Source organism: Caballeronia glebae (assembly GCF_001545035.1).
GTDB classification, from domain to species: Bacteria; Pseudomonadota; Gammaproteobacteria; order Burkholderiales; family Burkholderiaceae; genus Caballeronia; species Caballeronia glebae.
In genome coordinates this window covers 1-53,826 of the sequence record NZ_FCOJ02000013.1, presented here as the reverse complement: position 1 = coordinate 53,826, position 53,826 = coordinate 1, and the positions used below count along the sequence as shown (strand labels likewise).

At 63.6% G+C, this 53,826-nt stretch carries 61 protein-coding genes and 1 riboswitch (1 of these 62 only partly in view); of the genes, 26 read left to right on the top strand and 35 right to left on the bottom strand.

Annotated elements, in window-relative coordinates:
- The 7 genes from pal to ydfG all read right to left on the bottom strand — a co-directional run.
- Positions 1-109, bottom strand: the 5' end (the start) of a protein-coding gene (gene pal, locus AWB82_RS11495; RefSeq protein WP_086967262.1) for a peptidoglycan-associated lipoprotein Pal. 398 nt of this gene lie to the left of the window's left edge; only the first 109 of its 507 coding nucleotides appear in the window; the start codon lies at positions 107-109; its stop codon lies off the left edge, out of view.
- A gap of 55 nt (positions 110-164) precedes the next feature.
- Positions 165-1,457, bottom strand: coding sequence for a Tol-Pal system beta propeller repeat protein TolB (tolB, locus tag AWB82_RS11490; RefSeq protein ID WP_086967261.1), 1,293 nt, complete (start codon positions 1,455-1,457; stop codon positions 165-167).
- 134 nt (positions 1,458-1,591) lie between these two features.
- Positions 1,592-2,692, bottom strand: a complete 1,101-nt coding sequence (gene tolA, locus AWB82_RS11485) for a cell envelope integrity protein TolA (RefSeq protein WP_086967260.1) — start codon at positions 2,690-2,692, stop codon at positions 1,592-1,594.
- The gene (gene tolR, locus AWB82_RS11480; protein WP_035500719.1) at positions 2,689-3,132 is read right to left on the bottom strand and encodes a protein TolR; all 444 of its coding nucleotides are present in this window, start codon (positions 3,130-3,132) and stop codon (positions 2,689-2,691) included. The genes tolA and tolR overlap by 4 nt, the downstream gene beginning before the upstream one ends.
- Positions 3,133-3,145: 13 nt before the next feature.
- Positions 3,146-3,823, bottom strand: a complete 678-nt coding sequence (gene tolQ / locus AWB82_RS11475) for a protein TolQ (RefSeq protein WP_061121284.1) — start codon at positions 3,821-3,823, stop codon at positions 3,146-3,148.
- Positions 3,824-3,986: 163 nt separating this feature from the next.
- Complete coding sequence (gene ybgC, locus AWB82_RS11470; RefSeq protein WP_086967259.1) at positions 3,987-4,448, bottom strand: tol-pal system-associated acyl-CoA thioesterase; 462 nt, start codon at positions 4,446-4,448, stop codon at positions 3,987-3,989.
- A 126-nt stretch (positions 4,449-4,574) separates the two neighbouring features.
- A complete protein-coding gene (gene ydfG, locus AWB82_RS11465; protein ID WP_086967258.1) occupies positions 4,575-5,321 on the bottom strand; it encodes a bifunctional NADP-dependent 3-hydroxy acid dehydrogenase/3-hydroxypropionate dehydrogenase YdfG in 747 nt (248 codons plus the stop codon).
- 205 nt (positions 5,322-5,526) lie between these two features.
- Positions 5,527-5,625, top strand: a riboswitch (ZMP/ZTP riboswitch).
- 166 nt (positions 5,626-5,791) lie between these two features.
- On the opposite strand from ydfG, the gene glyA reads away from it, so the two are divergent.
- From glyA to AWB82_RS11430, 7 genes are all read left to right on the top strand, one after another.
- Complete coding sequence (gene glyA, locus AWB82_RS11460; RefSeq protein WP_086967257.1) at positions 5,792-7,039, top strand: serine hydroxymethyltransferase; 1,248 nt, start codon at positions 5,792-5,794, stop codon at positions 7,037-7,039.
- Between the two features lie 18 nt (positions 7,040-7,057).
- The gene (gene nrdR, locus AWB82_RS11455) at positions 7,058-7,540 is read left to right on the top strand and encodes a transcriptional regulator NrdR (protein WP_062263749.1); all 483 of its coding nucleotides are present in this window, start codon (positions 7,058-7,060) and stop codon (positions 7,538-7,540) included.
- Between the two features lie 171 nt (positions 7,541-7,711).
- On the top strand, positions 7,712-8,260 hold the full coding sequence (locus tag AWB82_RS11450) for a GspH/FimT family pseudopilin (protein ID WP_086967256.1): 549 nt from the start codon (positions 7,712-7,714) through the stop codon (positions 8,258-8,260).
- A complete protein-coding gene (locus AWB82_RS11445) occupies positions 8,257-8,640 on the top strand; it encodes a type IV pilus modification PilV family protein (protein ID WP_086967255.1) in 384 nt (127 codons plus the stop codon). The genes AWB82_RS11450 and AWB82_RS11445 overlap by 4 nt, the downstream gene beginning before the upstream one ends.
- On the top strand, positions 8,637-9,425 hold the full coding sequence (locus AWB82_RS11440) for a PilW family protein (protein ID WP_086967254.1): 789 nt from the start codon (positions 8,637-8,639) through the stop codon (positions 9,423-9,425). The genes AWB82_RS11445 and AWB82_RS11440 overlap by 4 nt, the downstream gene beginning before the upstream one ends.
- A complete protein-coding gene (locus AWB82_RS11435; protein ID WP_086967253.1) occupies positions 9,422-9,907 on the top strand; it encodes a pilus assembly PilX family protein in 486 nt (161 codons plus the stop codon). Before AWB82_RS11440 ends, AWB82_RS11435 begins: the two co-directional genes overlap by 4 nt.
- An 8-nt stretch (positions 9,908-9,915) precedes the next feature.
- Positions 9,916-10,368, top strand: a complete 453-nt coding sequence (locus AWB82_RS11430) for a type IV pilin protein (RefSeq protein ID WP_086967252.1) — start codon at positions 9,916-9,918, stop codon at positions 10,366-10,368.
- An 8-nt stretch (positions 10,369-10,376) separates the two neighbouring features.
- Here the strand turns inward: AWB82_RS11430 and AWB82_RS11425 are convergent, their stop codons facing one another.
- The 4 genes from AWB82_RS11425 to AWB82_RS11410 all read right to left on the bottom strand — a co-directional run bounded on the left by AWB82_RS11425 (position 10,377) and on the right by AWB82_RS11410 (position 13,257).
- Entirely contained in the window at positions 10,377-10,880 is a 504-nt protein-coding gene (locus tag AWB82_RS11425; RefSeq protein ID WP_086967251.1) for a DUF3318 domain-containing protein, read from the bottom strand.
- A 21-nt stretch (positions 10,881-10,901) separates the two neighbouring features.
- Positions 10,902-11,282, bottom strand: coding sequence for a phage holin family protein (locus AWB82_RS11420; RefSeq protein WP_086967250.1), 381 nt, complete (start codon positions 11,280-11,282; stop codon positions 10,902-10,904).
- A gap of 183 nt (positions 11,283-11,465) precedes the next feature.
- The gene (locus AWB82_RS11415; protein ID WP_035500744.1) at positions 11,466-11,768 is read right to left on the bottom strand and encodes a DUF883 family protein; all 303 of its coding nucleotides are present in this window, start codon (positions 11,766-11,768) and stop codon (positions 11,466-11,468) included.
- Positions 11,769-12,066: 298 nt separating this feature from the next.
- Positions 12,067-13,257: an acyl-CoA dehydrogenase gene (locus tag AWB82_RS11410; RefSeq protein WP_086967249.1), complete on the bottom strand. Its 1,191-nt coding sequence runs from the start codon at positions 13,255-13,257 to the stop codon at positions 12,067-12,069.
- Between the two features lie 146 nt (positions 13,258-13,403).
- Here AWB82_RS11410 and AWB82_RS11405 point away from each other — a divergent pair, with 146 nt between their 5' ends.
- The gene (locus AWB82_RS11405) at positions 13,404-14,192 is read left to right on the top strand and encodes an IclR family transcriptional regulator (RefSeq protein ID WP_086967248.1); all 789 of its coding nucleotides are present in this window, start codon (positions 13,404-13,406) and stop codon (positions 14,190-14,192) included.
- A gap of 4 nt (positions 14,193-14,196) precedes the next feature.
- On the opposite strand, the gene kynA is transcribed toward AWB82_RS11405, so the two are convergent.
- From kynA to kynB, 3 genes are read right to left on the bottom strand one after another with little or no spacing between them, the layout of a single operon-like run.
- A complete protein-coding gene (gene kynA, locus AWB82_RS11400) occupies positions 14,197-15,063 on the bottom strand; it encodes a tryptophan 2,3-dioxygenase (protein WP_086967247.1) in 867 nt (288 codons plus the stop codon).
- Positions 15,064-15,074: 11 nt separating this feature from the next.
- Positions 15,075-16,325 (bottom strand): kynureninase, encoded by a 1,251-nt coding sequence (gene kynU / locus AWB82_RS11395; protein ID WP_086967346.1) that lies wholly within the window; start codon positions 16,323-16,325, stop codon positions 15,075-15,077.
- Positions 16,326-16,351: 26 nt separating this feature from the next.
- Positions 16,352-16,978, bottom strand: a complete 627-nt coding sequence (gene kynB, locus AWB82_RS11390; protein WP_086967246.1) for an arylformamidase — start codon at positions 16,976-16,978, stop codon at positions 16,352-16,354.
- A 132-nt stretch (positions 16,979-17,110) separates the two neighbouring features.
- On the opposite strand from kynB, the gene AWB82_RS11385 reads away from it, so the two are divergent.
- Positions 17,111-17,614 carry an Lrp/AsnC family transcriptional regulator gene (locus AWB82_RS11385; RefSeq protein ID WP_061162815.1) on the top strand — a complete coding sequence of 168 codons (504 nt, stop codon included), beginning with the start codon at positions 17,111-17,113 and terminating at the stop codon, positions 17,612-17,614.
- Positions 17,615-17,618: 4 nt separating this feature from the next.
- Here the strand turns inward: AWB82_RS11385 and AWB82_RS11380 are convergent, their stop codons facing one another.
- A complete protein-coding gene (locus AWB82_RS11380; RefSeq protein WP_086967245.1) occupies positions 17,619-18,131 on the bottom strand; it encodes a flavin reductase family protein in 513 nt (170 codons plus the stop codon).
- Positions 18,132-18,454: 323 nt separating this feature from the next.
- Here AWB82_RS11380 and msrA point away from each other — a divergent pair, with 323 nt between their 5' ends.
- Positions 18,455-19,024 (top strand): peptide-methionine (S)-S-oxide reductase MsrA, encoded by a 570-nt coding sequence (msrA, locus tag AWB82_RS11375; protein WP_086967244.1) that lies wholly within the window; start codon positions 18,455-18,457, stop codon positions 19,022-19,024.
- A 7-nt stretch (positions 19,025-19,031) separates the two neighbouring features.
- On the opposite strand, the gene AWB82_RS11370 is transcribed toward msrA, so the two are convergent.
- The 3 genes from AWB82_RS11370 to pdxH form a co-directional block, all read right to left on the bottom strand.
- Positions 19,032-20,069: a DUF72 domain-containing protein gene (locus tag AWB82_RS11370; RefSeq protein WP_407642993.1), complete on the bottom strand. Its 1,038-nt coding sequence runs from the start codon at positions 20,067-20,069 to the stop codon at positions 19,032-19,034.
- 50 nt (positions 20,070-20,119) lie between these two features.
- Entirely contained in the window at positions 20,120-21,334 is a 1,215-nt protein-coding gene (locus AWB82_RS11365; RefSeq protein WP_086967243.1) for an SAM-dependent methyltransferase, read from the bottom strand.
- 102 nt (positions 21,335-21,436) lie between these two features.
- Complete coding sequence (gene pdxH / locus AWB82_RS11360; RefSeq protein ID WP_086967242.1) at positions 21,437-22,078, bottom strand: pyridoxamine 5'-phosphate oxidase; 642 nt, start codon at positions 22,076-22,078, stop codon at positions 21,437-21,439.
- Between the two features lie 290 nt (positions 22,079-22,368).
- On the opposite strand from pdxH, the gene AWB82_RS11355 reads away from it, so the two are divergent.
- Positions 22,369-23,214, top strand: a complete 846-nt coding sequence (locus tag AWB82_RS11355) for a tRNA threonylcarbamoyladenosine dehydratase (protein WP_086967241.1) — start codon at positions 22,369-22,371, stop codon at positions 23,212-23,214.
- Between the two features lie 75 nt (positions 23,215-23,289).
- On the opposite strand, the gene trxA is transcribed toward AWB82_RS11355, so the two are convergent.
- Both trxA and AWB82_RS11345 read right to left on the bottom strand, forming a co-directional pair.
- Entirely contained in the window at positions 23,290-24,138 is an 849-nt protein-coding gene (gene trxA, locus AWB82_RS11350) for a thioredoxin (protein WP_086967240.1), read from the bottom strand.
- A 79-nt stretch (positions 24,139-24,217) separates the two neighbouring features.
- A complete protein-coding gene (locus AWB82_RS11345; protein ID WP_086967239.1) occupies positions 24,218-25,117 on the bottom strand; it encodes a pirin family protein in 900 nt (299 codons plus the stop codon).
- A 114-nt stretch (positions 25,118-25,231) separates the two neighbouring features.
- On the opposite strand from AWB82_RS11345, the gene AWB82_RS11340 reads away from it, so the two are divergent.
- Entirely contained in the window at positions 25,232-25,564 is a 333-nt protein-coding gene (locus AWB82_RS11340; RefSeq protein WP_235023262.1) for a hypothetical protein, read from the top strand.
- A 158-nt stretch (positions 25,565-25,722) separates the two neighbouring features.
- On the top strand, positions 25,723-26,601 hold the full coding sequence (locus tag AWB82_RS11335; protein ID WP_086967237.1) for an EamA family transporter: 879 nt from the start codon (positions 25,723-25,725) through the stop codon (positions 26,599-26,601).
- Positions 26,602-26,620: 19 nt separating this feature from the next.
- Here the strand turns inward: AWB82_RS11335 and AWB82_RS11330 are convergent, their stop codons facing one another.
- Positions 26,621-28,147, bottom strand: a complete 1,527-nt coding sequence (locus AWB82_RS11330; protein WP_086967236.1) for an N-acetylmuramoyl-L-alanine amidase — start codon at positions 28,145-28,147, stop codon at positions 26,621-26,623.
- Entirely contained in the window at positions 28,129-28,713 is a 585-nt protein-coding gene (gene tsaE / locus AWB82_RS11325; RefSeq protein WP_086967235.1) for a tRNA (adenosine(37)-N6)-threonylcarbamoyltransferase complex ATPase subunit type 1 TsaE, read from the bottom strand. The genes AWB82_RS11330 and tsaE overlap by 19 nt, the downstream gene beginning before the upstream one ends.
- 18 nt (positions 28,714-28,731) lie before the next feature.
- On the opposite strand from tsaE, the gene queG reads away from it, so the two are divergent.
- The 5 genes from queG (at position 28,732) to plsY (ending at position 32,638) form a co-directional block, all read left to right on the top strand.
- Positions 28,732-29,964, top strand: coding sequence for a tRNA epoxyqueuosine(34) reductase QueG (queG, locus tag AWB82_RS11320; protein ID WP_096031429.1), 1,233 nt, complete (start codon positions 28,732-28,734; stop codon positions 29,962-29,964).
- Positions 29,961-30,443, top strand: coding sequence for a methylated-DNA--[protein]-cysteine S-methyltransferase (locus AWB82_RS11315; RefSeq protein ID WP_086967234.1), 483 nt, complete (start codon positions 29,961-29,963; stop codon positions 30,441-30,443). Before queG ends, AWB82_RS11315 begins: the two co-directional genes overlap by 4 nt.
- Entirely contained in the window at positions 30,440-31,369 is a 930-nt protein-coding gene (gene xerD, locus AWB82_RS11310; protein WP_086967233.1) for a site-specific tyrosine recombinase XerD, read from the top strand. The genes AWB82_RS11315 and xerD overlap by 4 nt, the downstream gene beginning before the upstream one ends.
- Positions 31,370-31,474: 105 nt before the next feature.
- Entirely contained in the window at positions 31,475-31,966 is a 492-nt protein-coding gene (gene ybaK / locus AWB82_RS11305) for a Cys-tRNA(Pro) deacylase (protein ID WP_086967343.1), read from the top strand.
- Between the two features lie 36 nt (positions 31,967-32,002).
- On the top strand, positions 32,003-32,638 hold the full coding sequence (plsY, locus tag AWB82_RS11300; RefSeq protein ID WP_086967232.1) for a glycerol-3-phosphate 1-O-acyltransferase PlsY: 636 nt from the start codon (positions 32,003-32,005) through the stop codon (positions 32,636-32,638).
- 59 nt (positions 32,639-32,697) lie between these two features.
- Here plsY and AWB82_RS11295 read toward each other — a convergent pair whose 3' ends face one another.
- Positions 32,698-33,183: a YajQ family cyclic di-GMP-binding protein gene (locus tag AWB82_RS11295; protein ID WP_086967231.1), complete on the bottom strand. Its 486-nt coding sequence runs from the start codon at positions 33,181-33,183 to the stop codon at positions 32,698-32,700.
- 100 nt (positions 33,184-33,283) lie between these two features.
- On the opposite strand from AWB82_RS11295, the gene murB reads away from it, so the two are divergent.
- Entirely contained in the window at positions 33,284-34,300 is a 1,017-nt protein-coding gene (murB, locus tag AWB82_RS11290) for a UDP-N-acetylmuramate dehydrogenase (protein WP_086967230.1), read from the top strand.
- A 66-nt stretch (positions 34,301-34,366) separates the two neighbouring features.
- On the opposite strand, the gene AWB82_RS11285 is transcribed toward murB, so the two are convergent.
- Positions 34,367-35,596: an argininosuccinate synthase gene (locus AWB82_RS11285; protein WP_086967229.1), complete on the bottom strand. Its 1,230-nt coding sequence runs from the start codon at positions 35,594-35,596 to the stop codon at positions 34,367-34,369.
- Positions 35,597-35,769: 173 nt separating this feature from the next.
- Positions 35,770-36,699, bottom strand: coding sequence for an ornithine carbamoyltransferase (gene argF / locus AWB82_RS11280; protein WP_086967342.1), 930 nt, complete (start codon positions 36,697-36,699; stop codon positions 35,770-35,772).
- Positions 36,700-37,217: 518 nt separating this feature from the next.
- Between argF and AWB82_RS11275 the strand changes: the two genes are divergently transcribed.
- Complete coding sequence (locus tag AWB82_RS11275; protein WP_086967228.1) at positions 37,218-37,556, top strand: DUF3579 domain-containing protein; 339 nt, start codon at positions 37,218-37,220, stop codon at positions 37,554-37,556.
- Positions 37,557-37,705: 149 nt separating this feature from the next.
- Here AWB82_RS11275 and rpsT read toward each other — a convergent pair whose 3' ends face one another.
- Positions 37,706-37,984 carry a 30S ribosomal protein S20 gene (gene rpsT / locus AWB82_RS11270; RefSeq protein ID WP_086967227.1) on the bottom strand — a complete coding sequence of 93 codons (279 nt, stop codon included), beginning with the start codon at positions 37,982-37,984 and terminating at the stop codon, positions 37,706-37,708.
- Positions 37,985-38,363: 379 nt separating this feature from the next.
- Between rpsT and murJ the strand changes: the two genes are divergently transcribed.
- On the top strand, positions 38,364-39,914 hold the full coding sequence (gene murJ / locus AWB82_RS11265) for a murein biosynthesis integral membrane protein MurJ (protein WP_086967226.1): 1,551 nt from the start codon (positions 38,364-38,366) through the stop codon (positions 39,912-39,914).
- Positions 39,914-40,756, top strand: coding sequence for a SirB1 family protein (locus AWB82_RS11260; RefSeq protein ID WP_200818084.1), 843 nt, complete (start codon positions 39,914-39,916; stop codon positions 40,754-40,756). Before murJ ends, AWB82_RS11260 begins: the two co-directional genes overlap by 1 nt.
- A 61-nt stretch (positions 40,757-40,817) precedes the next feature.
- Here AWB82_RS11260 and AWB82_RS11255 read toward each other — a convergent pair whose 3' ends face one another.
- From AWB82_RS11255 to lpxK, 5 genes are all read right to left on the bottom strand, one after another.
- Positions 40,818-41,576, bottom strand: a complete 759-nt coding sequence (locus AWB82_RS11255) for a 3-hydroxyacyl-CoA dehydrogenase (RefSeq protein WP_086967224.1) — start codon at positions 41,574-41,576, stop codon at positions 40,818-40,820.
- Between the two features lie 211 nt (positions 41,577-41,787).
- Complete coding sequence (gene adk, locus AWB82_RS11250; protein ID WP_086967223.1) at positions 41,788-42,453, bottom strand: adenylate kinase; 666 nt, start codon at positions 42,451-42,453, stop codon at positions 41,788-41,790.
- Positions 42,454-42,742: 289 nt separating this feature from the next.
- The gene (kdsB, locus tag AWB82_RS11245) at positions 42,743-43,534 is read right to left on the bottom strand and encodes a 3-deoxy-manno-octulosonate cytidylyltransferase (RefSeq protein ID WP_086967222.1); all 792 of its coding nucleotides are present in this window, start codon (positions 43,532-43,534) and stop codon (positions 42,743-42,745) included.
- A gap of 10 nt (positions 43,535-43,544) precedes the next feature.
- Entirely contained in the window at positions 43,545-43,751 is a 207-nt protein-coding gene (locus tag AWB82_RS11240) for a Trm112 family protein (protein WP_086967221.1), read from the bottom strand.
- Positions 43,732-44,748 carry a tetraacyldisaccharide 4'-kinase gene (lpxK, locus tag AWB82_RS11235; protein ID WP_086967220.1) on the bottom strand — a complete coding sequence of 339 codons (1,017 nt, stop codon included), beginning with the start codon at positions 44,746-44,748 and terminating at the stop codon, positions 43,732-43,734. Before lpxK ends, AWB82_RS11240 begins: the two co-directional genes overlap by 20 nt.
- A 496-nt stretch (positions 44,749-45,244) precedes the next feature.
- Between lpxK and xseA the strand changes: the two genes are divergently transcribed.
- The 4 genes from xseA (at position 45,245) to AWB82_RS37925 (ending at position 48,973) form a co-directional block, all read left to right on the top strand.
- Positions 45,245-46,612 carry an exodeoxyribonuclease VII large subunit gene (gene xseA, locus AWB82_RS11230; RefSeq protein WP_086967219.1) on the top strand — a complete coding sequence of 456 codons (1,368 nt, stop codon included), beginning with the start codon at positions 45,245-45,247 and terminating at the stop codon, positions 46,610-46,612.
- Positions 46,613-46,821: 209 nt separating this feature from the next.
- Positions 46,822-47,403, top strand: a complete 582-nt coding sequence (locus tag AWB82_RS11225) for a superoxide dismutase (RefSeq protein WP_086967218.1) — start codon at positions 46,822-46,824, stop codon at positions 47,401-47,403.
- A gap of 212 nt (positions 47,404-47,615) precedes the next feature.
- Positions 47,616-48,752 (top strand): acyltransferase family protein, encoded by a 1,137-nt coding sequence (locus AWB82_RS11220; protein ID WP_086967217.1) that lies wholly within the window; start codon positions 47,616-47,618, stop codon positions 48,750-48,752.
- A gap of 68 nt (positions 48,753-48,820) precedes the next feature.
- A complete protein-coding gene (locus tag AWB82_RS37925; protein WP_200818083.1) occupies positions 48,821-48,973 on the top strand; it encodes a hypothetical protein in 153 nt (50 codons plus the stop codon).
- Position 48,974: 1 nt separating this feature from the next.
- Here AWB82_RS37925 and AWB82_RS11215 read toward each other — a convergent pair whose 3' ends face one another.
- From AWB82_RS11215 to AWB82_RS11200, 4 genes are all read right to left on the bottom strand, one after another.
- Positions 48,975-50,246 carry an EAL domain-containing protein gene (locus tag AWB82_RS11215; RefSeq protein ID WP_086967341.1) on the bottom strand — a complete coding sequence of 424 codons (1,272 nt, stop codon included), beginning with the start codon at positions 50,244-50,246 and terminating at the stop codon, positions 48,975-48,977.
- A 237-nt stretch (positions 50,247-50,483) separates the two neighbouring features.
- Positions 50,484-51,917: a multidrug transporter subunit MdtD gene (gene mdtD / locus AWB82_RS11210; RefSeq protein ID WP_086967216.1), complete on the bottom strand. Its 1,434-nt coding sequence runs from the start codon at positions 51,915-51,917 to the stop codon at positions 50,484-50,486.
- A gap of 10 nt (positions 51,918-51,927) precedes the next feature.
- Complete coding sequence (locus tag AWB82_RS11205; RefSeq protein WP_086967215.1) at positions 51,928-52,674, bottom strand: GntR family transcriptional regulator; 747 nt, start codon at positions 52,672-52,674, stop codon at positions 51,928-51,930.
- A gap of 117 nt (positions 52,675-52,791) precedes the next feature.
- Positions 52,792-53,826: MFS transporter (locus AWB82_RS11200; RefSeq protein ID WP_086967214.1), on the bottom strand; the 1,035-nt coding region annotated here is incomplete at its 5' end.

The following is a 53,826-nucleotide window of genomic DNA, read 5'->3' as shown; positions in this document are numbered from 1 at the left end:
TGCCGACTGCACCCTTGTTCTGGCCTTCATCGAGCTTCACGCCCGAATGACACGCCGCCAATGCGCCGACCATCGCAACTGCCAGGCCGATACGAAGTTTCGACATCATGGTACCTCTCCTTGTGTTGTAGCTGAACGTTGTATTTGATACGTTATTGCTGGACTTATTGCATGAACGGACCCCAGGACGGCTCGCGCACCACACCGCCCTGAACTGACAAGACTTGCCGCGTGCGACCGTCGGTCGAAACGGCTGCCAACACGCCACGTCCGTTCACTTGGGTGGCGTAGAGGATGTACTGACCATTCGCCGCGAAACTCGGCGATTCGTCATGCGTCGTGTCGGTCAGCCCCGTCGCCGTCCCGGACGCGAGGTCCTGCAGATACAGCTTGAAACCGCCGCCAGTGCGCGAAATGTACGCGAGTTGCTTGCCGTCCGGACTCACGCGCGGGCTGGTGTTGTAGGCACCCGCAAACGTGACCCGCTGGGCCGTGCCGGCGCTTTCACCCGCCGCCGGCATCTTGTAGATCTGCGGTTGGCCGCCGCGATCGCTCGTGAAATAAATCCAGTTGCCATCGGGAGAAAAGTACGGCTCGGTGTCGATGGAACTGCCTTGCGTCAGACGGCGCAGGCCGGAGCCGTCTGCGTTGACTTCGAAAATCTGCGTGTTGCCGGTGCGCGAGAGCGCGATCGCGAGCTTGCGGCCATCGGGCGACCACGCCGGGGCGCTATTGTTGCCCTTCTGATTCGACACGACCACGCGACGTCCCGTCGGCAGATCGTGGATGTACACCACCGGCTTCTTCTTCTCGAACGACACATAGGCGACCTTCGTGCCGTCCGGCGACCACGCCGGCGAAATGATCGGCTCCGGGCTGGAGAGGGCGATCTTCGCGTCCTGACCGTCCGAATCCGAAATCTGCAATTGATAACGGCCGCCTGTCTGAATGACGTAAGACAGACGCGTCGCGAACGCGCCGCGGCCGCCGAGCAGCTTCGCGTAGATGTAGTCCGCGATCTTGTGCGCGCTCATGCGCAGGCCGCTTTCGGCGCTGACGAGCGACAGGCCGCCCAGATTCTGCTGCTTGACGGTGTCGTAGAGGCGAAAGCGCACTTCGTACTGGCCGTTCGGCAGCTTGTTCACGCTACCCGAGACGAAGGCGTCCGCGCCTTTCGCCTTCCAGGAGCCGAGGTCGACCGAATCGGTTTCGGAAACGGGCGTGCTGCCCGCGTCGATATTCGTGAACTTGCCGCTTCGCTGCAGATCCTGGCGAATGATCGCGCTGACCTGCTGCGGCGAATTCGCTTCATTGGCGAAAGTGGCCGTCGCGATCGGAAACTGGGTCGAACCGACGCCGGTCACGAGTACGTTCAACTGGGCGTGTGCGGCGGTGCCGGCTGCGATCAGGCAGGACGCGACCAGCGTTTTCAGGCCAAGCTTCGTCATCAAACTCATGCTGTATAGGTTCCAGTAAAAGCGTTTTCAAGTGTCCGCGGACTGCAGAACAGACCCGCGCTCGCACAATTCGTTCCCGCAGCTTAATGCGCGCTTTCACGCGCATTTCCTGCCAGGCGTCACGCAATTCGCGATCAGCCTCCCGCCGGACGCAGCGTGATCGTGAAGCTCGAAGGCGCCTTGCCGTCGATATCCACGGGCATCGGATCCGAGTTCTGCACTGCACGCAGCGCCGCCGCATCCCATTGTTCGTTGCCGCTCGAACGCGTGATGTTCGCGGACAACAAAGTGCCCGTGGGCGAACAACGAACGGAAACCACGGTTTCGAGGCCGGCAGTTTCGCCGCCCCAATGAATGTTCGGCCGCACGCGGCGCTGCACCTTCTCGGCGTAGCCAGGCGAGGTTGCATTGCCGCCCGCGCCCTTGCCGGTGCCGCTCTTCGCGAGGCCTTCGCCGCTGCCCGCCGTGCCGCCGCCCAACTGTCCCTGCAACTGCGAGAGACGCGCCTTGCGTTCGCCGTCGAGCTTCGCCTTCGCTTCCGCGTCGGCCTTGGCTTTTGCCTGCGCGGCAGCCTTCGCCTTCGCTTCAGATTCAGCCTTGGCCTTGGCTTGTGCGTCGGCCTTCGCCTTGGCTTCCTGCTGTTCCTTCTGTTCCTTGAGTTGATCCTGCTTCTGCGCTTCGGCTTGCTGCTGCTGACGCTGCTTGTCCTGCTGCGCTTTCTGCTGCTGCTTTTGCAAATCGGCCTGGCGCTGCTGCTCGATCTGCTTCTGTTTGTCCTGCATCGCCTTCTGCTGCGCGGTCGCGGCGGCGGCTTGCGCGGCCAGTTGCTGCTGGCGCTTGGCTTCCGCTTCCTGACGCGTCTGTTCCTGCTGACGGCGCTGCTCGGCAAGCTGCGCTTCGCGCGCGGCTTCCTGCTGCTTGCGCTTCTTTTCCTGCAGCGCGATGTCCGCGTCCTCATCCTTCGCCGGGGGAGGCGCGGGCTGCACCTTGACCGGCGTGGGCGGCGGCGGAGCAGGACGGGGCGTCGGCGCGGAGGTATCGGGAATCTCGGTCCAGATTTCCGCTTCGGAGCCGGCGGGCGTGTTGTTTTGCCAGTTGATGCCGTGGTATAGCAGCCAGCCGAGCAGCAGGTGCATCAACGCCGCGAGCGCGAACGCCTTGCCCGTGCCGCGCTCGCGCGGCGGGCGAATCGGTCGCGCGGACAATGCGCGTGTCTGCTTGTGCAAAAGCGTCATTGCGATTTGACGAGCAATCCGACGCGCTTCACGCCGCGCGCCTTCATATCGGACATCACGTTCATCACGACCTCGTACTTCACGGTCTTGTCCGCCGCGATCACGACGGGCTGATCCGGATGCGATTCCTGACGATTGAGCACGAAGGTGTTCAACTCCTCCTTCGACATCTTCTGCTCCTGCGTCGCGCCGCCTTCTTCCTTGTAGCGCACGTTCATGCTGCCGTCCGCCTTGATGTTGATGACGAGCGGCGGCTGTTGCTCCTGCGGCTGCGCATTGCCGACAGTCGGCAGATTGATGATGGACGGCGAAACGAGCGGCGCCGTCACCATGAAGATGACGAGCAGCACGAGCATCACGTCGATGTATGGCACGACGTTGATGTCGGACATCGCGCGGCGCGAACTGCCACGCATGCTGGAACGAATGGGGCCTGCCATCGCGGACTCCTTCTTAGTGCGCCTGACGTTGCAGAATGTTCGAGAACTCTTCGATGAAGGTCTCGAAGCGGATCGCCAGACGGTCGATGTCGTGCGCGTAGCGGTTGTATGCGACCACCGCCGGAATCGCGGCGAAGAGGCCGATCGCGGTTGCGACGAGCGCCTCGGCGATGCCCGGCGCCACGTTCGCGAGCGTAGCCTGCTGCACGTTGGCCAGGCCGCGGAACGAATTCATGATCCCCCAGACCGTGCCGAAAAGGCCGATATACGGACTCACCGAGCCGACCGACGCGAGGAACGCGAGGTTCGCTTCGAGCACGTCCATCTCGCGCTGGAAGGCGGCGCGCATCGCGCGGCGGGAGCCGTCGAGAATCGCGCCCGGATCGGTGATGCGGCGTTCCTTGCCCTTCAGGAATTCACGCATGCCGGATTCGAAGATACGCTCCAGCGCGCCGATGGTGTGGCGGTTGTTCGCCGCGCTCTGATAAAGCGCCTGCAGGTCGCCGCCCGACCAGAAATCGCGCTCGAAACGCTCGGTTTGCGCGCGCGCCCGGCGAATGGCGAACCACTTGCGGAAAATGAAAGTCCACGACAGGAGCGACAGCAGCAGCAGCAGCGCCATCACCGCCTGCGCGAGCAGGCTCGCGTGAATGACGAGAGAAATGATCGACAGGTCTTGTGTATTGTTCATAAAGGTCCGCTGTTACGTCCCGAAGGGCGTCCGGTCAAAGCGTCATGCTTTCGTGAAATGGATGTGAATCAAACGAAAGCCGTGCCGTGGCCGGCTCATGCTCGTTAGTGCTTCCTTTGTTCCCGATGCCTTGGTTCGCTTCGGGGTGCGATGAGTTCATCGTTCAGGCTCGGTCAGGATTTGCGCTGGATGATGCCGCGCCGGGCGTCGCGTGCGGGCCGCGCTTCAGTCCGTCGAGCACCGCGTCCGGAATGGCGGCCGGGCGAATCGACGCGCGATCCACCGAGGCGACGCGAATGTCTCCGCTCGCGAGCAGCACGCCGTCGCGCCACGCTTCCTGATGAAAATCCACCGATGCACGGCCCAGGCGCTCGATGCGGCTCACGACGCGAATGACGTCGTCCAGACGCGCCGGCGACGAATATTCGACCGCCGTGCGTCTCACGACGAACAAGATGTCGTTCGCATCGGCGAGGCGCTGCTGATCGATTCCGCACGCGCGCAGCCACTCGGTGCGCGCCCGTTCGAAGAACTTCAGGTAGTTCGCGTAGAAGACGATGCCGCCCGCGTCGGTGTCCTCGTAATACACCCGAATCGGCCACTCGAAAATCAACGGATCACTCACCTTGGCGCTGCCTCGCTCGCGCGGAGGCTCGTCGGCACGGTCCCGCTCGAAATATGACGAATATTCATCGGCGGCATTTTACCGGAACCGGAAGCACCCCCGCCAAATCCTTAGGCAGATATCCAATTAGCCGCGGTGAATTTGCAACGGTGCGAACGTCTGGGCGAGCGGCATCATCTCGATTGCGTTGATGTTCACGTGCGCCGGGCGCGTGGCGATCCAGTAGATCGCGTCGGCGATATCCTCGGGCGTGAGCGCCTGCACGTCCTTGTAGACGGTCGCCGCTTTGCCGTCGTCGCCCTTGAAGCGCACGTTCGAGAATTCGGTGCCGCCCACGAGCCCCGGCTCGATGTCCGTCACGCGCAAGGCCGTGCCGGCGACATCGGCGCGCAGGTTCAGGCTGAACTGCCGCACGAACGCCTTCGTGGCCCCGTACACGTTGCCGCCGGCATACGGATACGTGCCCGCCACGGACCCGAGGTTGAACACGTGTCCGCGATTTCTCTCGATCATGCCCGGCAGGATCGCGTGCGTGACCGTCACGAGGCCCGTGCAGTTCGTCTCGATCATGTTCTTCCAGTCGTCGAGATTCGCGCGTTGCGCGGGCTCCAGGCCGAGCGCGAGACCGGCGTTGTTCACGAGCACGTCGATCTGTGCGAATGCATCGGGCAGCGTTGCGACGGCGTTGCGGACCGCGTTCTCGTCGCGCACGTCCAGTTCGACCGGCAGGAGCGCGTCGCCGAGTTCGTTCGACAGCGCCACGAGACGTTCCTTGCGGCGCGCGGCGGCGATCACGCGATGGCCGCCTTTGACGAACGTGCGGGCGATGGCGGCGCCGAATCCGGCCGACGCGCCGGTGACAAAAACGATCATGAGCGGACTCCGATGGGATGGAACAAGTAAAGCCGATGCGCGCACGGGAATGCGTCCGGCGACGGCGCAAAGCGTACTTCCATTGGTGCGGCGCGGCAAGCAATCGTGGGTGCGAACGATCGTGCTTTAACGGCGTTGGCGCGCCCGCCGAAATGGGCTGTAAGCCGGTTGCCTAAAGCATGGTCGCCCATTACACTACAACGCTCAAACCCCGCGTGACTGGCGATAGAATCTTCGGATTCAAGGTGGAGCGACCCACCAGGAAGCGCGGAGCGTCGTTTTGCCGTTCGCCTGGGCAGCTGAGATCCGCACGCCGTCGCTGCGTTGCCGGTGGCTGTCCGTTCCGCGAAACCGGATTCATCCTCTATCCGTCGCGCCTGGACTCCTTCGGTTTCCAGCGTTTTTTGCGTCTGCTTCAAACGTGGCGCGCGCGCGATCCGGTCAACCTGTTTTGATCTCACGGAAAACGTATGTTTGACAGAGCCGAAAGTACCCTCGCCAATGTCGATCCCGAATTGCTCAAGGCGATCGAGCAGGAAAACCGCCGCCAGGAAGATCACATCGAGCTGATCGCGTCGGAAAACTACACCAGCCCGGCCGTGATGGCGGCGCAAGGCTCGCAACTCACGAACAAATACGCCGAAGGCTATCCCGGCAAGCGCTACTACGGTGGCTGCGAATACGTCGACATCGTCGAGCAGCTCGCGATCGACCGCGTGAAGCAGCTGTTCGGGGCCGAAGCCGCGAACGTTCAGCCGAACTCGGGCTCGCAGGCGAACCAGGGCGTGTTCTTCGCGGTGCTCAAGCCGGGCGACACGATCATGGGCATGAGCCTCGCCGAAGGCGGCCATCTTACACACGGCTCGCCGGTCAACATGTCGGGCAAGTGGTTCAACGTCGTGAGTTACGGCCTGAACGAAGCCGAAGATATCGACTACGAAAAGACCGAAGCGCTCGCCAAGGAACACAAGCCGAAGCTGATCGTCGCGGGCGCGTCGGCGTTTGCGCTGAAGATCGATTTCGAGCGTCTGTCGAAGATCGCGAAGAGCGTCGGCGCTTACTTCATGGTCGACATGGCGCACTACGCCGGTCTCGTCGCCGCCGGTGTCTATCCGAACCCGGTTCCGCACGCGGATTTCGTCACCACGACGACGCACAAGAGCCTGCGCGGCCCGCGCGGCGGCGTCATTCTGATGAAGGCCGAGTTCGAGAAGCCGATCAACTCGGCGATCTTCCCGGGCATTCAGGGCGGTCCGCTCATGCACGTGATCGCGGCCAAGGCCGTCGCGTTCAAGGAAGCGCTGTCGCCGGAGTTCAAGACGTATCAGCAAGCCGTGGTCGACAACGCGCGCGTGCTCGCCGAAACGCTGGTAAAGCGCGGCCTGCGCATCGTTTCGGGCCGCACCGAAAGCCACGTGATGCTCGTCGATCTGCGCGCGAAGAAGATCACCGGCAAGGCTGCGGAAGCCGCGCTCGGCGCCGCGCATATCACGGTGAACAAGAACGCCATTCCGAACGATCCCGAGAAGCCGTTCGTCACGAGCGGCGTGCGCCTCGGCTCGCCCGCGATGACCACGCGCGGCTTCGGCACGAAGGAAGCGGAGATCGTTGGCAACCTGATCGCCGACGTGCTCGACAATCCGGAAGACCAGGCGAACATCGAACGCGTGCGCGCGCAGGTGTCCGACCTGACCAAGCGTTTCCCGGTCTACCGTTAATTCGCGAGCACACCGCCGATGCGCTGCCCATTTTGCCGACACGAAGATACCCAGGTCGTGGATTCTCGCGTGTCGGAGGATGGCGCGGCCATTCGGCGGCGGCGGCGCTGTCCCGCGTGCGACAAGCGTTTCACCACGTATGAGCGCGTTGAACTCGCGCTGCCGACTGTCGTCAAGAAGGACGGCAGCCGCACGGAGTTCGACCGTCGCAAGATCGTCGCGAGCATGCAGCTTGCGCTCCGAAAGCGCCCGGTCGCAGCCGACGCGATCGACGCCGCCGCGTCGCGCATCGAGTATCAGTTGCTCGGCAGCGGCGAGCGCGAAGTGCAGAGCGAGCGTCTCGGCGAGCTCGTCATGAACGAACTGCGACAGCTCGACACCATCGCCTACGTGCGTTTCGCCTCCGTCTACAAGCGTTTCGAAGACGTCTCCGAATTTGAAGACGTGCTCGATGAATTCCGGCGTGCCGCGCCGAAGAAGTCGAGTTCGCGCAAGCGCTGATCCTTTTCTTTTTCCTTTCCGCATCGTTTCCCTCCCAGGCCTGATTTCCTGACGTCCGCCCGCGCAGTGTGCCGGCTATCGGACGGCGTGAACACTCGGCCATTCGGCTAATGGCGGCGCGCGTGAGTTATCGCTAGATTGAGCTTTTCCGCTCGACTCGATCGATAAGGCATGCAGATGATCCGCGCAGCAAATCTAGGTTTCACGCTCGTCGAACTATGCGTAGTGCTCGCCGTGATGGCCGTGCTCGCGACGTTCGGCGCGCCTTCGTTCATCGCGTGGCAGACGCGCGATCAGGTCGATGCGCGGGCGCGCTCGCTCTTTTCCACGCTGTCGCTTGCGCGCGCCGAAGCCGTAAGGCGCGGCGCACGCGTCACGCTCTGCAGGATCGATGCGTCGCGCCGTTGCCTCGCGTCAGGTCGAAGCTGCGAAAACGGCGTCACGGACTGGTCGTGCGGCTGGGGCTTGTTCGTCGACCGCGACGGTGCCCCGGCGCTCCTGCGCATGCAGCCGGCCATGACCGCTGTCTCCATTGCAGGGACGTCGAGCGAGCTTTCGTTCACGCCGCCTTCGGGGCAGGTGATCGGCGGATTTCGCAGTTTCGATTTCGGTCCGCGCGGTTCCGATCCCGCCGCCAATCCAGCTTCACGACGATGCATACGGCTCGCGGCGGGCGGCCGGCCGCGCATGACTCAGGGAAGCTGCGGAGCGTCGGCATGAAGCGCGCGCAACATGGAGATTCGCTGATCGAAGTGATGATCGCGCTCATGCTGACGGCCGTGACCGCGCTCGGGCTCGTCGCGGTGCAAAGCGCGCTCGCGCGTGGCGAACGGGCGGCGTTGCTGCGCGAACGCGCCGCGCTCATCGCGGATTCGGTCACGGAAGGCGTCCGTAGCGATGCGGACCGTGCGGCGATCGTGTCGCAATGGCAGGCGAGGGCGGCGTCGATGCTGCCCTCGGGCGAGGTCGCGATATCCGATCGTGCCGACGGCGTGCGCGTCGCGACGGTGAGCTGGCGCGCCGAAGACCGATCCGATCCCTGTACCGAGCCTCAAGCGAAGCCGTTCGCTTCGTGCATTGCGGTGGCGTTCGCGCGATGACCTCACGCCCGTTCTCATCGCGCGGTCATACGCTGCTCGAAATGACGATCGCGCTCGCGCTCGGCTTGTTGATCGTGCTCGCTTCGCTGTCGCTCTATCGCGGTCAGCGCGCCGCGTTCGATCGTGCCGCCGATGCCGCGCGCATTCACGACGCCGCTTCGAACGCGCTGGACATGCTCGGCCAGCAGATCCAGATGGCCGGATTCCCGTCGAGCGGAGAGCCGGCCGTCGACGTCCCGATAGTCGGCTGCGCGCAAAGCCGCGTCGTCGGCGCCGATACCACGGCATCGTGCGAATCGCTCGCGAGCCGCTCGGACGGCCTGCAGGTTCGCTATGCCGCCGACTCGGTGTCCACATGGCCGTCTAGCTCGGGCATGCCAACGGATTGCCTCGGCCAGGCCGTCGCCGACGCCATCGTCACGAATCGGCTTTATGCCAAGGCCAGCAGCTCCACTGGCGAGCCCGAGTTGTACTGCGAGGGCAGCGGCAGGCAGGCGCAACCGATCGTCGAAGGCATCGAACGGCTCCGCGTGATGTATTGGCTCACGGGCTCGTCATCGGCATCGGACGCGTCGGCGATCTCGCGCGAACGCTGGCGCGATGCCTACGCCGCGGACGTGTGCATCGTCGTGCGCGGTTTCGCTACGCACGCCAAACGAAGAACGAGCTACATCGATTGCAACGGCTCGCCCGCTTACGTCGAGGACGGCCGCGTGCGCCAGGTCTTCTGGCGGCGCGTCGCGATACGCAATTCGCCGGCGATGGCATCCGGAGGCGCGCAATGAAGCGACGTTCGCGCACGCGCGGCGCCACGCTGCCGATCGTTCTGATTCTCGCCGCGACCATGCTGGTCACGACCGCCGCATGGTTGCAGACGTCGCTCGTGGCGGCGCGCGCGAGCGTCGCCACGCGTGAGCGCGCGCAGGCGCTTCATGCCGCGGACAGCGCGCTGATTCGTTGCAGCCGGATGCTATCCCTCGCGCTGCCGTCGATGAATTCGTCGCTCAAGGTCGAACCGTCGCGATGGCGCGCGAAGACATCGTTTGAAGGGCCATTCGCTGCCGCGATCACGCCGTTCGCTTCCTGGCCTTACGCGCGCCGCGCTCCGCAGTGCCTGATCGAATCTTGGGCGAACGCGTCGTATCTGATCACCGCGCGGGGCTTTGGCGCGACGGCGGATTCCGAGGCATGGCTGCAACTTCGGCTCGATATCGCCGATGGCGTGAGCGCGCGACATTGGCGGCGCGTAGTCGGCAGGCCGTTTTGAGGATCGACATGTACGAAAAGGCCTTCAGTCTGCTCGAACTGATGATCGCGCTGGGCGTGGCCGCGATCATCGCGACTTTCGCCGTTCCGGCGTATCGAACGCACGTGGTAAAGGCGCATCGGCTCGATGCCGCATCGGCGTTGATGCGCGCGGTTCAGTTCGTCGAAAGCGCGCGTCTTGCGCAGACATCGGAAAGCGGCGAAGCCATTGCGCTCAGTGCCGGCCTCAATCGAGCGCCGCCGAGCGGGGCGGCCGTGTACAGCGTGGCCGTGCTGCCGGAATCGCCGACGAACGGTGGTTATGCGATCGAAGCCGTGCCCATTACGCCCGGCACGATGCAGGATGATGCGTGCGGCGCGTTCGTCATCGACGCGACCGGGCTGCGCTGGAACCGTCCGCCCGACGCAACCGCGCCGCTCGATGCGGCACAGTCGGCGTCATGCTGGGCGGGTAAGAGTTGATGCCGGAATCAGAACACCGTTGGATCGGCGGCATCGCTGGATGTTTCGGGCGCGGCGCTCTTCATCTGCTGATAAATGCGCCAGCCTTCCCATCCGGCGAGCGCGAGACCGCCCCATTTGAGCACGGGCTTCGCGCTGTGCAGCAGCTTCGTTCTTACGGGCTTGGTAAGGACGAGCGACGCGAGCGAGCCGATGACCGGATACTGCTTGAACAGGACGCCGACATTGCCCGATCCGAGCAGCGAACCGAGCATGCCGCCGATGCCGCCTGCCGAGCCGCCGCGCTTGCCCCAGCGACGCGACCCGCCACCGCCGCCCGGCATCAGGAAGCGCAGGACACTGAAGTGCGTGACCGACGCGCGCAGATCATGCGTGGCTTGCCGCAGTTCCATGCGCTCGACATCCGCGCGGGCGATCAGCAGTTCTTTGCGCAGCGCGCGCATGTGCGGCGTGCGCAGCTTTTGCATCTTGTCGCGCTTGGGAGACTTGAAAGTGTCGTCGTGTTGGCTCATGGCTTGTTTTGGGCGCGGGAATCAACGGAAAGTGTCGCGGTCCTTGCGGAATTCGGCGAGCGTGTCGTCGAACATGTTCGGCGCATCGCGCAGGCTGCTGCGCGCGCGCAGGCCGCAGGCAATCGCGATGAGCGCGTACAGAAGAGTGATGCCGCCGAGCGCCTGCCAGCGATACGTGTCCCAGAAGAAAATGGCGATCAGCACTGTCAGCGAGATGAGCGCCATCATCGCGAGCATCATGGCGGCGAGCCCGAGGAAGAGCACGCCGATGAGCCGCTCCTTTTCTTCCTGAAGCTCGATGCCGATGAGTTCAAGGCGCGTCTCGAAGATGGCGAAGGCGGAGCTCAGAATTCGTCGCAATGGTCCGGGAGACGATTGCTGCATAGGCCGTTCGGTCGTCATGGGTTGAGTGCGAGAGGCGCGTTGGTGCCGCTATGTTGTGGTTCCGGTCGGCGAGTGAAGCAGCCGGCCGGTGCGAGTGTCGAACCGCGCGCCCGGGTAAGGCGCTCGCGGTTCAGTCCAGCGCGGACCGCGACAGAAAGCAGATTAGCAATCTGCGGGCCATTGAGTCGAAAAGTCAGGAGCTTACTTGCGGTTGATCAGAAGCCCGATCACCATGCCGAGTCCGGCCGCGATCCCGATGGACGCCCACGGATGCTCGTGCACGTAATCGTCGGTGGCGCGCGCGGCTTTCTTGCCTCGCTCAATCACGACGACTTGTGCATCGGCAGCTTTTTCCTTCGCTTGCTTCAGACGGGTGAGTGCGGTCTCGCGCAATTCGGAGGCGCGTTCTCCAGTGGCGGTAGCCGCTTGCTTCAAGAGATCTTCGGCGTCAGCGAGTACTGATTTGATATCCGACATGAATCGCTCCTTGTTGATTTCTGACATTAAAGACTCCAATCGGTGAGGTTACGCGAATCGTAACCAAAGATGGGATCGCTGACGAGGAGGCATGCGTCCTGCCGCGCGAACTGACGCAGTTTCCGTTCCAGTCGCGTAAAGCCGCGCGCAGGCGTGCGGTACCTCGTGATTTACATGACATTGCTTCGCGTTGATACGATCTGACCCGTAAAAGTTTCAGGCGTTCATCGAAAGTTACACAAGCCGATGCCCAAATGCACGAGAGAAAAGACAAAGGGCCGACGCAATTCAGCGCCGGCCCTTGTCGATTGTGAATGAAGCTTGTTTAGAAAAACGCTTGGATTCCCGTCTGCGCGCGTCCAAGGATCAACGCGTGAATGTCGTGCGTGCCTTCGTAAGTGTTCACCACTTCGAGGTTCACGAGGTGACGCGCGACGCCGAATTCATCGGAGATGCCGTTGCCGCCGAGCATGTCGCGCGCGAGCCGGGCGATGTCGAGCGCCTTGCCGCACGAATTGCGCTTCATGATCGACGTGATTTCGACGGCCGCCGTGCCCTCGTCCTTCATGCGGCCGAGACGCAGCACGCCTTGAAGACCGAGCGTGATTTCGGTTTGCATGTCGGCGAGCTTTTTCTGAATGAGCTGATTCGCCGCGAGCGGACGGCCGAACTGCTTGCGATCCAGCGTGTATTGACGCGCCGTGTGCCAGCATGCTTCGGCTGCGCCGAGCGCGCCCCATGAAATGCCGTAGCGCGCCGAGTTCAGACACGTGAACGGACCCTTCAGGCCGCGCACGTCCGGCAGCATGTTCTCTTCGGGGACGAACACTTCGTCCATCACGATTTCGCCGGTGATCGACGCGCGCAAGCCGACCTTGCCGTGAATCGCCGGCGCCGACAAACCCTTCCAGCCTTTCTCCAGGATGAAGCCGCGAATCTCGTCGCGCCCGTCTTCCTCCAGCTTCGCCCAGACGACGAACACGTCCGCGATAGGCGAGTTCGAGATCCACATCTTCGTGCCCGACAGCGAGAAGCCGTTCTGCACCTTCTTCGCGCGCGTCGTCATGCTGGCCGGGTCGGAGCCCGCGTTCGGCTCGGTGAGACCGAAGCAGCCGATCCACTCGCCGCGTGCCAGTTTCGGCAGGTATTTTTCCTTTTGCGCGTCGCTGCCGAAGGTGTTGATCGGCACCATCACGAGCGACGACTGCACGGACATCATCGACCGATAACCCGAATCCACGCGCTCCACTTCACGCGCGATCAGCCCGTAGCAAACGTAATTCAGGCCCGGGCCGCCGTACTGCTCCGGGATCGTCGGTCCGAGCAGGCCCAGTTCGCCCATTTCGCGGAAGATCGCCGGATCGGTTTTTTCGTCGCGAAACGCCTGCGTCACACGCGGCTGCAGCTTGTCTTGCGCGTAAGCGCGAGCGGCGTCGCGCACCATGCGTTCTTCTTCGGTCAATTGCTGATCCAGCAAGAGCGGATCTTCCCAGTTGAAACGGGCGGCGTCGGCCATGTGCTTGTCTCCTGATTTCATCGAAAAGCGCCGGAAGCGAATCGGGTCGAAAAAAGTCTTGGCGATCGGCCGGCGCGAAGGGCGCTTGACATGAGTTCCGCTAAGCGGAACAATGTTTTGCAAATCAATCCCGAGTCTATCATTCGATGCCGACAGATTCCAATCGAAATTCCTTGCGCCCTATATCGTCGGAGGAAATCGACGAGCGCAAGTTTGTCGTCGCGCTCGCACGTGGACTCGATCTGCTGCGCGCGTTCCGTCCCGGCGAAACGCTGCTGGGCAATCGCGATTTCGTCGAGCGCACAGGTTTGCCGAAGGCGACGGTCAATCGTCTCGCCTATACGCTGACGACGCTCGGCTATTTGCGCTTCGACGAACCGGCCGGCAAGTACGCGCTCGATACGGGCGTGCTGTCGCTCGGCTTCACGCTGCTCGCGGGCGCGGACACGCTCGAACTCGCGCGACCGCATCTGCGCGCCCTCGCGCGGGAGATCGGCGCGGCGGTGTCGCTCGGCTGCCGCGACGGGCTCGACATGATCTATCTGGAAACTATTCGCAGCGAGACGGCGCTGACGCTCGGCCTCGCGCCCGGCTCGCGCCTGTCCATGCTCACGAGTTCGATGGGCCGCGCCTATCTCGCCGTGCAGGAACCGGCGGCGCGCGAGGCGCTGTTCGAGGAACTCGGCAAGAAAGAAGGCGAGGCGGAGGTCGACGCTGCGCGCCGCTCGATCGAGGATTTCGCGCGCGACGGCTGCTGCTACTCGTTTCGCGAGTGGCACGACGACGTGAACGCCATTGCCGCGCCATTGCGCGATCTGCGTAACGGGCGCTGGCTCGTGCTGTCGAGTAGCGGGCCGGCTTCGTCGATGGGCGAAGCGTATTTCCGCGAGACGATCGGGCCGAAGCTGAAGGCGCTCGCCGCGCGTCTCGCGTGACGGTTCAGAGCAACGTCCGGACCTGCCAAAGCTCCGGAAACAGCACGACATCGAGCATCTTGCGCAGATACGACGCGCCCGCCGTGCCGCCCGTGCCGCCCTTGAAGCCGATGATGCGCTCCACCGTCGTCACGTGCCGAAAGCGCCATTGCCGGAACGCGTCTTCCAGATCGACGAGTTCTTCCGCCATCTCGTACAAATCCCAGTGATGCGACGGATCGCGATACACCGCGAGCCACGCCGCCTCGACGGATGGATCGTGCGTCATCGGCTGCGTCCAGTCGCGGTTCAGGCGCGCCGGATCGATGGCAAAGCCGCGTCGCGCGAGCAGGCGGATCACTTCGTCGTAGAAGGAGGGCGCTTCGAGCGTCTCGCGAACCTGCGCGAGAATCTCCGGCCGATGCGCGTGGGGCTTGAGCATCTCCTCGTTCTTGTTGCCGAGCATGAACTCGATCTGCCGATACTGATGCGACTGAAACCCCGACGACTGCCCCAGATACGGGCGCATCGCGGTGTATTCGGAAGGCGTCATCGTCGCGAGAACGCTCCACGCCTGCACCAGTTGCTCGAAGATCCGCGACACGCGCGCCAGCATCTTGAACGCGGGCTGCAACTCATCGCGATGCACCGCCGCGAGCGCCGCGCGCAGTTCGTAGAGCGCGAGCTTCATCCACAACTCGCTCGTCTGATGCTGCACGATGAACAGCATCTCGTTGTGATCCGGCGAGAGCGGATGCTGCGCGTTGAGGATCGAATCGAGGCCGAGATAATCGCCGTAACTCATCGAATCGGAGAAATCGAGCTTGGCATCGTGCCAGCCTTTTTCTTGCGTCGCACCGTGGCCGAACGGACAGCCTTTGGTTTCGTTCATGATCGTCGTCCTCAAGTCACCGATGCGCGCTCGGCGAACTCGGGCGCGCGCCAGCTTTCGGTCGCGAGCACGTCGCGCAGGATTTCCACGGCGTCCCACACATCGACGAAACGCGTGTAGAGCGGCGTGAAGCCGAAACGCAGGATGCGCGGCTCGCGATAATCGCCGATCACGCCGCGCGCGATCAGCGCCTGCATTACCTCGTAGCCATTCGGATGCTCGAAGCTCGCCTGCGAACCGCGTTGTGCGTGATCGCGCGGCGTCGCGAGCGACAGCGGGAATTGGCCGCAACGCTGCTCGACCAGCGCGATGAACAGGTCGCTCAGCGCGAGCGACTTGCGGCGCAGCGCCTGCATGTCGGTTTTCAGAAACACGTCGAGCCCGCATTCGACGAGCGACATCGACACGATCGGCTGCGTGCCGCAAAGAAAGCGGCCGATGCCGTCGTCCGGCCGATACACCGGGTCCATCTCGAACGGTTTCTTGTGCCCCCACCAGCCGGAAAGCGGCTGCGAGAACGCATTCTGATGGCGCTTGGGCACCCAGACGAACGCGGGCGAGCCCGGCCCGCCGTTCAGATACTTGTACGTGCATCCAACGGCGTAATCCGCGCCGACGCCGTTCAGATCCACCGGCACCGCGCCCGCCGAATGCGCCAGATCCCAGACGGCGAGCGCGCCCGCGCGATGAATCGTCTCGGTCAACGCCGCCATGTCGTGCATGTAGCCGCTGCGGTAATTGACGTGCGTGATCATCGCGATCGCGGTGTTCTCGTCGATGGCCGTGGACAGTTCCGACGGATCGTCGACGAGACGCAGCTCGTAGCCGCGATCCAGTTGCTCGATCAAACCCTGCGCGATATAGAGATCGGTCGGAAAGTTCGAACGTTCGGAGACGATCACGCGGCGCTTCGGATCGCGCTCGTTCGCGAACTTGAGCGCGGCCGAGAGAATCTTGAAGAGATTCGCGGAAATCGTGTCCGTGACGACGACTTCGTCCTCGCCCGCGCCGATCAGCGGCGCCAACTTGTTGCCGAGGCGCTTGGGCAGCGCGAACCAGCCGGCCGTGTTCCAGCTGCGGATCAATCCTTCGCCCCATTCGGCGGCGATGACGTCGGCGGCGCGCGCGGCGGCGGCTTTCGGCGGCACGCCGAGCGAGTTGCCGTCGAGATAGATCACACCGTCGGCGAGGGCGAACTGGTCGCGCAAGGCGCCGAGCGGATCGTCGCGGTCGAGCGCCGCGGCTTCGTCACGATGTTTCATCGAAAAGTCCATAAATTTGAAGATCATCAGGAAAGCGGACGCAGGACGGCGCGAACGGGACTCGCATCGAGCGTCGTGAATTTCAGCGGCAGCGCGATCAGTTCGTAATCGCCCGGCGCGACGGCATCGAGCACGAGGCCTTCGAGAATCGCCATGCCGTGCGCGCGGATGCGCTTGTGCGCATCCATCGTCTTCGAGTCTTGCGGATCGAGCGAAGGCGTATCGATGCCGATGAGCTTCACGCCTTTCTCGGCCAGCAAGTCGATGGTTTCGGGCGCGACGGCGGTGAAAGCGCTGTCCCACGCGTCGAGCGGCGCGTTCGCGTAGGTGCGAAACAAAACGCGCGCCGGGATGCCGTCGAGATGCGCGGCGACGTGCCCGGGCGTGACGAGCGGCGACGCGCCGATGCAGTGCACGACCCGGCACGCACCGATGTACGTGTCCAGCGCGACATCGCCGATCGGCTGGCCATGTTCGTCGTAGTGAAGCGGCGCGTCGGCATGCGCGCCGGTATGCGGCGAAAGCGTGAGCCGCGCGACGTTGACGGGCGAGCCCGCCTCCATGCGCCACACGCGCTCGATACCGACCGGCGTATCGCCCGGCCAAACGGGTGTTTCGGTATTGATCGGCGGAGAAATGTCCAGAAGCGTCATGACGCGCCTAGCAGAAAGCGTGGATATGCGTCAAATCATAGTCGCGTTATCTCGAAAGGTGCTTGCGAAATAACCACCCAAAAGTGTCGCGCTTAGAACATAATTCGATGAAACGGGCTAGGGGACTCAAAAATGACCGGATTCACGCTCGATGCAACGGATTGCCGAATTCTGGCGGTACTGCAGGAAGATGGACGGATCAGTAACCTGGACCTGGCGGAGCGAATCTCGCTCTCGCCGTCGGCGTGTCTGCGCCGAATGCGGCTGCTGGAAGAGGAAGGGGTGATCGCGAGCTATCGCGCGTGCCTCGACCGCGAGCGGCTTGGCATCGAACTGGAAGCGTTCGTCCACGTCTCGATGCGCAACGACCAGGAAAACTGGCACGAGAAGTTCGCCGCCGCCGTGCGCGAATGGCCTGAAGTGGTCGGCGCGTTCGTCGTCACGGGCGACACGCATTACGTGCTGCGCGTGCTCGCGCACAACCTCAAGCACTATTCCGACTTCATTCTCTCGAAGCTCTACAAGGCGCCCGGCGTGATCGACATCCGCTCGAACATCGTGCTGCAGACGATGAAAGACGACGCGGGCGTGCCGGTCGCGCTGATCGAGCAGCCGGGGCGCCCGCACGCGCCCTGAGGTCTTATTCGATCGGCCCCAGCGTATGGAAGCCGCCCGCCTGGAAGACGAGCGGCGCGACGTCGCCCGCGTCTTCGCGCACGCCGCAACGCTCCACTTCGCCGACGAAGATCACGTGATCGCCTTCGTCGTAGCGGCTGCGATTGTGGCATTCGAACCACGCGAGCGCGCCGTCGAGCACCGGCATGCCCGTGTCGCCGGCGGCGTGCGAGACGCCCGCGAAACGGTCGCCCTTGACCGTGGCGAAACGCCGGCACAGGTCGATTTGCGACGCCGCGAGCACGTTCACCACGTAATGGCTATTCGCGCGAAACACCGGCATCGACGCCGATTTCGTCGCGAGGCTCCACAGCACGAGCGGCGGATTGAGCGACACCGAGTTGAACGAACTCGCGGTGATGCCGACCAACTGGCCGGAATCGGTGCGCGTCGTGATGACCGTGACGCCGGTCGCAAACTGGCCGAGCGCGGCACGGAATGCGGCCGGATCGAAATTCGGAGATTTGGCGCGTTTCATTTGGCAGATGAGCAGGCAAATGGGCGGTCGAGTGTGTCGTGTGCTGCCGAGCCGGCCGCGCGTCGCGCTTCAGTCGGAAGAACCTTTTCAGAAGTCATGTAAAAGCAGGGGATTTGTGTCGATTCTATCGGAATCGGCTGCTGCCGGCCGTCAAATGACCGTACTGCAGCAGCAAGTTTTCTGCATCGCGGGGGCTTTCTGCGCGGCGAGTCCAAACCCAGTAAGCTCGACTCGTCGCGTCCGGAAGATTGAAGAATCGGCCGGACGCATCCATATGCATGATCCGCGGCTTGGCCGCATGCACTTGATGAGGAGTTGCGCCTATGACCCAGCCTAACCAGCAGAACGAGCAGGCGAAAACCGAAACCGCGACGCTCGGCGGCGGATGTTTCTGGTGCACCGAAGCCGTGTTTCTCGCGGTGCAGGGTGTGGAGTCGGTCGAATCGGGCTATGCGGGCGGCAAGGTGGTGAATCCGTCGTACGAGCAGGTTTGCGACGGCGGCACCGGTCACGCGGAAGTGGTGAAGGTCGTGTTCGATCCGTCCGTCATCGGCTATCGCGAGGTTCTCGAAATTTTCTTCGCGACGCACGATCCGACCCAGCTCAACCGGCAGGGCAACGACGTGGGCACGCAGTATCGCTCGGCCGTTTTCACGCATTCGGACGAACAGCGCAAGATCGCGCTCGACCTCATCGACGAGTTGCAGCGGGAGGATGTCTACGGCGGCAAGATCGTCACGCAAGTCGTGCCGCTCGACGACGATTACTATCCGGCCGAGGCGTATCACCAGAACTACTTCGCGCAACATCCGAATCAGGGCTATTGCGCGGCGGTCGTCGGGCCGAAGGTCGCGAAGTTTCGCAAGAAGTTCGTGCACCGCCTGAAGGCGTGATGCGCGTCTAGCCGATCCGCGCGCGCTCGCATTCCTCTGCGATGCCGCGCGCGAGTTCGAAGCAGGTGAGCGGCGCGGAGCCTTCCGCCTTGTTGTTCGCCGCGATCACGACCGGCTGGCCCGCGATGGCGTAGCGCGCGGCCAGTTCGGCGAGCGTTTCGCGCGTGTCGCGGTCTTCATCGACGATCTTGTCGAACGGCTCGTACTTGGCTTTCGCCTGTTCATAGCGAAAGCCGCTGTGCAAACTCCAGCGCACGACGAGCGGTCCCATCTTTTCTTCATCGAGCAGCGCGAGTGCCTTCGCCTGACGGCGCACGTCCGGCATGCGCGCGTGCACGCCGATGCAGTAGCGCACGTTCGCTTCGCCCAGTGCGCGGATGAAGCGCGGCGTGAGCATGACCGCGTCGCGGATTTCGACCGCGTAGCACGACTCGCCTTCGAGCGGCGGCAGCGCGTGCAGAAACGCCGACAGCCGATCGATGAAGCGCGCCGGCTCGACGATCATCGCGTCGGGCAGCGGCGAGAACTGGAACACGAGCGCGCCCGCTTTCGCGCCGAGACCGCCGATGCACGGCGTCACGAATTCGTCGATGGCGATTTGCGCGTTCAGGAACGCGGGATTCTCCGCGTCCGGCGCGCCGCGCTCGCCGCGAATGAAGGCATCGGTGACGGAAGCGGGCGCTTTCACGATGAAGCGGAAATGCGCGGGCACTTGCGACGCATGGCGCGCGTAGTCGGCGAGCGTGAGCGGCGCGTAGAACGAGCGGTCGATCGACACGCTCTTCAGCAGCGGATGCGCGCCGTAAGCGGTGAGGCCGTCGCGGGATAGCTTGCTGTTCGAGTATTCGTCGCCATAGACGATGCCGCGCCAGCCGGGAAACGACCATGTCGATGTGCCGAGATGAATCGCGTCCGGCAGACGCTTCGCGAGGGCTTCGAGTTCGGGCTGCGCGGGCGCGGGAAGCACGCCGCGTGGCTTCGGCGGCTTCGGCGCTTTTGCGGGTTTCGCAGGTTCCACCGAAGCGGGCGCGGATTCCCCGAACAGATCGGACTGATCTTCCGGCTCGCCCGCTTCGACGCGGTTTGAATCGTGGTTCAGAGCGCCTTCTCGTAGATATACCGCCGCGACCACGGCAGCGTCGTCGCGCTGCGTCCCGCCTTGCGGCAAATCACCTGATAGATCGACACGTCGTCGTTCTCGAAGGCATACGCGCAGCCCGCGAGATACAGGCGCCAGATGCGGAAGTGCTCATCGTCGACGAACTTTTTCGCTTGCTCGGCGTGTGCCTCGAACCGGTCGGCCCAGATGTCGAGCGTATGCGCGTAATGCCGCCGCAGGCTTTCGATGTCGATCGCCTCCAACCCGCCACGCTGCATGCATTCGAGCGCGAGGCTGATGTGCGGCAGTTCGCCGTCCGGAAACACGTATTTGTCGATGAACTCGCCGCCGCCGAGCGACGTTTCGCCGCTGTCGGCGTCGGAAGAGGTGATGCCGTGGTTCATCGCGATGCCGTCATCGACGAGCAGATCGTGAATTCTCGCGAAGTACGTCGGCATATTCTTGCGCCCGACGTGCTCGAACATGCCGACGCTCGTGATGCGGTCGAACTGCCCGGGAATATCGCGATAATCCTGCAAGCGAATCTCGATCTGGCCTTCGAGACCCGCCGCCTTCACGCGCTCGGTCGCGAGCTTGAACTGATTTTCCGAGAGCGTGACGCCCACGCACTTCGCGCCGAACTTCTGCGCCGCGCGAATCACGAGCGCGCCCCAGCCGCAGCCGATATCGAGCAGACGGTGCCCCGGCTGCACCTGAATCTTCGTGAGAATGTGGTCGATTTTTTTCAGCTGCGCGGTGTCGATGTCTTCGTCGCCGTTCTCGAAATACGCGCAGGAGTACACCATGTTCTTGTCGAGCCAGAGCTCATAGAACTCGTTCGACACATCGTAGTGGTACTGAATGGCTTTCTTGTCAGACGTCTTCGAGTGAGTGAAGTAGCGTCGTACGCGCGCGAGCTTGCCCGCACTCGTCACCGTGTTTTTCGCGAGCGAATAGCCGATGTTGATGATGTCGGAAAGCTTCCCTTCGATGTCGATCTTGCCCTTCACGTAAGCTTCGCCGAGATTGTCGAGACTCGGTTCGAGCAGATAGGGCAGCGCGGTCGCGCTCTTGACGTGCAACGTCACCTGAGGCGCGGCGAACTGGCCGAAATCATGCTGCTGGCCATCCCACAGCACCAGTCGCGCGGGCAGATTGGCCCGGTGTCGCACTTCTTCAACCCACTGCGTCAGCTTCTTCTCCCAGAACATGCTTGTTTCTCCGCGCTAGATGAAATCAAGTGAAAGCTTGCGCCTCCATGTTCGTGCTGCCTGCCGCTTCGCCGCTTCAACGTTCCGGTGCAACGCGCCTCGCTACGGAGCGAGCCTCGCGATGCGCCACGGATTGCTCGCGTCGTCCCGCGTATAGACGATGCGATCGTGAAGGCGCGACGGGCGTCCCTGCCAGAATTCGACGGTATCGGGCACGAGGCGATATCCGCCCCAATGCGGCGGACGCGGCGGAGCGTCGCCGTATTTGGCGGTCATCTCGCGCTCGCGCGCTTCCAGCGCCTCGCGGTTTTCGAGCGGCTGGCTCTGATCCGATGCCCAAGCGCCGATGCGCGAGCCGAGCGGACGCGACGCGTAATATACGTCGCTCTCCTCATCGCTCGTCTTTTCGACGCGGCCCTCGATACGCACCTGACGTTCGAGTTCGATCCAGTGGAATAGCAGGCTCGCCGCGGGATTCACGGCGAGTTCGCGGCCCTTGCGGCTATCGTAATTGGTAAAAAAAACAAATCCACGTTCGTCGGCGCCCTTGATGAGCACGATGCGCGCGGATGGACGGCCTTGCGAATCGACGGTCGCAAGCGTCATGGCATTCGGTTCGGGCAGCTTCGCATCGAGCGCCTGGGCGAACCAGGTCTGGAACTGGCGCACCGGGTTCGGGTCGACGTCGGTGACATCGAGCGCGCCGCGCGAATAGTTTTTGCGAAGGTCTGCGAGTGTGGTCATTTTTTATGCAAGCGCTACAGTCGCGTCAGTATAGCCAAGGTAAAACGATCTTGCCCCGATTCCCCATGTAGGTGCTGCGCGTCGCGGAGTACGGCGCTTAACGGCTATCACGGCTATGGTTTCGATAAGGCAGAATACGCAATTCGAACGAATTTTGCATGATCGGGAAGCCGGGTTAGCACGCCCGACAGCCGCCTGTAAGCGCGTCATTTGACGCAGCACAACGAGCGCGGCATTACGCTAGCTTTTAGTTTGCTTTCAATGCATCCGAACTCATCCATTTGCACGACATGAATGCTTCAATCGAAACCGTTGTAACGCCCTCAGCCGATGAAATCGCCGATCGTGACCGGCGCTTCGGCGGCATCGCGCGCCTGTATGGCGCGCCCGCGCTCGCCGCGTTCGAGCGCGCGCATATCGCGGTGATCGGTATCGGCGGCGTCGGCTCGTGGGTTGCCGAAGCGCTCGCGCGCAGTGCTGTCGGAAAGCTGACGCTGATCGACCTGGATAATGTCGCCGAAAGCAATACGAACCGGCAGATCCATGCGCTCGACGGCAACTACGGGAAGGCGAAAGTCTCGGCAATGGCCGAGCGCATCAAACTGATCGATCCGGCGTGCGACGTGCGGCAGATCGAGGACTTCGTCGAGCCGGGCAATTTCGATGAAACGCTGGGCGGCGGCGTCGATTACGTGATCGACGCGATCGACAGCGTGCGTACCAAAACGGCGCTCATTGCGTGGTGCGTGGCGCGCAAGCAGCCGCTCATCACGGTCGGCGGCGCGGGCGGGCAACTCGATCCGACGCGCATTCGCATCGACGATCTCGCGCTCACGATTCAGGACCCGCTGCTCTCGAAGGTGCGCGGCCAGTTGCGCAAGCTACACGGTTTTCCGCGCGGACCGAAAGCGCGCTTCAAGGTGAGCGCGGTGTATTCGGACGAGCCGCTGATCTACCCCGAAGCGCCCGCGTGCGATATCAGCGAAGGCGCCGAGCATCTCGAAACCGGCGCGGGATATTCCGGGCCGGTCGGCCTCAATTGCGCGGGCTTCGGTTCGAGCGTGTGCGTGACGGCGAGCTTCGGCTTCGCGGCGGCCGCGCATGTCCTGCGGGAACTGGCGAAGCGCGCGGCCTGAAACGAAAATGGCCAGCTTGACTAGCTGGCCATTGATTCATTCCCGGCTGACCGTCGGCCGGTTTTCAGCGGGTTATCAGTTGATCGCCGCGCTCAGCTTGCGCCGCCATTGCGACACAATATCGGGCTGATTCGCGGCAAGTTCGAACACGGAAAGCATCGTCTTGCGGCCGACATCGTCCATGAAGGCGCGGTCGCGCACGACGATCGCAAGCAAATGCTCCAGCGCCCCGCCGTAATCGCGGCCCGCGATCAGCCGATTGGCCAGCGCGAAGCGCGCATCGAGATCGTCGGGGCTCGCGTTTACGGCCTCGATCAGCGCGTCGGCGGGCGGCAGATCGGCGGCGGCATCGGCGGCATCCAGCTCGGTTTTCAGCGCGTTGTAGCGCGCGTCGATGCCCTGCGTCGTCTTCGGCGACAGCATCTTCTCCTCATCCTTCGCCTCGTCGATGCGGCGCTCCGCGATCAGCCATTCGATCAGGTCGAGACGCGCGTCGTCATAGCCGGGATCGAGTGCGAGCGCGGCCTTGATGGTGTCGATCGCGGTCTTGCACTCGCCTGCCGCCCACGCGCTCTGGGCGGCCTGGCGTTCGGCGTCGGCGCCGGCGGGCACGAGCCGGTCGATGAACTCGCGCAACTGGCCTTCCGCCAGCACGCCGATGAACTGATCGACGGGCTGTCCGTCCGCGAATGCGACCACGTGCGGAATGCTGCGTACCTGAAAATGCGCGGCGAGTTCCTGATTTTCGTCGACGTTGACCTTGACGAGCTTCCAGCGTCCCGCGGCTTCGGCTTCGAGCTTCTCCAGCATCGGCCCGAGCGTCTTGCACGGGCCGCACCAGGGCGCCCAGAAATCGACGAGCACGGGCGCGAGCATCGACGCGTTGATGACATCGTTCTCGAACGTGGCGAGAGTCGTTTCCATGTGTTTTCTCCTAATGCTTGCGGTCTATCCCGGTTAGGTAGGGACGATCCGCGCAACTCTCAAGCGCTTCGCGCCCGGGTCATGCCTCGGGCGCGCGATTCTCGCGGCGCTGCGGCGGCAGCGGAATGAACTCGGTCTCGCCGGGCACGTGACCCATGCGCTGCTCGCTCCATGCGATCTTGGCCGCGTCGATCTTCTCGCGCGCACTCGACACGAAATTCCATTCGATGAAGCGCGGCCCGTCGAGCGGCGCGCCGCCGAGCAGCATCGCGACCGCGCCGTTCGCGCTTTGCAGCTTCACGTCGGCGCCGGGCGCGAGCACGGCCATTTGCTGTTCGGGCAGGGGTTCGCCGTCGATCGACAAATCGCCGCTCACGAGATACACGCCGCGCTCCTCGTGCTCGGTATCGAGCGTGATCGCGCTGCCGGGGGCGAACTGCGCGGCGACGTAGAGCGTCGGCGAGAACGTGCGCGTGGGCGCCTTCGCGCCGAACGCCGTGCCCGCGATCACCCGCAGCGTGACGCCGTCGCGCTCGATCTGCGGCAAGGCCGCCGCCGCGTGATGCTCGAACGCCGGTTCGATATCCTCGCTCGCTGCGGGCATCGCCACCCACGTCTGAATGCCATGCATCGTTTGGCCGGAGGCGCGTTCTTCCTCGGGCGTGCGCTCCGAATGGACGATGCCGCGGCCCGCTGTCATCCAGTTGACGTCGCCGGGAACGATCTTCTGCACCGAGCCGACGCTGTCGCGATGCATGATCGCGCCGTCGAACAGATACGTGACCGTCGCGAGCCCGATATGCGGATGCGGGCGCACGTCGAGTCCCTTGCCGGGCACGAGCGTTGCGGGACCGATGTGGTCGAAAAAAATGAAGGGTCCGACGGTGCGCGCCGCGAGCGCGGGCAGCACGCGCCGCACCATGAGGCCGCCGACGTCGTGTTCGTGTGGCTTCAGCAATGCGCGGATCGTCGATGGCATGGCGGGTTCCGGAAGGAAAGATCGCGCGCCGGAGTGGCGCGTGGATCCGTCGATTCTACCGGCCGATGCCGCGCGGCGCAGACGTGCCGTGAGGCTCTCGTTTTTTCGGTCGCCGTGCCTGAGCGCACGCGCGGCTTCATGCAAGCTTTGCAACCTGACAATCTGGATAGGGAGTTGAAAATGAGCAAGAACAAGCTTTTGATCGCCATCGCCGCCGGCCTTTTCACCGCCACCGCCGCAACGGGCGCGTTGGCGCAGACCTCGTCGGGAAATTCATCGGCAGCGATGGGCAACGACACCGCCGGCGCGACCACCGATAATTCGACCGCCACGACGCCCAAGAAGCAAAAGATGCATAAGCATACGACGCATTCGACGGCGACCAAGAAGACGCCGGCCGCCGAAACCGGCAACGACTCGGCCACGGAGTCCGGCCAGAGCAAGTAATCTCAGGCCTCGCATTGAAAGCGCTCGCGCCGTTCACCCGGCGCGGGCGCTTTGTCGTGCCCTTCGTCATGTCGCGCAGGATTCGACAAGCCCGCCGCCGCGCCCTCGGCTAAACTTTGCGCCTCGCCAACGACGCACATGACACGAGGGGAAGGGCGATGTCGCCAAAGGATTTGCTGATCGCATCGGTCGTCATTCTCGCGTGGGGCGTGAATTTCGTCGTCATCAAGCTGGGACTGCACGGTGTGCCGCCGATGCTGCTCGGCGCGCTGCGATTCGCGCTCGCCGCCGTGCCGGCGATTTTCGTGAAACGCCCGCAAATTCCGCTGCGCTGGCTCTTCGCCTACGGCCTTACGATTTCCCTCGGCCAGTTCTCGCTGCTCTTTTACGGCATGTACGTCGGGATGCCCGCCGGCCTCGCATCGCTCGTCTTGCAGGCGCAAGCGTTCTTCACGCTCATCTTCGCGTCGATGTTTCTGGGCGAGCGTATCCGCGCGGCGAACGTCGCCGGGCTCGTGATCGCGGCGGCGGGACTGGCGCTCATCGGCATGCGCGGCGGCCAGGCGATGACCATCACCGGCTTTCTTTTCACGCTCGCCGCCGCCGCGATGTGGGCACTCGGCAATATCGTCACGAAGCGCATGGGCCCCGTCGATCTGCTCTCGCTCGTGGTCTGGGGCAGCCTGATTCCGCCGCTGCCGTTCCTCGCGCTTTCGCTCATCTTCGAAGGTCCGGCGCGCATCGAAACGAGTCTCGCGTCCATCCCGCTCGTGTCCGTGTTCGCGATTCTCTATCTCGCGTTCATCGCGACGATCGTCGGTTACAGCTTGTGGGGAAAGTTGCTCGCGCGCTATCCGGCGGGAAGCGTCGCGCCGTTCTCGCTGCTCGTCCCGGTGATCGGGCTGGCATCGGCGGCGGTGTTTCTCGGCGAGGCACTGAGCGCGGCGCAAGTGGCGGGCGCGGCGCTCGTGATGGCGGGACTCGCGGTGAACGTGTTCGGCGCGCGGCTCGTTCAGCGCATCTTGCCGGCGCGCTGAACGAAGTACGCGCCGCGTCTTACGTCATCCGGTTCTTCGCGAGCGGCGGATTCGCGGCGAAATAGCGCTTGATGCCCTTCATGATCGCGTTGGCCATCCGGTCGCGATAGGCGTCGTCGTTCAGGCGCGTTTCCTCGTCCGGATTGCTGATGAACGCGGTTTCCACGAGGATCGACGGAATGTCCGGCGCCTTCAGCACGGCGAAGCCCGCCTGCTCGACCGAGCCTTTGTGCAGCTTGTTGATGCCGCCAATCTCGTTCAGCACGAAGCTGCCGTAGCGCATCGAATCGCGAATTTGCGCGGTCGTCGACATGTCGAAGAGCGCGCGGTTCACGCTCGCGTCCTGCGACTTCACGTTGATGCCGCCGACCTGGTCCGACGAATTCTCCTTGGCCGCCATCCAGCGCGCGGCCGCGCTCGACGCGCCATGATCCGACAGCGCGAACACCGACGAGCCGCGTGCTTCGGGCGAAGTGAAGGCATCCGCGTGAATCGACACGAACAGGTCGGCGGAGACGCGCTGCGCCTTCTGCACGCGCACGTTGAGCGGCACGAAGAAGTCGGCGTCGCGGGTCATCATCGCGCGCATGTTGGGCTGGGCGTCGATCTTCGCGCGCAGCTTCTTCGCGATGTCGAGCGCAATGTGCTTCTCGTAAGTGCCCTGGCCGCCGATCGCGCCGGGGTCCTCGCCGCCGTGACCGGGATCGATCGCGACGGTGAGCAGGCGCGTCGTGCCCGAGGCCTGCTTGGGCGTGGAGAATGCGTATTCGTCGTTGTCGTCGTCCTTCTTCGCGATGACGGGCGGCGGCGGCGTCGTCGGCACGCGCGGTTTGACCGCCGGTTTCGGCGCGGCTTCGACGGGCGCTGCGTTTTGCGCGTACTTCTGGAAGAAATCGTCGGTGGAGTCGGGCGTCGTCGGGTTCGTCGCGTTCGTCGGATTCGGCGCGGTCGCCGGGCCGGCAAGCGTCGCGGGCGGCGGCGCGGACGGACCCGGATTCGCGCGGTCGAACGCGTCCTGCTTGCGCTCGGTCTGCGCGAGCAGGTCCATCAAGGGATCGGGCGCGACGGCCGGATACAAATCAAACACGAGCCGATATTTGTAGCTGCCGATCGGCCCGAGCGTGAACACCTGCGGCTTCACCGAACCTTTCAGGTCGAACACCATGCGCACGACATGCGGCTGATACTGCCCGATGCGCACCGATTGAATCTGCGGATCGTTCGGCGTGATCTTCGAGACGAGATCGCGCAGCGCCTGATCGAGATCGATGCCGGAGAGATCGACCACGAGCCGGTCCGGTCCCTGCAACGTCTGGTTGGCGTTCTGCAGCGGCTGGTCCGATTCGATGGTCACGCGCGTGTAGTCGCGCGCGGGCCACACGCGCACGCCGAGCACACTGCTTGCATGCGCGAGCTTCGGTCCGACGAGCGCGAGCACGAGCGTCGAAGCGCCCGCGCGCAGCACCTGGCGGCGACGCCAGTTGTGCGGCGCGCCGGCGCTCGATTCGATCGAATGAAATGGCTTGATCAACATCTTTCGAGACATGACTTTCCTGTTTCGCTAAACGCCCGCGCAGTCAGCACGCGGCCTTCTTCGTTCGAATCTGCTTGTGCGCCGAGGTCATCCGGCAAGGACAACTGGAACACGAGGTCCGGCACGCCGAGCAGGCCGCCCGCTTGTTGCGGCCACTCGACGAGGCACACCGCGCCCGCATCGAAATATTCGCGAAAGCCGGCATCGGCCCATTCGGCCGGATCGACGAAGCGATAGAGATCGAAGTGATAAACGTCGAGCGGGCCGCTTTCGATGACGAGCGAATACGGCTCGACGAGCGTGTATGTCGGACTCTTCACGCGGCCAACGTGACCGAGCGCGCGCAAGGTCGCGCGCACGAGCGTCGTCTTGCCCGCGCCCAAGTCCCCGATCAACTGGACTTGCAGACCGTGAAATCGTTCAGACGAAGCGTGCGATGCGTGTTGTCGCGTGCCGTCGACGACGTGCGCGAAGCGTTCTCCGAAAGCGAGCGTCGCGGCTTCGTCGCGCAGGTCGAAGCGGCGTTCGAGAAGCGCGGGAGGAAGGTCTTGCGTCGTTTGTACGGGGCTTTCGGGCATTGCTCGTAAAATGTCGTGATGAACCGATTGCCGGCACATTCCGTTGAAATCACGACAGCGTCCAGCGACGCCGCCGCTGAATCCGATTCAGAGTCACGCGTCTTCGATCTCGATGAAAACGCGCTGACAGAACTCGCGCAGCGCATCAAGCTGTGGGGGCGCGAGTTGGGGTTCGGTGCGGTCGGCATCAGCGATATCGACCTGACGGATGCCGAGAAGGGCCTCGCTGACTGGCTCGAAGCAGGCTATCACGGCGAAATGGATTATATGGCCAAACATGGGATGAAACGCGCAAGACCGGCCGAGCTTGTGGCCGGAACGCGACGCGTCATCACTGCGCGCATGGCCTATCTTCCGGCGCGCACGCTCGCGAAAAAGGGCGATGAAAGTGTCGCGACAGCCGATGGTCAGAAGAACGACTGGCGCGCGATCGAATGGTCGCGGCTCGCGAAGCCGTCGCAGGCGCTGGTCTCCATTTACGCGCGCGGCCGCGATTATCACAAGGTCATGCGTAACCGGCTGCAGCAACTGGCGGAGCGCATCGAGAAGGAGATCGGGCCGTTCGGGCATCGTGCGTTCACGGATTCCGCGCCGGTGCTGGAGGTCGCGCTCGCGCAGAAAGCGGGCAACGGCTGGCGCGGCAAGCATACGCTGCTGCTTGATCGCGACGCCGGTTCGCTCTTCTTTCTCGGCGAGATTTTCGTCGATGTCCCGTTGCCCGTCGATCCGCATCCCGAGCAGGACGGCGCGCATTGCGGCCAGTGCACGCGCTGCATCGGCGCATGTCCGACGGGCGCGATCGTGGCGCCGTATCGCGTCGACGCGCGGCGCTGCATCTCGTATCTGACGATCGAACTGCACGGCAGCATTCCCGAAGACATGCGTCCGCTGATCGGCAACCGCGTGTATGGATGCGACGATTGTCAGCTCGTCTGTCCGTGGAACAAGTTCGCGCAGGCCGCGCCGGTCGCGGATTTCGACGTGCGGCACGGGCTCGATCGCGCGACGCTCGTCGAGTTGTTTGCATGGAGCGCGGAAGATTTCGACACACGCATGCAGGGCAGCGCGATCCGGCGCATCGGGCATGAACGCTGGCTGCGCAATATCGCGGTCGCGATGGGCAACGCGTTGCGCGCGTCGTCGCTCGATGCGGGCGAACGCAAGGCGATCGTCGACGCACTGGAAGCGCGCGCTGACGACCCGTCCGAACTGGTCCGCGAGCATGTTCGCTGGGCGCTGGAGCAATCATGAAGAACACCGCATTCGACGCTGTGATCGACGCGCCGTTCGGCAAGGTCGGCATTCGCGCTGATGCGCAATGCGTGCGCGAGATCGTGTATTTGCCCGACGACGTCGACAGCATCGCGCCTGAAAAGCCGCTCGCGAAAGAAGCCGCCGCGCAGATCCGGGCGTATTTTCAGACACCTTCGATGCGCTTCGATCTGCCGTTCGCGCTTCGCGGGACCGCGTTTCAGCAGCGCGTGTGGCAGGGCATCTCGGGCATCGCGGCGGGGCAGGTCTGGACCTACGGCCAGCTCGCGCGCGAGATCGGCAGCGTGCCGCGCGCGGTCGGGCAGGCGTGCGGCTCCAATCCGCTGCCGATCGTGATACCGTGCCACCGGGTCGTGGCTTCGGGCGGGATCGGCGGTTTCGCGCATCATCCCGGCGAAGGTTTTTATCGCAACGTGAAGCGCTGGCTGCTGGCGCATGAGGGTGTTTCGATCGCATGACGAGCGCAACGACTGAAGAAATACAAACGCCGGAACTGAGCGCGAGTCACGACGCGATCGATCTCTTTTGCGATGCGCTCTGGCTCGAACACGGACTCGCCAAGAACTCGCTGGAAGCGTACCGGCGCGACCTCAAACTCTTCGCCGAATGGCTCGCCCGGACGCGCGGCGCGTCGATCGACATCGCCACCGAAGCCGACATGAACGGCTACATGGCCGCGCGCCGCGGCGACAAGGCGACCTCCGCGAACCGGCGTTTGTCGGTCTTTCGCCGCTACTACGCGTGGGCGCTGCGCGAGCACCGCGTATCCTCCGATCCGACGCTCAAGCTGCGCTCGGCCAAGCAGCCGCCGCGCTTTCCTTCGACGCTCAACGAGTCGCAAGTCGAGGCGCTGCTCGGCGCACCCGACGTCGACACGCCGCTCGGTTTGCGCGATCGCACGATGCTCGAACTGATGTACGCGAGCGGCCTGCGCGTGACCGAGCTCGTCACGCTGAAGACGGTCGAACTCGGCCTGAACGAAGGCGTCGTGCGCGTGATGGGCAAGGGCTCGAAAGAGCGCCTGATTCCGTTCGGCGAGACGGCGCACGACTGGCTCGAACGCTACTTGCGCGAAGCGCGTCAGGTGCTGCTCGGCGCGCGTTCCGCCGATGCGCTCTTCGTCACCGCGCGCGGCGAAGGCATGACGCGCCAGCAGTTCTGGAACATCATCAAGCGCCATGCGCTGAACGGCGGCGTGCACGCGCCGCTTTCGCCGCACACGCTGCGTCACGCGTTCGCCACGCATCTGCTCAATCACGGCGCGGACTTGCGCGTCGTGCAATTGCTGCTCGGCCACTCGGACATCTCGACGACGCAGATCTACACGCACGTCGCGCGCGAGCGCTTGCAGAAGCTGCATCGCGAGCATCATCCGCGCGGGTGAGATTTGGGCGTCGTTCGCGAACGATCGTGCCACAGATTTTCGTGCTCGCGCCATTGGCCGAATGGCCGATGGTGAGCGCCCCGGCGCGCCGCTACAATGCGTGGCATGTCGAAAGCCAAACACGTGTCCGAAACGCCCGCGACGCAATTCCTGCGTCGTCACAAGGTCGAATTCGGCGAGCATCCTTACGATTATGTCGAGCATGGCGGCACGGAGGAATCCGCGCGGCAGCTCGGCGTGGACGAGCATAGCGTCGTCAAGACGCTCGTGATGGAAGACGAGCACGCGAAGCCGCTGATCGTCCTCATGCACGGCGATCGCACGGTATCCACGAAGAATCTCGCGCGGCAGACGGGCGCGAAGCGCATCGAGCCGTGCAAGCCTGAAGTGGCGAACCGGCATTCGGGGTTTCTCGTCGGCGGCACGTCGCCGTTCGGCACGAAAAAAGCGATGCCGGTGTACGTCGAATCGACCATTCTCGAACTCGATCGCGTCTATCTGAACGGCGGCCGGCGCGGGTATCTCGTGAGCATCGATCCGAAAGTGCTGACCGCGTTGCTGAGCGCGAAACCCGTGCAGTGCGCGAGCGTCGATTAGAATGCGTTCCGCTCTCGCCACAACCGAAAAAACATCATGATTTTTCCGATCGTCGCCGTCGTGTCCTATTTGATCGGCTCGATTTCATTCGCCGTCGTCGTGAGTCACGCGATGGGACTGGCCGATCCACGTTCGTATGGCTCGGGCAATCCCGGCGCGACCAACGTGCTGCGCACCGGCAACAAGAAGGCCGCGATCCTTACGCTGATCGGCGATGCGTTCAAGGGCTGGCTGCCCGTGTGGGTCGTCGCGCACTTCGGCGCGAGCTTCGGCTGGGATCAAACGGGCATCAACACGGCGACGGCGCTCGCGGCCATCGCGGTGTTTCTCGGGCATCTGTACCCAGTTTTCTTCCGGTTCCAGGGCGGCAAGGGCGTCGCGACGGCGGCGGGCGTGCTGCTCGCGATCCATCCGGCGCTCGGTCTCGCGACGCTGCTCACCTGGCTCATCATCGCGTTCTTCTTCCGCTATTCGTCGCTCGCGGCGCTCGTCGCGGCCGTGTTCGCGCCGCTCTTTCAGGTGTTTCTGTTCGGGCCGAGCCGCATCTCGCTCGCCGTGCTGGCGATGGGCGTGCTGCTAATCTGGCGGCATCGCGCGAATATTTCGAAGCTGCTGGCGGGCAAGGAAAGCCGCATCGGCGAAAAGAAGAAGGCGGCGGAAGCGGCCGAATAAGACAAAAAGCCGTTCGGCGCGAACCGGAACGGCTTTTTCACTTCTGAAGCGATGGCAAATCAGTCGCGGAAGTTGTTGAAGTCGAGCGGCGTGTCCGTCACTTCCTTCTTCAGCAGCGCGATGGCGCTTTGCAGGTCGTCGCGTTTCGTGCCTTGCACGCGCACCGCGTCGCCCTGAATGCTCGCCTGCACCTTGATCTTGCTGTCCTTCACGGTCTTGACGATCTTCTTCGCCAGATCGCCCGACACGCCTTTCTTCACGGTCACGACTTGCTTGAGCTTGTCGCCGCCGATTTTCTCCTGCTTGCCGTAGTCGAGAAAACGCACGTCGACGCCGCGCTTGGCCATCTTGTTCAGCAGAACGTCCTTCACCTGGCCGAGCTTGAAGTCGTCGTCGGCGTAGAGCGTGAGTTCGCGCTCTTTCTGCTCGACGCGTGAATCCGAACCCTTGAAATCGAAGCGCGTCGAGATTTCCTTGTTCGATTGTTCGATCGCGTTCTTCACTTCGATCATGTTTGCTTCGCTGACGACGTCAAACGATGGCATCTGTCTTTCTCCTTCATTGAGGCGAGCGCGCCGCCGAAGCGCGGCTCGCGCAATCGCTATAATCACGGTCCTGTCGTCATTCTACCGACGCGATTCGCTAATGTCGCTCCAGCTTCTCTCCGATTTCTCTCTGCTCGCCCACAACACGTTCGGTTTCGACGCGCGCGCGCGTCACGCTATGCGCATCGATTCCGTCGACGCGGCCGTCGCGCTCGCAACCGACGCGCGCATCGCGAACATGCCGCAACTCGTGCTCGGCGGCGGCAGCAATATCGTGCTGACGCGCGATTTCGACGGCGTCGCGCTGATCGTCGGCATGCGCGGCAAACGCGTGATCGGCGAAGACGGCGACGCGTGGCTCGTCGAAGCCGGCGCGGGCGAGAACTGGCACGATTTCGTCGCCTGGACGCTCGCGCAGGGCATCCCGGGACTCGAAAATCTCGCGCTGATTCCGGGCACGGTCGGCGCGGCGCCGATCCAGAACATCGGCGCATACGGGCTGGAAATGGGCGAGCGCTTCGAGCGGCTCGGCGCGGTCGAGCTCGCAACCGGCGCACGCATGGAGTTCGATCGCGCTGCATGCGCCTTCGGTTATCGCGACAGCTTCTTCAAGCGGGCAGGGCGCGGGCGCTTCATGATCACCTCGGTCGTGTTCCGGCTGCCGAAAGCGTGGACGCCGCGCGCGGAATACGCCGACCTCGCGCGCGCGCTCGACGCCGCCGCGAAACCCGACGCGCAGGCTATTTTCGATGCGGTCGTCGCCGTGCGTCGCGCCAAGCTGCCCGACTGGACCGTGCTCGGCAATGCGGGCAGCTTCTTCAAGAATCCGGTCGTGAGCGCGCCGGCGTTCGAGACGCTGAAACAGCGCGAACCCGGGGTCGTTTCGTACCGCCAGGCGGACGGCCAAGTGAAGCTCGCGGCGGGCTGGCTGATCGATCAGTGCGGATGGAAAGGGCGCGGCATCGGCGGCGCGGCGGTGCACGATCGTCAGGCGCTCGTGCTCGTGAATCGCGGCGGCGCGACGGGTGCGCAAGTGCTCGAACTCGCCGAAGCCATCAAGCGCGACGTGCTCGCGCGCTTTCACGTCGAACTGGAGATGGAGCCGGTCGCGCTCTGAACGCGGCCAACAAAAAACCCGCCGAACGAAAGTCCGGCGGGTTTTTTACGTCCAGAACCGCGCGAATCACGCTCCGCGCTGGCGGCGCGCGTTCTCGGCGATGCGCATGCGCAGCGCGTTCAGCTTGATGAAGCCGCCGGCATCGGCCTGGTTGTAGGCGCCGCCGTCGTCATCGAACGTCGCGATGGTCTTGTCGAACAGCGTTTCCTTCGAATCGCGCGCGACGACCGACACGCCGCCCTTGTAGAGCTTCACGCGCACCCAGCCGTTGACCTTGTCTTGCGTGTGGTCGATCAGCACTTGCAGCGCGCGACGCTCCGGGCTCCACCAGTAGCCGTTGTAAATCAGCGATGCGTAACGCGGCATCAGATCGTCCTTCAGATGCGCCACTTCGCGATCGAGCGTGATCGACTCGATGCCGCGGTGCGCCTTCAGCATGATCGTGCCGCCCGGCGTCTCGTAGCAGCCGCGCGACTTCATGCCGACGTAACGGTTTTCGACCAGATCCAGACGGCCGATGCCGTGCTTGCCGCCCAGACGGTTCAGCTCGGTCAGCATGTCAGCGGGCGACAGGCGCTTGCCGTTCAGCGCGACCGGGTCGCCCTTCTCGAATTCGATATCGACGTACTCGGCCTGATCCGGCGCCTCTTCCGGCGACACGGTCCAGCGCCACATATCGGCTTCGGCCTCGGCCTTCGGGTCTTCCAGATGGCGTCCTTCGAACGAAATATGCAGCAGGTTCGCGTCCATCGAGTAGGGCGCGCCGCCTTGCTTGTGCTTCATTTCGATCGGAATGCCGGCCTTTTCGGCATACGCGAGCAGCTTTTCGCGCGAAAGCAGGTCCCATTCGCGCCAAGGCGCGATCACCTTGATGCCGGGTTCGAGCGAGTAATAACCGAGCTCGAAGCGAACCTGGTCGTTGCCCTTGCCGGTCGCGCCGTGCGAGACGGCCTGCGCGCCGGTTGCGCGCGCGATTTCGATCTGGCGCTTCGCGATCAACGGACGCGCGATCGACGTGCCCAGCAGATACTCGCCTTCATAGACGGTGTTCGCGCGGAACATCGGGAACACGAAGTCGCGGACGAACTCTTCACGCAAATCTTCGATGAAGATGTTTTCCTGCTTGATGCCCAGCTGGAGCGCCTTCTTGCGCGCGGGTTCCAGCTCCTCGCCCTGGCCGATGTCGGCCGTGAAGGTCACGACTTCGGCGTCGTAGTTGTCCTGCAACCATTTCAGGATGACGGAGGTGTCGAGACCGCCCGAATAGGCGAGCACGACTTTCTTGATATCGCTCATGGTGAACTCGTATGCGGAAAAGCCGGTGCGGCGGTTGTGCGCCGCTTCGCGTCCGCCGGGCGCGCGACGGGCATGAAGAGCGCGGAAAAAAGCTATTTTGACATTAAAAAGCCGCGCTTCCGTAAATCTGAGATACGCGGCTCGGCGACAGCGCCGATTTGCCCGGTATTCGCTCAGTGATTGAGCTTGCCGAGCAGGAGATACTCCATCAGCGCCTTCTGGACGTGGAGACGGTTCTCCGCTTCGTCCCAGACGACGCTTTGCGGACCGTCGATGACGTCCGCGCTCACTTCCTCGCCGCGATGCGCGGGCAGGCAGTGCATGAAGAGCGCATCGGGATTGGCGCGCGCCATCATCTCGACGTCGACGCAATAGTCGGCGAACGCCTTCATGCGCGCTTCGTTCTCGGCTTCGTATCCCATGCTCGTCCAGACGTCCGTCGTGACGAGATCGGCGCCCGCGCAGGCTTCGTTCGGATCGTCGAATTCCTCGAAGAACGGCTTGCTTTGCTCGGAAACCAGCGCGGGATCGAGTTTGTAGCCCGTCGGCGTCGACAGGCGCAACTTGAAGCCGAGAATCTGCGCCGCTTCGATCCACGTGTAGAGCATGTTGTTCGCGTCGCCGACCCACGCGACGGTCTTGCCGGAAATCGGACCGCGATGCTCGTAGAACGTGAAGATGTCCGCCAGCACCTGGCACGGATGATATTCGTTGGTCAGCCCGTTGATGACCGGCACGCGCGAGCTTTCCGCGAAACGCCGGATGATGTCCTGGCCGAACGTGCGAATCATGATGATGTCGACCATGCGCGAGATGACCTGCGCCGAATCCTCGATCGGCTCGCCGCGGCCGAGTTGCGTGTCGCGCGTGTTCATGAACACCGCATGACCGCCGAGCTGGAAGATGCCCGCTTCGAACGAAAGGCGCGTACGCGTCGAGCTTTTCTCGAAGATCATCGCGAGCGTGCGATCGTGCAGCGGATGATAGGTCTCGTAGTTCTTGAACTTGCGCTTCAGAATGCGCGCGCGTTCGAGCACGTACTCATAGTCGTCGAGGGAAAAATCCTTGAACTGAAGATAGTGGCGAATTTTCTTGGCGGTCATGAAACGCAAGCGGCGGCTTCGAACCGGCCACCGCGCGTGAGCGTCGAGGCCGGACGGCGCCGCCGTCGGGAGTGGTATCGATTTTGAGCATAAAGGATTTTCCGATGTTTGACGAGGCTGGCCAAAAGGACGATGGCGCGCGCAGGCCCGGCCCACGGCCTCGGGCCGCCCCCGATGGACACGCCCCTTGTCTGTGTGCGCTGCGGAAAGGAGGCCCCTGCGGTATAATCACGCTCGCTCGTTTCAACAGTTCTGCAACATTCAGCACCGTTTCACGCGCATCTGCCATCTGCGGCCAGGGGTTTGCAAGAATCCGGTCGGCGTGACTTTGTGCGTTCCGATTTCGCGTGGATTGTCCAGTGCTGTCGAGTCCGCCATTCCTGTCGCGGGCGCGGAAGGTTCCGCCAGAACCGGCCCGCGAAGACCGCCCGGCGCTTTTCGCTGCCGGCTCCTGCGGTTCCCTGCGTCAGGCATGTGCGTTCCGGTGCGCGTCACCGGCCGTCAAAAGGTATTGCTACATGGCTGAATCATCCCCTACCGAATACTTCATACAAGGCATCACCAAGAGCGGGAGAAAGTTTCGGCCGAGCGATTGGTGCGAGCGCCTGGCCGGCGTGATGTCGGGCTTCGGCCCAAAAGCGAAAGGGCCCAATGCCCGCCTGCAATATTCCATCTACGTTCGTCCGACGATGATCGGCGACATCAAGGTCGTGATCGTCGATTCGCGCTTACGTGACATCGAGCCAATGGCGTTCGACTTCGTCCTGAACTTCGCGAAAGACAACGATCTGGTCGTGACCGAGGCGTGCGAACTGCCGCCGCATCACGGCACGCAGACTCAGCAGCCCCAGCCGTGACGCTGGCCTGACCAAGCAGCAGACGCAAAAAAGCCCGCCGAAGCGGGCTTTTTCGTTACTGCGCAGCGGAAACAGGAAGCTGCTTCGACGAACGCCCCGAACGCGAAATTCGCGAAAACCGGAAAGCGCCCGCCCGAAGCGAGCCAGAATTACTGGGCAGCGGGGGCTTGCAGGCCCTTGATGGCTGCAGCCAGGCGGCTCTTGTGACGAGCGGCCTTGTTCTTGTGGACGATCTTCTTGTCCGCGATGATGTCGAGCGTCTTGATCGACGTCTTGAACACCTCGGCGGCCTTGGCTTGATCGCCGGCGTCGATAGCCTTGCGAACTGCCTTGATGGCCGTGCGGAACTTCGAGCGCAGCGCCGAGTTGTGCGAGTTGGCTTTGGCGGCCTGACGGGCGCGCTTGCGAGCTTGTGCGGAATTTGCCATGACGGTTTCCTTTTTCCTGTTTCAGCTGTTACTTGTCCGGAGCGCGCCGGGCCGGCGAAGGCTTTGAAAAGCCCTGATGCGGACGATCGCGCGCTGCCTTTGATCTCGAATCCCGGGAACGATTGCCCGAGAACCTCTAAAACATAGCCGGCCGGAGCCGGAAAAGACGCGAAGCTGCTCGATCCATGGAAAGCCAATGGAATTTTGGAGCCTCGAAACCCGCGATTATAGCAAGGGAATATGAGACATGACAAGCGCGGCGTGGACCGCGCTGGCGCGAGACGACGCCCTCGACATCGGTCAAACGTGCGGTGTTGGCCGCCAGCAATGAGCGGAGTCTCATGGGCGCGGGGCGCGCGGCCCGTATAATAAGCGCCCCATGAATCTATTTCGAGCCCTCCTGACGGTCAGCGGCTTCACGCTGCTGTCGCGCGTGACCGGCCTGATCCGCGAAACGCTGATCGCCCGAGCCTTCGGCGCCAGTATTTATACCGACGCGTTCTACGTCGCCTTCCGAATTCCCAACCTGCTGCGGCGTCTCTCCGCGGAAGGCGCGTTCGCGCAGGCGTTCGTGCCGATCCTCGCCGAGTTCAAGAACAGCAAGGGCCACGATCCGACCAAGGCGCTCGTCGACGCGATGTCGACGGTGCTCACCTGCTTCCTCGTCGTACTGTCTGTGGCCGGCATGCTGGGCGCGAGCTGGGTGGTGTTCGCGGTCGCGTCGGGGCTTCAGCACGAGGGCGCGGCGTATGGCCTCGCGGTCTCGATGACGCGCATCATGTTCCCGTACATCGTCCTCATTTCGATGACGACCCTCGCCTCGGGCGTGCTCAACACGTACAAACAGTTCTCGCTGCCCGCGTTCGCGCCCGTGCTGCTGAACGTATCGTTCATTTTCGCGGCCGTGTTCGTGGGGCCGCATCTGAAGATTCCGGTCTATGCGCTCGCGTATGCGGTGATCGTCGGCGGCGTTCTGCAATTGCTCGTGCAACTGCCCGGCCTGAAGAAGATCGACATGACGCCGCGCATCGGGCTGAACTTCCGCGCCGCGCTCGCGCATCCGGGCGTCAAGCGCGTGTTGCTGAAGATGGTCCCGGCGATGTTCGCGGTCTCGGTCGGGCAGTTGAGCCTCATCATCAACACGAATATCGCGTCGAACATCGGGGCGGGCGCGGTGTCGTGGATCAACTATGCCGACCGGCTGATGGAATTCCCGACCGCGCTGCTCGGCGCGGCGCTCGGCACGATTCTGCTGCCGAGCCTCTCGAAAGCGCACGTCGACGCCAATCACGACGAATACTCCGCGTTGCTCGACTGGGGGCTGCGCATCACGTTTTTGCTGGCAGCGCCGAGCGCGGTCGCGCTGTTCTTCTTCGCCGAGCCGCTCACCGCGACGCTCTTTCACTACGGCAAGTTCGACAACCATTCCGTTGTGATGGTCGGCCGCGCGTTGTCGGCATACGGGATCGGGCTGGTCGGCCTCATCCTCATCAAGATTCTCGCGCCGGGCTTCTACGCCAAGCAGGACATCAAGACGCCGGTGAAGATCGCGGTCTTCGTGCTGATCATGACGCAGGTGAGCAACTACGTCTTCGTGCCGATCTTCTCGCACGCGGGTCTGACGCTTTCGATCGGCCTCGGCGCGCTCGCCAACGCGTTCCTGTTGTTCACGGGGCTGCGCCGCCGCAAGATCTACCGGCCTTCGCCGGGCTGGCTGCGCTTTTTCGCGCAACTGTTCGGCGCGTGCCTGATTCTTGCGGGCACGATGCACTGGGTGGCGATCAATTTCGACTGGATCGCCATGCGCGCGACGCCGTTCCTGCGCATCGCGCTTCTCGGTGCGAGTCTCGTTGTGTTCGCCGCGCTATATTTCGGTATTCTTGCCGCAATGGGCTTCAAATACGCCTATTTCAAGAGACGCACGCTTTGATGACGACAACGCGTATCCTCGATTACTTCTCTTCGCTGATGGCGGACGACGACAGCCTTCCGCTCACGGAAGCGGCCTTGTCGCTCGCACAGGACGCGTATCCCGATCTCGACCTGCAGGCCGTGCTCGCGGAGATCGACGAACTCGTCGTGCGCGCGCGCCGCCGCATACCCGACGACGCCGACGCGAAGCATAAAGTCGATGCGCTGAATCGCTACTTCTTCCGTGAGCTGGGCTTTTCCAGCAACCTCAACGATTACTACGATCCCGACAACAGCCATTTGCATGTGGTGTTGCGACGCCGGCGCGGCATTCCGATCTCGCTCGCGGTGATCTATCTGGAAATGGCCGAGCAACTCGGCCTGCCGGTGCGCGGCGTGTCGTTTCCGGGGCATTTCCTGCTGCGCGTCGCGACGCCCGGCCAGGATCTGATGCTCGACCCGACGACCGGCCAGACGCTCTCCGAAGCGCAGATGGTCGAAATGCTGGAGCCGTACGTGCAGCGCGTGGGCGAATCGATCGGCAGTGCGTTGCGCGTGCTGTTGCAACCCGCGACGCGGCGCGAGATCGTCGCGCGCATGCTGCGCAATCTGAAGGGCATTTATTTGCAGACGGAGCGCTGGCAGCGTTTGCTCGCGGTTCAGCAGCGGCTCGTGATCGCGTTGCCGCACAGCATCGAGGAAGTGCGCGATCGCGGCTTCGCGTATGCGCGGCTGGATTATCTGCGGCCGGCGCTGGAAGACCTTGAGCGATACATCGAGATTCGTCCGGATGCCGAAGACGCGACCGTCGTCGAAACCGAACTGCACGAGTTGCGACAGCGCACGCAGCAAGGCGACTGAACGCAGACTGAACGCAAACGGCGGACTTCGGGAGAAGCCCGCCGTTTTCACATGCGCGGCGTCATTTCGGCTGCATGCGGATCGCGCCGTCGAGGCGGATCACTTCGCCGTTGAGCATCGGATTGTCGAAGATCTGCTTGACGAGCATCGCGTATTCGTCGGGTTTGCCGAGACGCGGCGGGAACGGCACCATTGCGCCGAGCGTGTCCTGCACTTCCTTCGGCATGCCGAGCAGCATCGGCGTTTCGAACAGGCCCGGTGCAATCGTCATCACGCGGATGCCGCTCTTGCTCAGGTCGCGCGCGATGGGCAGCGTCATGCCCGCGACGCCGCTCTTCGACGCCGCATAGGCCGCCTGGCCGATCTGTCCGTCATACGCCGCCACCGACGCCGTGTTCACGATCACGCCACGCTCGCCCGCCGCGTTCGCTTCGTTCTTCGACATCACGTTGGCCGCGAGCCGGATCATGTTGAAGGTGCCGATGAGATTCACCGCGATCACCTTCGAAAAGAGATCGAGCGCGTGCGGACCGTCGCGTCCGACCGTTTTCGCCGCCGGCGCGATGCCCGCGCAGTTCACGAGGCCGCGCAGGGCGCCGAGGCTCGACGCGGTATCGATGGCGCGTTGGCCGTCGCTTTCCTGGCTCACGTCGCATTTGACGAACGCGCCGGACAGTTCTTTCGCGAGCGCCACGCCCGCTGCTTCGTTCATGTCGGCGAGCACGACCTTGCCGCCTTGCGCCGCGATGAGCTGCGCGGTCGCCGCGCCGAGACCCGACGCGCCGCCGGTGATCAGAAAGACGTTGCCTTGCATCTCCATGTTTCTTCTCCTTTTGTGTGATTCGTGCGCGCGGAAGCCAGGGTAAAGCCGCTCGCGCCGATGTCATTCCTCGTGGGAAACCTCGTGCGAAACGCGTCGATTGTAGCGAAGCCGCAGGCTGCAAATTCGCACGATGGTCATGCGATTTCACGGCACAAAAAAACCCGCTCACGAAGAGCGGGTTTTCACGGAACGCGAGCCGGCGGACGCGTTACTTCAGCGCGTCGAACACACGCGTGCGGATTTCATCGACGGTGCCGAGGCCCGCGACCTTGCGATACTCCGGCGCCTTCAGACCGTTCGGCGCTTCGCCGCTCTTTGCCCAGTCGTTGTAGTACGCGATCAGCGGCTTGGTTTGCGCAACATACACGTCGAGCCGCTTTTTCACGGTCTCTTCCTTGTCGTCGTCGCGCTGGATCAGCGGCTCGCCGGTCACGTCGTCGGTCATGTCGACCTTCGGCGGATTGAACTTGACGTGATACGTGCGACCCGATGCCGCATGCACGCGACGGCCGCTCATCCGAGTGATGATTTCGTCGAAGGGCACATCGATTTCGATCACGTAGTCGATGGCCACGCCTGCGTCTTTCATGGCTTCGGCCTGCGGCAGCGTGCGCGGGAAGCCGTCGAAGAGATAGCCGTTCTTGCAGTCGTCGGCCAGCAGGCGTTCCTTCACGAGATTGATGATGAGCGAATCCGGCACCAGCTCGCCCGCGTCCATGAAGCGCTTCGCCTCGACGCCGAGCGGCGAGCCTGCCTTGACGGCTGCGCGCAGCATGTCGCCGGTCGAAATCTGCGGAATGCCGAATTTCTCCTTGATGAAGTTTGCCTGGGTGCCCTTGCCCGCACCGGGTGCGCCCAACAGGATCAAACGCATGGTGATCTCTCCGAATCGTCTATAAACCGCTTCAAGCCGCGAGGCTGATTTGACATCCGGTGGCCTGGCTCGCGCGGCGTCGACGACAGGGCGCGCAGCCGAAAGGAGACGGCGGGCACTTGCGGACAGCGGCGCAACGTTGAGCGTGGCGCTGACCGGAAGGCTCGCGCAATCGCTTGATTATGCCACGGCGCTTTACGATTGCGACCGTAATAACGCGCATAGAAAACGCCACAAACCCCGCCGAATGGGGCGTTCAGCGGGGTTTACACGGGTTGCCGCGCGGCTTTCAGTCGGCTTTAGGGAAGAGCGCCTGGACGCGCACGAGATCGGCCGGCGTATCGACACCGGGCGGCGGGGCGTCCTGCGTCACGCGCACCGCGATGCGTTCGCCATGCCACAGCGCGCGCAGTTGTTCGAGCGCTTCGGCTTCTTCGATCGGCGCTTGCGCGAGGTTCGGGAAGTTGCGCAGGAATTTCGCGCGATACGCGTAGAGGCCAATATGCCGCAGCACATTTTCCGGCACGGACGGCAGTTTGCCGAGCGCGGCGACGTCCGGCCAGTGCGGTTGCCAGAGATCGCGCGTCCACGGAATCGGCGCGCGCGAGAAGTAGAGCGCGACGCTCTTCGCATCGAGCACGACTTTCACAACGTTCGGATTGAACACGTCGGCGGGATCGTGAATCGGATGCGCGGCCGTCGCGATCGCGCATGCGGGATGCGCCGCGAGGTGATCGGCGACATCGCGCACGAGTTGCGGATCGATGAGCGGCTCGTCGCCTTGAACATTCACGACGATGGCGTCGTCGCTCCAGTTCAGGCGCGTCGCCACTTCGGCCAGACGATCCGTGCCGGTCGGATGATCGGCGCGCGTCAGCATCACTTCGACGCCGTGATCGCGCGCGGCCTCGACCACGCGGTCGGAATCGGTCGCGACGAGCACCTGGCTCGCGCCCGATTCGCGCGCGCGCTCGGCGACGCGCACGACCATCGGCTTGCCGCCGATGTCGGCGAGCGGTTTATTCGGCAGGCGCGTGGACGCGAGGCGCGCGGGAATGACCGCGATGAACGGAACGGACATACCGGCGTGCTCAGGCTTCGCCGGCCGGTTTGAGCGGCTCGACGGGCGTGCCTTCCACGGTCTGACGCGCTTCGTCGACGAGCATCACGGGAATGCCGTCGCGGATGGGGTAGGCGAGTTTGTCCGCGCTGCAGACGAGTTCCTGCGCCGCGCGATCGTAAGTGAGCGGCCCTTTGCAGATCGGGCAAACGAGGATTTCAAGCAGACGTGCGTCCACGGAGTTTCTCCACAACTAGAGCGATGAGGCGCGGTCTTAGCACGGCTTGCACCGGGACGACCCAGATGCGTGCGTCGCGCCAGGCGCCCAATTTTACTGCATCCTTTTCGGTGATCAGGATCGCATCGGCGTCGATGCCGGCAAACGGATTCTCGCGATACGAATAGTGATCGGGAAACGCGCGCGTCGCCGGCGCGATGCCCGCCGCGCGCAGCGTCGCGAAGAAGCGCTCGGGCGAGCCGATGCCCGCCGCCGCGACCACTTTTTCTCCGGCGAACTGATCGAGCGGGCGGCGCTGGTGCGGATCGTCGAGCAGCCATGCGTCGCCGGATTCGAGTTCCAGCGCGAAGGTGTTCGGCCACGGCGGCAGCGTGCGCTCGTAGGGACTGTTGATGAGCGTCGCATCGCGGCGGCGCGACATCGGCTCGCGCAACGGGCCCGCTGGCAGCAGAAAGCCGTTGCCGCCGAGACGGGCATCGAAGACTACGAGTTCGAACGCGCGCGCGAGGCGATAGTGCTGCAGGCCGTCGTCGGAAACGAGGACATCGACGTGCGGATGCGCTTCGAGCAGCGCCTTCGCGGCGGCGACGCGATCCGGGCAGACGAACACCGGCGCGTGCGTGCGCCGCGCGATCAGGAGCGGCTCGTCGCCGACCTGCGCGGCGGCGGAGCTCGCCGTGACGCTCGTGGGCTTCGCGACCTTCGCGCCGTAGCCGCGCGAGACCACGCCCGGCTGAAACCCGGCGGCGCGCAACGCTTCGACGAGCGCGATGACGGTCGGCGTCTTGCCCGTTCCGCCGACGGTCACGTTGCCCACGACGACCACTGGCGCGCCCACCTCGACGCGCTTCATCCAGCCGAATTCGTAGAAGGCGCGGCGCGTGGCCGCAATCGCGCCGAAGATGCAGGCGAAAGGCGTCAGCGCCCAGGCGACCGGGCCGCGCCGACGCCATTCGCGGGCGAGGAAGTTTTCGAGCGGCGGCTTGAGATCAGACATGGACCGCCTTCGCGCTGAACGCTGGCGGGCGGCAGGTCGGGTACGGCATGGCGTGCAACGGCAGCTCCTCGGATCACGGTTGGCGTTGGACGACGCCCGGCGTTTCGCGGCTCGCAATCGAACAGGATTCGGCCGCGCCAGCCGGTGCTGGAACCCGGCACTCTAGCGCGCGCGGGCCGTGGGCGCCAGTCGCGAGCGAGGGCGACGATTCGATTCCGTGCCATTCGGACGCCTGTGGATAACTCTGTGGAGAACTTCCAGCCGACAAACCGCGATCGCCTCTCAGGAAAGAGTTGCTCCGGGAGTGACAGTGTTCGTAAAAATTTATCGTAGAAAAATCAGTCGCTTGCAACGAACTCATCGGCCTGAGCCAATGTCGCGCGGCGCACGGCGGTAAGTCTTTCTGTGTGGACACTTGTTACACTTGCGTACCTCGTTAAGCGGCGGTTGTGCCTCGCAGACAATGGCCGCGCCTGAAGCTTTTTCCCGTCCAGCCATGATTCCCGATTCCCAGCCGTCGCAAAGCGGCGATGCCGTCATCCTCGTTTCCGTGCTCAACCGCGCGATCAACTCGATGCTCGAACGGTCGTTTCCACTCGTCTGGGTTTCGGGCGAGGTGTCGAACTTCACGCGCGCGGCGAGCGGCCATTGGTACTTCTCGATCAAGGACGCGAACGCGCAGATGCGCTGCGTGATGTTCCGCGGCCGCGCGCAGTACGCCGAGTTCACGCCGCGCGAGGGCGACAAGATCGAGGTGCGCGCACTCGTCACGATGTACGAGCCGCGCGGCGAACTGCAACTCAACGTCGAAGCGGTGCGTCGCACGGGGCAGGGCCGGCTTTACGAAGCGTTTCTGCGCCTGAAGGCGCAACTCGAAAGCGAAGGACTCTTCGCGGCCGAACGCAAGCGCGCATTGCCGGCGCATCCGCGAGGCATCGGCATCGTGACGTCGTTGCAGGCGGCCGCGTTGCGCGATGTGCTCACGACCCTCGCGCGCCGTGCGCCGCATGTGCCGGTCGTCGTGTATCCGGCGCCGGTGCAGGGCGCGGGCGTCGGCGCGAAGCTGGCGGCGATGGTCGAAGCCGCGAACGCGCGGCGCGAGGTCGATGTGCTGATCGTGTGTCGCGGCGGCGGGTCGATCGAGGATCTGTGGGCGTTCAACGAGGAAGTCCTCGCGCGCGCGATCGCGGCGAGCGCGTTGCCGGTGGTGAGCGGCGTCGGCCACGAAACCGATTTCACCATCGCCGATTTCGCCGCCGACGTGCGTGCGCCTACGCCGACCGCCGCCGCCGAGCTCGTCAGTCCGCAGCGCGTGTTGCTGTTGCGCGATCTCGATCATCGGCATGCGGCGCTCGCGCGCGGCTTTGGCCGGACGATGGAACGCCGCGCGCAGCAACTCGACTGGCTCACGCGCCGGCTCGTGAGTCCCGTCGAACGGCTGGCGCGGCAGCGAACGCATCTGCGGCAGCTGGCAAGCCGGCTCACGGCGGCGGGCGCGCGGCCCGTGCGGGATGCGCGGGCGCATTTCGCGCTGGCGCATTACCGCTGGCAGCGCAAACGTCCGAATGTCGCCGTCGAGCGCGAGCATCTGCTGAGGCTCGCGCAGCGCATCGGCAGCGCGCACGAGCGGCGCGCGGAACGAGAGAAAGCGTGCGTTTCGGAACTGGCGGCGCGCTTGCTTGTGCTGAGCCCGCAGCGCACACTCGAACGCGGCTATGCCGCCTTGATCGACGCGCAAACCGGCCGCGCCGTGCGTGCGCCGAACGCATTGAAGCCGAAGCGGCCGCTCACCGTCCATCTCGCGGAAGGATCGGCGGACGTGGTGCTCGCCGACGTGCAGGCGCGTCTGTCAGATGAATTCTGAGCCCGGCGCGACGCGTGGAATCGGCGTACATTTGACGTGCCTGAAAAGGCTTGTCAGAGCACTTTTTACGCAGCCTGAGGCGAATCGAAAGCAATATTGCTCATAAAGGGCACACGGTTTGCTGGGTTATCCCAACTCGCCTACAATCCAGTGCTCCACTGCTGGACGCCTCACAATCCCACAATCCACATAGAAAGGAAGCTCGCATCATGGAACATACGCTCCCGCCGCTGCCGTTCGACAAGAACGCGCTCGCTCCGCACATGTCGGAAGAAACGCTCGAGTATCACTATGGCAAGCACCACCAGACCTATGTGACGAACCTGAACAAGCTGATCCCCGGCACCGAATTCGAAAATCTGCCGCTGGAAGAAATCGTCAAGAAGTCGTCGGGCGGCGTCTTCAACAACTCGGCGCAGGTCTGGAATCACACGTTCTTCTGGAACAGCCTGTCGCCGAACGGCGGCGGCGCTCCGACGGGCGCGCTGGCTGACGCGATCAACGCCAAGTACGGTTCCTACGACAAGTTCAAGGAAGAATTCGCCAAGGTCGCGACCGGCACGTTCGGCTCGGGCTGGACGTGGCTCGTGAGGAAGACCGACGGCACGGTGGATATCGTCTCGACGAGCAATGCCGCCACGCCGCTCACGACGGACGCGAAAGCGCTCGTGACCATCGACGTGTGGGAGCATGCTTATTACATCGACTATCGCAATGCGCGTCCGAAGTTCATCGAGGCTTACTGGAATATCGTGAACTGGGATTTCGCGTCGAAGAATTTCGGTTCGTAAGCTCGCGTGAAAATGATTGCGGCATTCTAAAGTGAACTGCGAAGGCCGCAATCAGAATAAAAAGCCCTCGTGAGAGGGCTTTTTTCGTTGATGTGTCGGGTATGAGTTCTTTTAGGGAACGTCGAAGTCTCACTTAGTCTAACGGGATTCTGGTCGCCGAATCGGCCTCCGATTTCCATGTTGGTTTTGCCAACACAGACGCGAGCTGAACAATGACGACACGCTATCATCAACTCGATTCGCTGCGCGGCATTGCCGCTTTGACGGTCGTGTTCAATCACTATGCGCAGATCACGCCGACGCGATGGCTGCAGCACGTTCCATGGCGCGTAATCGCGGAAGGGCATTCCGCCGTGATTCTGTTCTTTGCGCTGAGCGGGTTCGCCCTCGCCATGCAAATTACCGGCGACAGCAAACCAGGTTTCGCCGAATTTTTGGTCAAGCGCGTCTGCCGTATTTACATCCCTTATCTGGTTGCGGTTCTCGCTGCCTACGCCACGTATTGCGTGCTCTACCAGTCGAATCTGTCCTGGACCGGCGAATGGGCCAATCAGGCATGGCACGCGGGCATCGATCGACATGATCTGCTGAATCACATCTATTTTCTGATTCCATTCAGCAACTGTACGCTCGATCCGGTGCTTTGGTCGCTGGTCTACGAGATGCGCATCTCGCTTATCTTTCCGATTCTCGTCGTCATAGTATTCGCCATGCCCGCATGGTTCTCTGTAGCACTAAGCGTTTGTTTGTCGCTCGCGGCGTTCGGCTATTACCATCATCTGCAACGCACGCTCATGGACGCGAGCATTCAGGGCGAATGGATGCCGACCATCCATTACATTTCGATGTTCATGCTCGGCGCGCTCATTGCGCGGTATCGCGAAGCCATCGCATCGAAGCTTGGCTCATATTCCGCGCGATCGCTTTTCGGCGCATTGGCGATTTCTCTCGCCCTATATGGTTTGGTGGGCTCGATAACGCGCCATTCGATTTCCAACGATGTGCTGCGCAGTTTCGCGGACGACTGGGTTGTCCTTCCGGCCGTGACCGGCATTCTGCTTCTGGCGATTTCGCTCAGGCCATTCGCCGCCTTTCTGACTGCACGGCCATTGGTGTTCCTCGGCCAGATTTCCTTCAGCCTTTATCTCCTGCACTGCATCGTTTTGCTGGGCGTCCTGCATTATTTCGGCGACACGTATCAAGATATGTCGCTGATCATCGCCGCCGTGCTGATTCTTCCGGTCAGCATCGCGGGGTATTACGCGATCGAAAAACCGTCGATTCGATTGGGGCGTTATCTCACGCGGGGAAAGCAGCGCGGCAGAGCGACGCTCGGCGCGAGATCGTAGGCCGTTGCTGCGCGGATCGGAACGCGAGCCTAAAATAACGGCTCGCCGCAATGAATCGCAACATCGTCATGAAACGCTTCGCAGGGCTGTGCCTCACGGCCTGGTCGGCCGCCGCATTACTCTATTTCGGCCGAAATAGCGCCGCGCTCATCGTGCTCTCCGGCGTGCTCGCGCTCGCCGGCTTCGATCTGCTTCGTCCGGAATCGGGGCGCGGCTCGTAGCTTATCGCTGCTTCGCGCCTTCCCAGTTGATATCGACGCACAGCACCTGCAAGCCATAAGGCGTCTGCGCGGCGATCGACGCCGTCACGCAAAGGTGCGCCTCGTTGATCGACAGATACGGCGCCGTCAGATGCATGCGCCCCGGCGCGCGCAGCGCCTCGATGAAATACGGCCGGCGTTCCCAGCTAGCGCCCTCCGAATGCAGCAGCGGGCTGAAACGCTTCGCGCGTTGCGACGTGCGCACGATCGGCACGACGTTGTCGCCGATCTGCCGGCCGGCCTGATCGAGTAGGAAGCAGCGCGCGGTGTCGGCGAGTTGCAGCAGTTCGCACGTCGCGGTTATGAGCGACTCGCCTTCCATCAGCTTGACTGACGCGCGCCCCAGCCCGCTCACGTAAGGTTCGAGACGCGCGATTTGCGCCCGCTCGCGCGCCGCGACGCGCTCGCGCGAGGCCGCCGACAACGCATCCATCACGCCGGCCGCGACTTCGCTGTGCACCGAATCGACGCTCGGCTGCGCGAAATACGCGCCCTGCACGAAGTCCACATTGCATTCCAGCGCGATAAGCGCATCGCGTTCGGTCGCGAGGCCGCCCATCAGAACGAGCTGACCGGATTCATGCAGCAGCGACACGAGGCGCGGCAGCACGCGCTCGATATGCGAGTGCTCGGTCGCCTGCTGAAGGATGCAGCGGTCGAGCGTCACGATGTCGGGCCGCAGATGCCACACGCGATCGATGTTCGAATGCTTCACGCCGAAGCCGTCCAGCGCGATCAGGAACCCCGACTTGCGCAGCGAATCGACGATTTCGGCGAAGCGCGTCGTCTCGCCGCCCGCCTGCTCGGGCACTTCGAGCACCACGCGCTGCGGCGAAAGGCCGATGTTCTTCAGCGACGCGAGCAGCGCATCGCCGTAGCTCGTGTCCATCAGCGCGGCGGGATGCAGGCTCAGAAAGAGCCATTCGTCGTGGCTGTCGAATGCGTTGAAGTTGCCCAGATGCAGCGATTCCGCGAGCCGGCCGAGTTCGAGCAGATCGCCGCGCCGCGCGGCCTGCGTGAACACTTCGTGGGACGGAATGTGGCGATGCGCGTCGTCGCGCGCGCGCAAGGAGGCGTGATAGCCGATCGCGCGCCGGTGCGACACCGAAAACACGGGCTGAAACACGCTGAAAACGGTGTACTCGCCGTACAGCACGGTGCGACGCGATCCATCGTCGCCGGCGACGGGGCGCGGCGGCTGGAAGCGGGGAGGGTCGAGGTCAACCATGCTCATGGTGGCGGGGCGAATAACTTTATCGAGATAGTTTATCGGATCGGCATTCGACCGTTCGAGCAAAAAGCGTGCAAATTCAATATCCAAGCGGCGCCGAGGGGTTATCGCGTGCTGCCGGTGGGCCTATTCGTGTGCGGATTGGGCGCCGCATGCCGCAGAGCCGGGAGCGCGCGCCGTGCAAACGTGCGTGCGGGCACCGGCGCGGTGCGCGATCGGATGATCCGGCTCTGCGGCGCTTCAGTTCGATTCGGACGGATCGGGCTTTCTGCGCGCCGCGCGCACTTCCGGCGCGAGCTGGCCGAAGATCCACGCCGTCGCCGCCGTGATGATGCCGACGCACAGGAACGTCGCGTGGAACGCCGGCAACGAGTTCGTCTCCGTCACCTGCGGCAGGATTCCCGTGAAGGTCGACAGAATCGCGCCCGCGACGGTCACGCCGAGACTCATCGAGAGCATTTGCACGAGCGAGAAGAGACTGTTGCCGCTGCTCGCGCCGCCGGTGCCGAGGTCCTTCAGCGTGAGCGTGTTCATCGCGGTGAACTGCATGGAATTGATGGCGCCGAAAATCGCGAGTTGCACGAGCCGCAACCAGAGCGGCTGATGTGCGCTCATGAGCCCGAAACTGGCCATCATCAAGCCGACGAGCACCGTGTTCACGACCAGTACGCGCCGGTAGCCGTGCCTTTCGATGAGCCGCGTGACGACGCGCTTGGACGCCATGCCGGCGGCTGCGACGGGCAGCATCATCATGCCGGCCTGAAACGGCGTGTAGCCGAGACTCACTTGCAGCAGCAGCGGAATCAGATAGGGCATCGCGCCGCTGCCGATGCGCGCGAAGAGATTGCCGAGCAGGCCGACGCTGAACGTGTGGATCTTGAAGAGATCGAGCGAGAAGATCGGCTGGGCGGCGCGCGTCGCGTGCAGGCCGTAGGCGACGAAGCAGCCGAAGGAGAGCACGAGCAGCACGATCACGATTGCGTGCGCGAGGCCGAGGTCGGCGAGGCCGTCGAGGGAAATCGTGAGCGCAACCATGCCGACCGCGAGCAGCACATAACCGGCGAGATCGAAGGGCGCGGTCGCCGGATTGCGGCTGTCGGGCATGTACAGATTGGTCGCGATGCAGCCGATCACGCCGACCGGCAAATTGATCAGGAAGATCCAGTGCCACGATGCGATCTGCACGAGCCAGCCGCCGAGCGTCGGGCCGATGAGCGGGCCGATCAGCCCCGGAATCGCGACGAACGCGAGCGCGGAAAGATAGCGCTCGGCCGGAAACACGCGCAGCACGGCGAGGCGTCCGACCGGCAGCAGCATCGCGCCGCCGACGCCCTGCACGACGCGATACGCGACGAGCGCCGAAAGCGACTGCGCGTTCGCGCAGAGCAGCGAGCCGATCGTGAACACGAGAATCGCGCTGAAGAACACGCGCTTCGTGCCGAGCTTGTCGGCGAGCCAGCCGGAGACGGGGATCATCATCGCCATCGTGAGCGAGTAGGCGATCACGACGCCCTGCATGCGCAGCGGCGCTTCGCCCAGGCTTCGGGCCATCGCGGGGAGCGCGGTGTTGACGATCGTCGAATCGAGCGTCTGCATGAAGAAGCCCGTGGCGACGAGCCACAGCATGATGGAGAGCGATCGGTCGGACGGCTGTGCTGTGGCGGTGTCGGTCATTGGGCGGGGCTTACTTTCGCAGCTCGGCGACGAAGTCGTAGTAGTCGTTGCGGCAGTAGGTATCGGTGAGCTCGATCGCGCGTTGATCGGCCGTATAGCCAACGCGCGTGATGAGCAGGAGCGCGTCGTGTGGCGCGATGCCCATCTGCTCAGCAATCTCCGGGCTCGCGTTCACCGCGCGGAAATGTTGCAGCGCGCGCACGATGGAAAGCCCGCGCGCGTCGAGATAGCTGTAGAGCGAATCGCCGATGGTTTGCGGATCGGGAATGCACGACGCGGGAAAGGTGGAGTTCTCGACGGCCATGACGATGTCATCGGCGAGACGCAGGCGTTTCAAACGCGTGACGGCGGCGGCGGGAGAGAGACCGAGCTGGATGACTTCTTCGCGATTGGCCGGCTCGATGGTGCGCGAGAGCCACTTGGAGCTGGGCTTGAAGCCGCGGCGCCTGAGCATCTCGGAGAAACTGGACAGCCGCGAGAGCGGATCTTCGTAACGCGGCGTGATGAAGCTGCCCGCGCCTTGCTCGCGGCGAATGAGCCCTTGTTCGACCAGTAGCGCGATCGCCTTTCGCGATGTGATCCGCGAGACGCCAAGCGCCTCCGACAGCACACGCTCGGACGGCAGCGCTTCACCTGCGTTCCAACGATTGTCGTGGATGGCGTTGGCGAGCTTGCGGGCGAGTTGAAGATAGAGCGGTGTGTCGCTGTCCGGGTCCGGGCGCAAGTCGCGCCAACGGTCTTCCGAGGTCGGGTTCATAAAGCGGACGCTAATGGGCCAAGCGGGGATTTTAAGGTAAATAGAGGGGGTATTTGCTGCGTTTCTTGCCGGATCCCGAAAGCAAGTTTCACGAAAGCCGTCCCAACGCCCGCAGGCTCAAGCCGTAGCCGGCCCACCCACCCCGCGCCCGCCGCGCATATAAAGCGCAACCGACAACGCCACCGCCGCGGCCGCCGCCAGCGCGGCGAACAGAAACACCGATCCATACCCCAGCTCCCCCGCGACATACCCCGCGAGCGGCCCGGTCAGCCCGAGCGACAAATCGAGAAACACCGAATACGCCGAAAGCGCCGCGCCACGGCTGGCCGGCGGCACGAGCCCGACCGCCTCGACGCCCAGCGCCGGAAACACCAGCGCGAAGCCGAAGCCGGTCAGCGCCGCGCCCGCGAGCGCAAAGGTGGGCTCGGCGGCGAGCCACAGCATCACCAGGCCCGCGCACTCGAAAGCAAACGACACGATCGCCACGCGGAACCCGCCGTATGCCTTGATCGTATTCGCGAACAACAGCCGCGCGCCGATGAACATCGTGCCGAACACCGTGAGCGAAAGCGCCGCATTCGGCCAGTTGTGCGCCGCGTAGTAGAGCGTGATGAACGTCGCGATGGAGCCGAATCCCACCGATCCGAGCGCGAGTCCCAGTCCATGCGGCAGCACACGGAAGAACACGCTCCGATACGACATGCGCTCGCCGTGCACGATGGGCACGCTCGCCATGCGCGTCGCGAGCCAGTAGCCGAAGCCGCCGAGCGCGATCACGATCAGTCCGAGCGACGCGAAGCCCAGCCAGTGTTCGATCGCGACGCCGAGCGGCGCGCCGATCGCCAGCGCGCCGTAAGTGGCGATGCCGTTCCACGAAATCACCTTCGCGTTATTCGTCACGCCGACGCGCCCGATACCCCACGTGATCGACCCCGTGCCGACCCAGCTCTCGCCGAAGCCGAGCACGAGCCGCGCGATCACCAGCAGCACGAGACTCACCCCATGCCACTGAGCGGCGAGCGCCGAGCCGAGCAGCAGCACGCCGCTTGCCGCGCATGCCGCCAGACCGTATAACACCGTTTTCTTGGGCCCGAGCGTATCGGCGGTGCGGCCCGCGAGCGGCCGCGACATGAGCGTCGCGAGGTACTGGAC

What these genes read in the sequence shown, in the direction of transcription:
- tolB (WP_086967261.1), bottom strand. Translation starts at nt 1,457, where the DNA reads ATGAGTTTGATGACGAAGCTTGGCCTGAAAACGCTGGTCGCGTCCTGC.
- tolA (WP_086967260.1), bottom strand. Translation starts at nt 2,692, where the DNA reads ATGACGCTTTTGCACAAGCAGACACGCGCATTGTCCGCGCGACCGATT.
- tolR (WP_035500719.1), bottom strand. Translation starts at nt 3,132, where the DNA reads ATGGCAGGCCCCATTCGTTCCAGCATGCGTGGCAGTTCGCGCCGCGCG.
- tolQ (WP_061121284.1), bottom strand. Translation starts at nt 3,823, where the DNA reads ATGAACAATACACAAGACCTGTCGATCATTTCTCTCGTCATTCACGCG.
- ydfG (WP_086967258.1), bottom strand. Translation starts at nt 5,321, where the DNA reads ATGATCGTTTTTGTCACCGGCGCGTCGGCCGGATTCGGCGCCGCCATC.
- glyA (WP_086967257.1), top strand. Translation starts at nt 5,792, where the DNA reads ATGTTTGACAGAGCCGAAAGTACCCTCGCCAATGTCGATCCCGAATTG.
- nrdR (WP_062263749.1), top strand. Translation starts at nt 7,058, where the DNA reads ATGCGCTGCCCATTTTGCCGACACGAAGATACCCAGGTCGTGGATTCT.
- AWB82_RS11450 (WP_086967256.1), top strand. Translation starts at nt 7,712, where the DNA reads ATGCAGATGATCCGCGCAGCAAATCTAGGTTTCACGCTCGTCGAACTA.
- AWB82_RS11445 (WP_086967255.1), top strand. Translation starts at nt 8,257, where the DNA reads ATGAAGCGCGCGCAACATGGAGATTCGCTGATCGAAGTGATGATCGCG.
- AWB82_RS11440 (WP_086967254.1), top strand. Translation starts at nt 8,637, where the DNA reads ATGACCTCACGCCCGTTCTCATCGCGCGGTCATACGCTGCTCGAAATG.
- AWB82_RS11435 (WP_086967253.1), top strand. Translation starts at nt 9,422, where the DNA reads ATGAAGCGACGTTCGCGCACGCGCGGCGCCACGCTGCCGATCGTTCTG.
- AWB82_RS11430 (WP_086967252.1), top strand. Translation starts at nt 9,916, where the DNA reads ATGTACGAAAAGGCCTTCAGTCTGCTCGAACTGATGATCGCGCTGGGC.
- AWB82_RS11425 (WP_086967251.1), bottom strand. Translation starts at nt 10,880, where the DNA reads ATGAGCCAACACGACGACACTTTCAAGTCTCCCAAGCGCGACAAGATG.
- AWB82_RS11420 (WP_086967250.1), bottom strand. Translation starts at nt 11,282, where the DNA reads ATGACGACCGAACGGCCTATGCAGCAATCGTCTCCCGGACCATTGCGA.
- AWB82_RS11415 (WP_035500744.1), bottom strand. Translation starts at nt 11,768, where the DNA reads ATGTCAGAAATCAACAAGGAGCGATTCATGTCGGATATCAAATCAGTA.
- AWB82_RS11410 (WP_086967249.1), bottom strand. Translation starts at nt 13,257, where the DNA reads ATGGCCGACGCCGCCCGTTTCAACTGGGAAGATCCGCTCTTGCTGGAT.
- AWB82_RS11405 (WP_086967248.1), top strand. Translation starts at nt 13,404, where the DNA reads ATGCCGACAGATTCCAATCGAAATTCCTTGCGCCCTATATCGTCGGAG.
- kynA (WP_086967247.1), bottom strand. Translation starts at nt 15,063, where the DNA reads ATGAACGAAACCAAAGGCTGTCCGTTCGGCCACGGTGCGACGCAAGAA.
- kynU (WP_086967346.1), bottom strand. Translation starts at nt 16,325, where the DNA reads ATGAAACATCGTGACGAAGCCGCGGCGCTCGACCGCGACGATCCGCTC.
- kynB (WP_086967246.1), bottom strand. Translation starts at nt 16,978, where the DNA reads ATGACGCTTCTGGACATTTCTCCGCCGATCAATACCGAAACACCCGTT.
- AWB82_RS11385 (WP_061162815.1), top strand. Translation starts at nt 17,111, where the DNA reads ATGACCGGATTCACGCTCGATGCAACGGATTGCCGAATTCTGGCGGTA.
- AWB82_RS11380 (WP_086967245.1), bottom strand. Translation starts at nt 18,131, where the DNA reads ATGAAACGCGCCAAATCTCCGAATTTCGATCCGGCCGCATTCCGTGCC.
- msrA (WP_086967244.1), top strand. Translation starts at nt 18,455, where the DNA reads ATGACCCAGCCTAACCAGCAGAACGAGCAGGCGAAAACCGAAACCGCG.
- AWB82_RS11365 (WP_086967243.1), bottom strand. Translation starts at nt 21,334, where the DNA reads ATGTTCTGGGAGAAGAAGCTGACGCAGTGGGTTGAAGAAGTGCGACAC.
- pdxH (WP_086967242.1), bottom strand. Translation starts at nt 22,078, where the DNA reads ATGACCACACTCGCAGACCTTCGCAAAAACTATTCGCGCGGCGCGCTC.
- AWB82_RS11355 (WP_086967241.1), top strand. Translation starts at nt 22,369, where the DNA reads ATGAATGCTTCAATCGAAACCGTTGTAACGCCCTCAGCCGATGAAATC.
- trxA (WP_086967240.1), bottom strand. Translation starts at nt 24,138, where the DNA reads ATGGAAACGACTCTCGCCACGTTCGAGAACGATGTCATCAACGCGTCG.
- AWB82_RS11345 (WP_086967239.1), bottom strand. Translation starts at nt 25,117, where the DNA reads ATGCCATCGACGATCCGCGCATTGCTGAAGCCACACGAACACGACGTC.
- AWB82_RS11335 (WP_086967237.1), top strand. Translation starts at nt 25,723, where the DNA reads ATGTCGCCAAAGGATTTGCTGATCGCATCGGTCGTCATTCTCGCGTGG.
- AWB82_RS11330 (WP_086967236.1), bottom strand. Translation starts at nt 28,147, where the DNA reads ATGTCTCGAAAGATGTTGATCAAGCCATTTCATTCGATCGAATCGAGC.
- tsaE (WP_086967235.1), bottom strand. Translation starts at nt 28,713, where the DNA reads ATGCCCGAAAGCCCCGTACAAACGACGCAAGACCTTCCTCCCGCGCTT.
- queG (WP_096031429.1), top strand. Translation starts at nt 28,732, where the DNA reads ATGAACCGATTGCCGGCACATTCCGTTGAAATCACGACAGCGTCCAGC.
- AWB82_RS11315 (WP_086967234.1), top strand. Translation starts at nt 29,961, where the DNA reads ATGAAGAACACCGCATTCGACGCTGTGATCGACGCGCCGTTCGGCAAG.
- xerD (WP_086967233.1), top strand. Translation starts at nt 30,440, where the DNA reads ATGACGAGCGCAACGACTGAAGAAATACAAACGCCGGAACTGAGCGCG.
- ybaK (WP_086967343.1), top strand. Translation starts at nt 31,475, where the DNA reads ATGTCGAAAGCCAAACACGTGTCCGAAACGCCCGCGACGCAATTCCTG.
- plsY (WP_086967232.1), top strand. Translation starts at nt 32,003, where the DNA reads ATGATTTTTCCGATCGTCGCCGTCGTGTCCTATTTGATCGGCTCGATT.
- AWB82_RS11295 (WP_086967231.1), bottom strand. Translation starts at nt 33,183, where the DNA reads ATGCCATCGTTTGACGTCGTCAGCGAAGCAAACATGATCGAAGTGAAG.
- murB (WP_086967230.1), top strand. Translation starts at nt 33,284, where the DNA reads ATGTCGCTCCAGCTTCTCTCCGATTTCTCTCTGCTCGCCCACAACACG.
- AWB82_RS11285 (WP_086967229.1), bottom strand. Translation starts at nt 35,596, where the DNA reads ATGAGCGATATCAAGAAAGTCGTGCTCGCCTATTCGGGCGGTCTCGAC.
- argF (WP_086967342.1), bottom strand. Translation starts at nt 36,699, where the DNA reads ATGACCGCCAAGAAAATTCGCCACTATCTTCAGTTCAAGGATTTTTCC.
- AWB82_RS11275 (WP_086967228.1), top strand. Translation starts at nt 37,218, where the DNA reads ATGGCTGAATCATCCCCTACCGAATACTTCATACAAGGCATCACCAAG.
- rpsT (WP_086967227.1), bottom strand. Translation starts at nt 37,984, where the DNA reads ATGGCAAATTCCGCACAAGCTCGCAAGCGCGCCCGTCAGGCCGCCAAA.
- murJ (WP_086967226.1), top strand. Translation starts at nt 38,364, where the DNA reads ATGAATCTATTTCGAGCCCTCCTGACGGTCAGCGGCTTCACGCTGCTG.
- AWB82_RS11260 (WP_200818084.1), top strand. Translation starts at nt 39,914, where the DNA reads ATGACGACAACGCGTATCCTCGATTACTTCTCTTCGCTGATGGCGGAC.
- AWB82_RS11255 (WP_086967224.1), bottom strand. Translation starts at nt 41,576, where the DNA reads ATGGAGATGCAAGGCAACGTCTTTCTGATCACCGGCGGCGCGTCGGGT.
- adk (WP_086967223.1), bottom strand. Translation starts at nt 42,453, where the DNA reads ATGCGTTTGATCCTGTTGGGCGCACCCGGTGCGGGCAAGGGCACCCAG.
- kdsB (WP_086967222.1), bottom strand. Translation starts at nt 43,534, where the DNA reads ATGTCCGTTCCGTTCATCGCGGTCATTCCCGCGCGCCTCGCGTCCACG.
- lpxK (WP_086967220.1), bottom strand. Translation starts at nt 44,748, where the DNA reads ATGTCTGATCTCAAGCCGCCGCTCGAAAACTTCCTCGCCCGCGAATGG.
- xseA (WP_086967219.1), top strand. Translation starts at nt 45,245, where the DNA reads ATGATTCCCGATTCCCAGCCGTCGCAAAGCGGCGATGCCGTCATCCTC.
- AWB82_RS11225 (WP_086967218.1), top strand. Translation starts at nt 46,822, where the DNA reads ATGGAACATACGCTCCCGCCGCTGCCGTTCGACAAGAACGCGCTCGCT.
- AWB82_RS11220 (WP_086967217.1), top strand. Translation starts at nt 47,616, where the DNA reads ATGACGACACGCTATCATCAACTCGATTCGCTGCGCGGCATTGCCGCT.
- AWB82_RS37925 (WP_200818083.1), top strand. Translation starts at nt 48,821, where the DNA reads ATGAAACGCTTCGCAGGGCTGTGCCTCACGGCCTGGTCGGCCGCCGCA.
- AWB82_RS11215 (WP_086967341.1), bottom strand. Translation starts at nt 50,246, where the DNA reads ATGAGCATGGTTGACCTCGACCCTCCCCGCTTCCAGCCGCCGCGCCCC.
- mdtD (WP_086967216.1), bottom strand. Translation starts at nt 51,917, where the DNA reads ATGACCGACACCGCCACAGCACAGCCGTCCGACCGATCGCTCTCCATC.
- AWB82_RS11205 (WP_086967215.1), bottom strand. Translation starts at nt 52,674, where the DNA reads ATGAACCCGACCTCGGAAGACCGTTGGCGCGACTTGCGCCCGGACCCG.